The organism is Variovorax sp. 05L425 (assembly GCF_056397705.1).
This window is the reverse complement of sequence record NZ_JBFTNY010000014.1, coordinates 1-56,899: the sequence shown is the minus strand read 5'-3', so window position 1 is coordinate 56,899 and position 56,899 is coordinate 1. Positions and strand designations below refer to the sequence as shown.

Below are 56,899 nucleotides of genomic sequence, written 5' to 3'. Positions count from 1 at the left end.
TCGCATCGAACACCCAGTAGGCTTCGGCGTAGGCCGGGGTGCCGATGGCGCCGTCGGTACCGCGGCTCAGCTTGCCGTTGTAGCGCGCACCGCCGCCGAGTGTCAGCCCGAACGGGAATTGATAGCTGGTCCAGAGCGTGAATGCGTTCTTGGGCGTGTAGGTCAATACGTTCTCGCCGCTGGCCGTGATCGCGGGACCACTCAGCACTTCCGTATCCATGGTCGTGAAGCCGGCGCTGACACCCCAGTTGTCGGTGATTGCCCCCGCCGCGCCGAGTTCAATGCCCTGCACCCGCTTCTTGCCGGTCTGGTAGTACTGCAGCGAGGTCGGATCCTGCACCACCTCGTTCTTGATCTCCGTACGGTAGAGCGCAGCCGTCAAAGCGAGCTTGTTGTGCAGTACGTCCCACTTGGTGCCCACCTCGTAGGTTGTGCCTTCCTGGGGCTTGAAGTCGGTCCGCGAGGCGCTATTGCCTGTGCCGCTGGCCGCCAACGCGAAGTTGGCGCCGCCCGGGGGCTGGGCCGAGGTGCCCCAAGCAGCGTAGATGCTGCCGTTCTCCGCGGGCTTGTACACCACGCCGAGCTTGCCGGACCACAGGCCGTCGGAGGTCGACAGCGACGAAGGGATCAGCGTTCCGACTGGCAGCTTCGGATTGGCGGCGGCAGTCGACAGCGTCGAGGCACGGTAGTCAGTGCTGTAGTGGTCGTAGCGCACGCCGCCGGTCAATTGCCATTGCTCGTTCAGCTTTGCGGTGTCGAACGCATACAGGCCAACGGTGTCGGTGGAGCCGACGCTGTCCGCGCCGCTCGGTGTACGGCGGAAGCCGATGACGTTCGGGTTGGGGTTGTAGAGGTTGGCTGCCGGCCAGGCGCCGGTATTGAAAGGCGCGCCCGAGGCGGGAGTGACATTGGGGCCGAAGAAGCCCAAGCTGGTCTGCTCTTCGCGGATCAATTCCAGGCCGGCGTTCATCGTGTGTCCGACCGAGCCCGTGTTGAACTTGGCGGAGACGTTGGTCTGGTTGGTGAACAGCTCGTTGGTCTGGTCCTTGTTCGTGGGATTGCTCCGCGCGATGGTCCAGGTGTTCGGGTTCGCGACGACAGGGGTCAACAGGTTCGCCGCCGAACCCATGAACGAGGTCAGCATGTAGTCCTGCGACGTCTTGCCGTAGCGGGTCGTGTTGCGCAGGATGACGTCGGGCGTGACGTTGTGTTCGACGCGCGCCGTGAACATGTCGGCGGTCACATTGTTGAAGTCCGAAGTCGTGCCGTAGAAATTCGACGGGTCCACCGGCGACGCGAAGCTCAGGAATTGCCGCTTGGGATCCGGACTCGTATAGCCCGGCAGACCGACGGTCGGCACACCGCCATCCGGCACTCCACTCTGGTCCATGTGCAGATAGTTGAAGTAGAAGCGCGTCGGCGTGTTCAGACCGATCGCAATCGACGGTGCAACGCCCCAGCGCTTGGTGGTAATTTCATCGCGGCCGGCCACGCCGGAGTCATCCATGACCGCGTTCAGGCGGAACGCCGCGCCCGAGCCGTCGGTATTGGTGATGACCTTGTTCCAGTCGATGGTGCCGCGCTTGTAGTCGCCGCTGCCGAAGCCGATGGAGCCCAGGAAGGCGTCTTCCATGTTCGGCTGCTTGGAGATCATGTTGATGTAGCCGGTCGGCGAGGTGCGTCCGACGTCGGTGCCGGATGGCCCCTTCACGACCTCGACCTGATCGATGTTGAACACGTCGCGCGTGATCGAGCCCATGTCGCGGATGCCGTCCACGAAGATGCTGCTCGAGGCGTCGAAGCCGCGCATGTAGATCGAGTCGCCCGTGCTGGTGCTGCCGTTCTCGCCGAGGTAGAAGGCGCCGGCGCCGGGGGTATTGCGCAGGGCTTCGGACAGCGTCGTGGCGCCTTGCTCTCGCATCAGCACTTGAGGAATGATCTGGACGGTCTGCGGCGTGTCGACGAGCGGCGCTGTGAACTTGGGACTGGCCGAGTTGTCGACCTTCAACTCAGTGGCGGGGGTGTCCGCTTCGACGCGAACTTCCTTGAGGGTGTTGGTCGAGGTCTGCGCGGAAACGGGCAGTGTCAGTGCAAAGAGAGTGGCGGCTGCGGCGCTGCCGAACGGGGGCAAGGCGCGTGCAACAGCATGCTTGCGGCTCTTGATGTAGGCCATGAAGGTTCTCCGAAAAGGAAAGAAATGAGAACTTCACTGGCGGGTCCCGACGAACGCCGGCTAGGCGTCTGGGATTGGCTGGGTGAGCTGAGTCGCGATGAAATGCGAGTCCGATGCAAATGATAATGACTCGCAATACAAAACTTCACCTGCCGTTCATCTTTGTGTAGAAATTCAGGACGATTTGTTGCGCAATGTTGCTAGCAAGCAACGACGCGTGCGATTTCAGTAGACGTCGCGCCGATAACGGCCCTTGCCCGCGAGCTCACTCATTCGCTCTGCACCGACGATCTGGCGCAGAGCCGCGTCGACGCCGGATGCCATCCCCTGCATGCTCCCGCAGACATAGATCGCCGCACCTCGGTCGACCCAACCACGCACTTCGTCGTGGGCCTGGAGCAGGCGATGCTGCACGTAGATCCGCTGCTCCTGGTCGCGCGAGAACACCATGTCGATCCGCTTCAGGACGCCCTGATGGCGCCACGCCTCGATCTCATCGCGGCAGAGGAAGTCGTACTCCGCGTTGCGCTCACCAAAGATCAGCCAGTTGTCGTTCTCCTTCGCCACAACCCTTGCGCGAAGATGGCCGCGCAGGCCGGCCAGGCCCGTCCCGTTGCCGATGAGGATCAGCGGGCGTTCGGCATTGCCGTCGAGTCGGAAATTGCGGTGCGGCCGGATACGGAATTCCACTGTGTCGCCAATGGCCAGTGTCGAGGTCAAAAGCCCCGATGCGGCGCCGAGCGAACCGTCGGGATGCCGCTCCTGGCGAACGAGGAGTTGCAGTTTGCCATCGGCGCACACCGAGGCGATCGAGTAGTCCCGGGGACTGCCAGGATCCTTTGCGAGCGTGATCTGCGCAATGTCTCCCGATTCCCAAGTTGGCAGCGATTCGGCCAAAGGCGCAAAAGCCAATTCAAAGACGGGCGCGCCCGCGCTGCCCGCATTCAGCAAAGTGCGCGCAGCGAGACGCCAGCGTGTCGCCGTGCCCGAGGGAGACGCGGACGGGATGGAAACCGCTTCAACGCCGCTGCATTGGGCCTCCCAGGCCGCGAGCGTGGCCGGATCTCCGTTGTCGACTTCGATCCGGCCGAAATGCCGAATCGCACCTCGGGCATGCAACCACTCGTCGAGCAGGCGGCCGAACGCGCAGAAATTGGCGTACTGACGATCTCCCAAGGCAAGGACTGCATACCGGAGAGAAGAGAAGTCAGGTGCGCTGCCCATCACTTGCTCGGTGAAAACGCTCGCGCCGTCCGGTGGGTCGCCTTCGCCGTAGGTGCTGGCGATGAAGAATGCCCGGCGCGCGTTGCGCAGCGTGTTGGCGTCGACCTTGTTGAGCGGCATCAACTGCGCCGGCATACCGCCTTCATGGAGCCATCGCGCCGTCTGCCATGCCAGCGCTTCGGCCTGTCCAGTCTGGCTTGCGAAGAGTACGAGTGCAGCTTCGCTGGTGTCACTGCCGGCGAACGCCGAGGCTGCTTGCGCGTTGGCGATTCGCATCTGGCGCTGCCGGAAATACACAGCCAGGCACAGCATCGTGTACGCGAGCGCGGTCGCGCACGCGGCCAGCGCTCGCACCGTGGGCTCGCTCATGCGGCACGCGCCCCAGCCGGCCACCACTCGCTCGTTCGCTCGATGTAACCGGCGCCCTCGCGCAGTACGAACAATGCGGGGATCTTGTGCCGCCGCGCGAAGGCGAGCCCTTCGTCGAGGCCCAGCACGGTGAGCACCGTCGCGAGCGCATCTGCCTGCATGCATTGCGGGTGCAGCACGGACACGGATGCAATCGCATTGCACAAGGGTTCACCCGAGCGCGGATCGATGGTGTGCGACCAGCGCCGCCCACCGCGGTCATGCACATGCCAGCGATCCCCCGACGTGGCGATGGCCATGTCGGCCAGTGCAATCCGCCGAGTCAGCCCGGGCATCGTTTCGATCATCACCTGCCATGGCTCGCCGCCGGGCCGCCGACCTGCCGCGCGAAGTTCTCCCCCGATCTCGACCAGGAAATCGCGGAGACCTGTATCGTGCAGGGCGGCAGCGACATGGTCGACCGCGAATCCCTTGGCAATTCCAGAAAGGTCGAGGGTGCAGCCGCCGGGCTGCAGGATCGAGCGGTCCGCCTCGTCGACCTTCAAGCGTTGCCATCCCACGCGCGCACGCGCCGTGGCGATTTCAGCTTGATCGGGCACAGCCACTGACGCGGAAGCGTGTGGCCCGAATCCCCACAAAGCAACGAGCGGGCCAATGGTCGGATCGATGGCTCCGCCACTCGCCGAGGCCCAATGAATTGCACACGCGAGCACTTCGGCGAACTCCGCTTCGATGGCGTGCTGGCTGCCCGCGGTGGCCCGGTTGAAGCGGCTGATGTCCGATTCGGACTCCCAGGTGCTCATCTGCGCGATCACGCGCTGCAACGCAGCCTCCACGTTCGCCCGGACGGCGGGGAGCGGCATCATCGCGCGATTGTCCATGCGCACCGACCACGTCGTGCCCATGCTCCGACCCGCCAGGGTCTGCAAGGTGACGGGGTCGGCTCGTCGCGGCGCGGCGGCGTTCGCATAGCCGCCCGCACGCCACGTCGCGAATGAAATGCGCTGCGCGGGCGGGTTCTCCAATGGGCTCAGGGCATCACTTCCAGCGTTGCGGCGTAAGTCAGACGCCGCTCCTTGGCCTGCGGTACCGAGGTCTTGCCATCCTTGGTGGTGGCTTCGAGCCAGTACATGCCAGCCTGCGGCCACGTCACGGTGAACTGTCCCTTGGCATCGGTCTTGATCGCGACCTCGTCGACCTTGTCGCGGTAGCGCGTGTTGCCGGGCGTCACGTTGACTTCGATGTCCTTCGCGGGCTGTCCGTCGATCTGCAACGCAAAGGTGGCCTTCTCGCCCTTGACCAAGTCCGTCGGATTGGCCGCGACAAGCTCAAGGCCCTTTCCGATCGGCTTCAGCGTGCTCGGCTTGCCAACCGTCACGAAGGTCTCGATGCGTCCTGCCGATTGCGTCACCTCGACCTCCTGCGCGTCGGCCGGAATCTGACCGGCGATGCTGGCAGGCGTACCGCGGGCACGCTTCACCTGGCCGGTGGCCTTGTCCTTCCAGCGCGCGAAGACGCCATCGTTGAGCACCGCGATCCGATAGGTACCGGGCTGCGCGAGGTTCAGGTCGAACACGCTGCGCAGCTTGCCCTTGTGGATGTTCTCCGCCGCGACCGCACTGCCGTCGGGCGCCGTGATGCTGAGGTTGTCGAGTCCGAGCGGGTTGTGATTGAAGAAGAACAGATCGTTCGAGACGGCCGCATCGACCGTGATCCAGTCTCCCTTGGACAGGACGGTGCTCGACGGCAGCAGCCACACGTTGTGTGCCTGGACCGCGGCAGTGCCGGCGGAAAGAGCAAGCGCGATGGCCGCGGTACGGAAAGCAGACTTCATGGTGAATCCCCTTGGTGGCTAAGTAATGATCAGATCAGGGCCGGAGTTCGAGCTTGATGTCGCCCAGTTCGCTGTTGCCCGTGACAGCGGGCTGATCGCCCTGCGTCGGCGGCCACTGGAAGGGGATGCTGACGATTTCGCGTCCGCCCACCTCGCGCGCCGCTTCGACGTAGAGCTTGTAGGCGCCCGGTGCAAGCTTGGGCAACGCCACCGAACCCTCGGTGAAACTGAGCTCATGCTTGCCCACCGGCCGGGTCGCGCTGCTCACGCCATCGACGGGCATCTGCAATTCGCGGCCCGTCCGCCGCCACCACTGGCGCAAGTCCTTGAGCCACTTGGTGCCTTCGCCCTCGGCATTCCCCTTGTTCTTGATGTCGTACCAGACGGCAAGCGTCGTCGCGACCGATTGGTCGGGGCGCTCGATCCAGGCAGCGACATAGGGGCGGTGGTACTCCGCGACATTGAGGCGCGGGACTTCGATGTTGACCGAGAGACCCGCCGCAAAGGCCGGTGCGCCGAACAGCGCGGCGAGGGCGAGCGAATAGCGAACTTGCACGGAAACCTTTCTCCTGAGATCAATGGATGAACAGCAATGCGAGCAGCATCGGTATCACCAGGCCCATACCCACCATCGGCCATGTGAAAGGCCGGTTGCCGGCGTGCATCTTGAGGATGAACAAGCCTGTGATCGAGAACACCAGCGCGGCGGCCGCGAAGATGTCGATGAACCAACTCCAGGCCGCACCTGTGTTGCGGCCTTTGTGCAGATCGTTCAAGTAGGACAGCCAGCCGCGATCCGTGCGCTCGTATTCGGCCTCCCCATCGGCAAGGCCGACCCGCAGCCAGGCGTCGCCGCCGGGACGCGGCAGCGAAAGATAGATTTCGTCATCCGACCATTCGGCTTCGCGGCCCGAGGTCTCGATGGCCCATTGCCGGCGCACCCACGCCTGAAGTTCGTCGGGGAGCTCCGACTTGCCCTTCCGCGCCTTGACCGCGGAAGCCTGCTGCACAAGTCGCTCGCGCAATGCGGAATCAACCGTGCCCGTACGACTCGTGATGCGGGGTTTTGCCTCGATGCCTGCTGCGTGATTGAGCGTGAATCCCGTGACGGCGAACATCATCATTCCAATCAGGCAGACCGCCGAACTGACCCAATGCCATTCGTGCAGGGTCTTGAGCCAATAGGCGCGGCGGCGGTTGTCAGGAGACGTGGCGATCATTTGAGGCGCCGATTCTAGTCTCACAAATGAGAATGAATGTTATTCGCGGAAGTGACTTTGCCCTGAAAAATGGTCATACCCGCCCGTGAAGCCCTGAACCTGCCGATATATGACGCTATGACATTGATAGCAGATGAAGTTTGGTAAAGGCGAGGATGGCGGGGCGCATACTGCAACCGTCATGAAGCTGGATCCGTTCGTTCGCGTCGATGAAACGCCTTTCTCGGCCTCCAGAGAAGAGATCGTGAAGACCAGAGGCCAGCCGAGGACCACATGCCGGAACGACATCGGACTCCATGAGCTCGACTACGAATCCGTCGTCTACCGATTCCAGGACTGCGGCAGGTTGGAAGAGATCACCCTGAAAGCACCCGTGGTGAATATCGGCAATCTGTCAGTGCCGTTTGCCGCACTGGCGTCCTTCATTCGAATCACGGATTCGACGGTGTTCGAGAAAGCGGGCTTTCTCATTTCTCCGAAGTTCGGAATCGCCTTCGTTCCGGATGAGCCCTTCTGGGTCACCGCACTCGCCGCTCACTGCATTGACGCGTGGCGCGAGATTTAATTTGCCGCTTCCGTCGGCAGACGCACTGCACTAACGATCGCGATCACTGTTGCGCGCTACAACACGAACGGCACAAATCGACGCGTACGGCGCATGTAGTCCTGGTACGCTTCGCCGAAATGCGCGAGGCACTCTTGCTCTTCGCGAAACGCCGTAATGAAGAGCAGGGCCGTCGCCGTCATCGCCAGCACGAGCCCCAGCCATGTGAACCGCTGGAGGAAGATGCCCCACGTCAGGCAGATCAGCGCGGTGTACATCGGGTGGCGAATGAAGCGGAACGCGCCGACAGTCACCAGACTGGTCGTCTTCTCGAATCCGATCAGGGCGTCATCCTTGCGTGCTTCTTCACTCGGATGACCGAAACGCCTCAACAGAACAAACGCGTGCAGCGGAAGCCAGATCGAGGTGATGAAGAGCACCAGCGCCACCAGTTGCCGCGGCGTGAGCGGATCGTCACCCCACACAGGCAGGTTGATCCAGATCAGCCCGAGGATGCACTCCCACGCAAAGAACCGATAGAAGCCGTGAGACCGCGGACGCCTGATGGCTCCGCGCGACAAGTAAAGGAGCGCCGAACTCACGACGACGAAAGTGGGTCCGTAGGCCGCAAAGGGGAGAAGCATCCGCTTCGTTGGACGAAACTTGAGAAGACGGTCAGTCGGCAACGGCCGGATGGCGCAGCGGGGCCACCGGCAGATGCACGGTGCGATGCAGGAAGGTCGACTCCGGCTCCCCGGCGCGCAGTCGCGCGACCAGCTCGTCGGGATCGAATTCCACGCCGATCGGATTCTGCGCGAACCCCGGGCCTTCCATGAAGGCGCTGGCCTCCTCGTTGGTCGAATAGGCGTCGACCTGAAACTCCATCCGGTTTCCGTCGGGGTCCCCGTAGTACAGCGACACGGTGATGCCGTGATGCAGGCACCAGTACGGCAGGATGCCGAGCTCCTTCAGTTGGGCGTAGTTCTCTGCAAGGTCGCGCAATGACGCATAGGTGTAGGCCACATGATCGACGCCGACCAGGTCCTGCCTGCGCCTCGGTCCATCCGGCGCGAATACCGAGAGGTTCAGGAAAGCGACGCGATGGTGCTCGTCGTCATAGCTGACGAAGGCAAGCCCCGGGTTATGGTGCCGGATCTTGGCGTCCAGCACGGTCTGATACCACCGGATCATCTCGTCGAAACGATAGGTGCGATAGACCACGTGGACGAACTTGGCCGGACGGATGCGGGGCGCTTCTGTCATCTCGATTCCCATTCAAGTGCTGCGAGACAGCAGCGGACACTAGCATCTTCGGATGTATTTTGGAATGCGTACTCGCGATCCAAGATTGACTTCGCCTAACGCCGCCGACATCATCGGCGGCGCATGAACGCCTCCCTTCCCGCGATACGCATCTGGTCGACCAACCAGGTCGCCGCCGCCGCGCGGCTAGATTACTTTGCCGATGCGGTCTCGTCCTCGCTGACGCCCATGTCGGTGCACGGGGCGGCAAGCGGGCCGTTCCACGCTCACGTCAGGATGGCCGAGCTCGGCTCGATCACCATCCTGCAGACAGGCGGGAGTGGGCACAAGGCGGTCCGCGGGCATTCGGAAATCGCGCGAAGCAGCGAGCACAGCTATCACCTGATCGTGAACCGGAGCGCGCGCTGCGATCTCGAGCACCGCAGCAACATCCGGCTGTTGGCGGGCGACGCGGTGCTTGTCGATTCGCGCTACGGCCATCGCTTCGGGCTGGGCGACGACCATGCGCACCTCCACGTCAAGCTGAGCCCTGACTGGCTGCGCACGTGGGTGCCCAATCCCGATGCCCTGCTGGGTCGTGCCTTGCCGCGCGAATCGCCTTGGGGTCGGGCGATGGTCGCCTTTGCCAGGGAGCTTTCGCCCGAGCTTGCCGTGTCGTCGCCGTTGCCCGCCAAGGTGCTTGCCGATCAGATCGGATCGCTTCTGGCGCTGACGGCCCACGAGCTCACCGCCGCCCAGGTGCCGGCATCGCCGTCAACTGCGGGACTGCGCGAGCGCATCCACGATTGCATTGCGCAGCGATGCACGGAGATGGAACTCGATGCGACCCAGGTTGCGAGCTCGCTCAATGTCTCGCAGCGCACTCTGCATCGTGCGCTGGCAGCGCATGGAGAGGCCTTCGGCACAGTCCTCATCGTGGCGCGTTGCGAGACGGCCATGCGCATGCTCCAGTCGCCGGCAATGGACCGCCTCACCCTCGAACAGATCGGTCGCCGCGCGGGCTTTCGCAATCCTTCGCATTTTTCGCAGACGATGCGACGCCGCTTCGGCGTGAATCCAGGTCAGATCAGAAATCGTCGCGCCTGATTTCGGCCGGGGTGCGCCCATGCAGGCGCCGAACGGCCCGGGACATCGCGGCAGTCCCCGAAAAGCCTGCGCGCGCAGCGATCTCCTCAACGCCGATGGACCGGAATGTGCGCGATTCGAGCATACGTACGGCCGAGTCCACGCGCGCCGAAACCAATACGGCTTGGAAGCTCTCGCCGAATGCGAGCAGCGTGCGCTCAACGGTCATTGCAGGTTGCCGCAGCGCGGCGGCCACCGCGTCGACATCGAGCAGAGGATCGGTGCAACGCAGTGCGATGCAAGCTTTGATCTTTTCCCGGAGCGCGCTTTCGGCAGCGGATGGTTTGCAGGCAGAGTCGCCAACCTGCGCGCCGATCAGCGACAGCAGTGCGCCCAATTGATCGGCAACGAGCCGTGGTGCGATGGGCGCCGTCGACACCCATTGCGGTGACAGCGCCGAGGCGAAACTGGCCAGCGCGTGGCCCCACCCGGCGTCCCTGGGGATGACGCGGCCCACGAGCATGCGCGGGTCCGGCAGCCATCGATGCACCCAATCCTCTTCGAGCTTGAGGTGGATCACGTCGAAATCGTGGTGAATGTCGATCTCGTGCCCGAAGCGGGAGTCGGTCAGCACGGCGTCGCCGGGCCGCAGTTGCAGCCGCGTGCGATGTTCGATGGTCCATTCCGTCGCCAGATTCACGATCAGGTGGTAGGTGTGCACCAGATCGCGGCGCAAGTCCGTGGCGCGGCGGAACGAGCGGTGCGCCGTTCCGACCTGCCGGATGACGGTGAGTCCCTCCAGCGTGACCGATTCGATGTCCGTTTGAAGCAAGAGCGGCGTGTCGCACGCCGCATGCATCGGTATCAACGCGGACGACAGTGCCTCGGAGAAATACTCGAATCGTTGCGCCGCCGGCACCGCCTGGGTGGACCAGCGCACCACCTCCAGCGGGCGACCAGGACTCACTGCCGCGCGCCGAACGAGATGGGATACGCCGAGGTCCTCAGCGTCAGCATGGGATCGGCGGCTTCGATTCCTGCGTGCGGCTGCCCCGGGAGAAAGAGCGTCTGCTTGTCCGTTGCCGGGTCGGCGGCCAGCGACTTGATGGTGATGGTTCCCAGCTTGGCGAGCTTCCGGTTGTCCGGCCAGGCGATCGATGGGTCATCGATCTTGTCGCCGCTGTCGGCGACCTGGGCATACCAGTCGAAGACGACAGGACCTTTCGCGACGCGCTGGGCGAGTTCTTCGCGCAGGTAATCCGGCCCTTTCGCCTTGGCCTCGTCAGGTGACAGATAGTGCTCGCCCGCACGCGGAACGAAGCGATAGCGTACGTGGGTCGACTTGCCGTCAACGTTGGTGTACTTGACCGAGTTCACACCGAAGTAGGCGGCCGTTGCATAGGAAACAGGCGGCGGCTTTTGCGTCGTGAGGAAAGTCTTGGCGACCGGATGCGTGGCCAGGAAGCGCTCCACCGGTGTCGGGTGTTGGGCATCCGGCCCGCTGGCTCCGACACTGCGCAGCAAGGCCGCGAACTCGTCGCTGTTCGACGTCGGAAATCCGTTGAAACTGTGCGTGACCACGTCGAAGGCTTCACCGTCCTTGGCCTTGATCTTGACGGCGAAGCCACGCGGGTTCGCTTCGGGGATGTTGTCAGGGACGTCCGGAATACCGGTGAAGTCCGAGAAGCGCACCGTCACCGGGTATACGCCACCCGCGAAGATCGGTGCCTTGGAAAGCGCCTTGGCGCCCTGGGCCGGCGCGAAGCTGCCTTGAAGGATGATGCCTTTGGCGTGGACCGCGCGGGCATGGTGCTCGCCGAAGGCCGTGTGCAATGCGTCCACAAGGTCCTTTGGTGACTGGTTCGGAACTATCGTCTCCGGCGCGGCAGCAGCCGGAATGGGCAGCGTTGCGGCCATCAGGCCACTGATGGTCAAGGCAACAGCGATGCTGAGTTGCGCCGCTCGAAGAGGCATCTTGTTGAGGTCGTCGGCCGGATCGCACATGGTAGGAACTCCTTGCAGGTTGGGCCGCACCGTCGCGGCGAGAGTCATTCTTCGCCCAAAGCGCGCGCCGGTTTGTGCTGAAACTGCCAGCACACCGACGTGTCTGTCCTCTGCGTGCCAAACTCTCCAACAGGCATGTATGCGTCGATACGCTCGGCCCGACGCGACGCCGTCGCCCAGCATCGGAGGTCCCATGGAAACACTGAATCGCGTGACGCATGGAGATCCCGTGATTCATCTCGACCCTCCGCGTGGCGGCCTTGCGCCACGCGCACTGCGACGGGTCCGTGAACACGGGGAAGCGCGTCTCGCCGAAAAGATCGACCTCGCGACGATGGCCGGGCTCGCGGGCCTTTCGCCGCCGCATTTCGCACGTGCCTTCAAGCAGAGTGTCGGGACGCCGCCTTATCGCTACGTGCTGCGGAGGCGTATCGATCTCGCGACGCGCCTGCTCGAGAACACCGACCGCCCGCTCGCCGACATCGCGCTCGATGTCGCCTTCTACTGCCAGAGTCATTTCGCGCGGACCTTCGGCATCTGGTCGGTGAAACGCCGCGTGTCTATCGCCGCAAGCACCGCCGCTGACACGGTGGCTGCGGGTGCCTTCAGTTCAAGGCGTTGGGCTGTTCAAGAAGCGGGTCAGCGCATCCCTCGTCGCTTGCAGCGCCTCTTCCATCAGCCAGTGGCCCGCGCCCGGGACCACCACACCTTCCACATGACTGGCGACCAGCCGCCCCTGCGTGACAAGGAACTCGCGGGATGCCTTCTCGCCGCCGAGCACGAGCATCGGCATGGGCATCGGTAGCGGCGGTCGGCTTCGGGAATCGAATGCCCTGGAGTCGGCCGCGAAGCCGTTCCAGAAGTGCTCCAGATAGATGCGCTCGCGGCCTTTCACGAGTTTTTCCGGTGTCTCTCCGTAGAAGTTGAAATGCCACTTGTCGCGCAACAGCCAGACTTTCTGCCAGTCCCCGACGCCGGGCAAGAACGCGTCCATCAGCACGATGCTCTCGACCTCCGCCTGCGGCGCCCGCGGGTGCTATCAAGAAATGCGCGTCCTTTGTCTCGGTCCTACGGAGCGCTCAATTCCGCCGAAGCGAGAGAGCCGAGGTCGTATCCTCCTGCGATCAGCACATTGCCATTCGACAGCAGGGTCGCAGTGTGGAAGTAACGCGGCGAGTGCAAAGATCCGGTCATCGTCCACTGCCCGGCCGCAGGGTCGTAGCGCTCGGCCGTCTCCAGAGTGACGTCGTTGTCGTAGCCGCCCGCGACCAGCACCCTGCCATCGAACATGAGCGTCGCGGTATCGCCGGTGCGTGGAGTGCTCATGGAGGCGGTCGGCGTCCAGTGGCCGGCGCCTGGGTCGTAGAGTTCCGCCGAGGCAAGTGAGGTACCACCGCCGAATCCGCCTGCGACGAGCACCTTGCCACTTGGCAGCAGGGTCGCAGTGTGGGTCAGGCGAGCGGTCGCCATGGCGTCGGTCGCCAACCACTGGCCGGCGACGGGGTCGTAGCGTTCCGCGCTGGCAATGGCACCGGTGCCGGCGAATCCTCCCGCAACCAGCACCGTGCCATTTGGCAACAGCGTCGCGGTGAAGACGCTTCGCGCTGCGCTCATGGCGGCGGTTGCCGTCCAGTGGCCTGTGGCGGGGTCGTAAAGCTCTGCCGTGGTGAGATAGGAGGCGCCATCGAACCCGCCCGCCACCAGGACCTTGCCATTCGGAAGAAGGGTCGCGATATGGCCGCTGCGAGCAACGCTCATCGAATCGGTCGGCGTCCACACGCCGGTCGCGGGATCGAAGAGTTCGGCGGTCGCCCAATCGCCGCCGCTGTACTCCCCGCCCGCCACCAGCACCCGGCCATTCGGCAGCAGGGTGGCCGTGTGAAAGAAGCGCGCATCGCGCATGGAGCCAACTCCCACCCAAACGCCGGCACCAGGATCGAAGTACTCTGCCGTGGCCAGAGTGCCGGCGTCGTCGTAGCCCCCGGCGACCAGCACTCTGCCATTGGGCAGCAGGGTCGCGGTATGGCTGGTGCGAGCGTGGCTCATCGGGGCGATCGATGTCGATGTGCCCGCACCTACGACCGTGATGTTCACGATGGTCGTGACCGAGCCCACCTCATTGCCGCCCGTCACAAGGTAGTCGGCCGCAGCCTGATCGTTGAGTGGCGTACCGGAGATGACACCGGACACGGCGTCGATGCTCAGCCCCGCAGGCAGCGGAGTGTTTGCCGCAAACACGCTGATCGCACCGCCGGTGCTGTATGGGTAGTTGGGCGAGATGGGAGTGCCCACCGAGTACAAGGCCATCGAATACTGATAGCCCAGCGAGGTGGGCGGCAAGCGCAGGTCGACCACCTGAATCTGCAGCGTGGTCGTGGTCGAGCCGGCACTGTTGCTCGCAGTCACTGTGAAACTGGTTCTTGCGGCGACGCGGCTGGGCGTGCCGGAGATGACGCCGGTGATGGGGTCCATCACCAATCCGTCGGGCAACGCGGGCTGCACGGCAAAGCCGCTGACGTCACCGCCCGACAGTGACGGATGGTTCGGCGGAATGGGCTGACCGATCGTGTACTCGGCATCCTGATTTCCGTAGTTCAAGTTCGAGGGCGGCTCTGCCTTGGCAACGACCGAGATCTGCAGGCGCGTCGTGACCAAACCCTCGAAGTTGGCGCCCCTGACGGTGTAGGTCGCCGGAGCGGCCAGCACGCGCGGTGTGCCGCTGACGACGCCACTCGTCGGATCGATCTGGAGGCCGTCCGGCAGCGCCGGAAACACTGCGTAGCGCAGGATCCTTCCGCCACTGCTGCTCGGGACATTGGGTTCGATCGGCTGGCCCATCGGGTAGACGACCGTATCGCGCACGTAGTGCAGACCCGCGGGCGGCACCGTGACCGAACCGGCACCGCCAATCGGAAAACTGAAGCCGCCACCGCCTCCTCCGCATGAACTCACGCACAGGATTGCGAGAAAACTGAGCACCCATGCCAGAAGGCCGGGCGCGACTTGCCACGTCGCGTTCTTCATTTCAGTCTCCGTCCCTCGTCGGGGATGGGGACTATGCGCCTAATCTCTGTTCAAGAACAGTTGTACGAACTTGCCGCGCCCGGAACGGCCCCCACGACGGCCGCGAGGTTGACTTCGTATTGGCCGTGGTCACCTGCGAGGTGATCACACGGTCGGCTGTCCCGCCCCGACCGCATACACCTCGACCGGCGCCGCCTTTCCACGGAACATCGCCGGCCCGAGGTGCTCGGCCGGAATGCGCCCGCCGAGCGCCGCGCAGGTCGCGGGATCGATCAGGATCGACCGCTTCGCGAGCTTGGTGTGTTCTTCCAGCCGCGCGGCAAGGTTGACCGTGTCGCCGATGCAGGTGTAGGTCGCGCGCTGCTGCGTGCCGGTGTAGCCAGCGACCATCTCGCCGGTGGCGATGCCCACACCGATGCGGATCGCGGGCTTCGGCGTCGCGATGCGATCGACGTTCAGCAACTCGATCATCTCGATCATGTCCAGCGCTGCCCGCACGGCGGCCTCGCTGTGGCCGGGCAGCGGCAACGGGGCGCCAAAGATCGCCATCAAGCCGTCGCCGATCATCTGGTTCACCACGCCGCCATGGCCGTTGATGGCGTCGAACATCAGCGTGTAGTAGGTGTTGAGAAGCTCGATCGTCTCCTCGGGCGGTTGCGATTCCACCAGCGCCGTGAAGCCGCGGATATCGCAGAACATCACCGTGCCCTGCACGCGCCGCCCGCCGAGCGCAAAGCCCGATTGCTGCAGGTCCTGCGCGACTTCGGACGTCGCGAAACGGCGCACCATTTCCTTCTGCTGGTCGCGCAGGCGCTTCTTTTCAAGGCTGGCGCCGATGCGCGCTTTCAGCAACACCGGATTGATCGGCTTGTGCAGGTAGTCCTCGGCGCCCAGTTCGATGCAGCGCACGATGTTGGCCAGGCCTTCGAGTGACGAGGTCACGATCACCGGAACGTCACGCAGCTTCGGGTCGGCGGTCAGTTCCTCCAGCACCTGAAAGCCGTCCATCTCAGGCATCTCGATATCGAGCAGCAGGAGGTCGAAGGGCTCGCGCCGCAGCAGTTCCAAGGCGATGCGTCCGTTCTCCGCGCAGTAGACACCGTGGCCGTGCAGCTCGAGGCTGCGAGTCAGCAGCAGGCGATTAACCTTGTTGTCGTCTGCCACGAGAAGGCGGGCAGGTGCGTGACGCAGGTCAACCATGGGTCAGCTCCGTGAGGGTTGCGGCGACTCGCGCGTATTCCTGCGCCAGCGCGTCGAGCGCATTCAGCTGCGGTGCGGCTGGCAGCCCGCCCAGTTCCAGCTCGCGCGCCATCTCGCCGAGCGTGTGCGCGCCGAAGGTCATGCTGTTGGACTTGAGCGAATGAGCCGCGCGGCGGAAGGTATCAGCGTCTCCGGTAGCGAGCGACTCGCGGAGTTCGTCGAGCATGGTGGGCGCTTCTTCGAGAAAGGTCTGGACCAGTTCCTGGATGAAGTCGTCCCCTGCGGTTTCCTTCAGTTCGTTGAAGGTCGCAAGATCGATGGTCGCGTCGCTCATGTCATCGTTCCCTCCGCGTCGGTACGCTGTTCAATGCCTCGACCAGGCGATCGACACGGATCGGCTTGGTCAGATAGTCGTCCATGCCCGCCTCCATGCACATCTCGCGATCTCCCTGCATCGCGTTGGCGGTCATCGCCACGATGCGCGGTCGCTTCGGCGCCGCGAGCAGCGAGCAGATCTGTCGCGTCGCATCCAGGCCGTCGAGTTCGGGCATCTGCACGTCCATCAGCACCACATCGTAGGCCTGGCGTTGCACCGACTCCACCGCCTCGATGCCGTTGGAAGCAAGGTCGGCCCGATAGCCCATCTGCTGAAGCAGGCGCGTCGCGAGTTTCTGGTTCACCGCGTTGTCTTCGGCAAGCAGGATGCGCAGCGGATGCCGTTGGGCCATCGACGGATCGATTCGGGCCTTGGTGTCGCCAACGGCGCGCGGCCTCGCGGCGGGCGCAACCAGGCTGAGCAGCGTATCGAACAGGTGGGACTGGCGGATCGGCTTCGCCAGATAGGCGTTGAACAGCGAATCGGCTTCGCCCACCTCGCGCCGGCCCACCGAACTGAAGAGCACCAGTGGCAGCGAGACACGGCGTGCCCGGATTCGCCGGGCCAACTCGACGCCGTCCATCTCGGGCATGTGCATGTCGAGGATCGCGAGATCGAAGCGCTCGCCCTCTTCGAGCCAGCGCAGGGCTTCGAGCGGCGACGGCGTGGCGCGCGTCTCCATGCCCCAATGGCCGGCCTGTAGCGAAAGCACGCGCCGGTTCGTCGCGTTGTCGTCGACGACAAGCATGCGCTTGCCCTGAAGCTCGGCCTGAACGCCACCGAAGTCGCGGCGACGGCTCGGCGGCAGTTGTGCCGTCGGCGCTTCGATCGTGAAGAAGAAAGTCGAGCCAGTGCCCGGGCCGTCGCTCTCGACCCACATGCGGCCGCCCATGAGTTCGGCCAAGCGCTTGCTGATCGCAAGCCCGAGGCCGGTGCCGCCATATTTGCGCGTCGTGCTGGAGTCGGCCTGCGAGAAAGACTTGAACAGACGGCCCATGCCTTCCGCCGAGAGGCCAATGCCCGTGTCGCGCACGGCAAAGGTCAGTGTCACCTTGCCCGTTGGAGCCGGCCGTGTATTGACCGTCAGCACTACTTCGCCGGCATCAGTGAATTTCACCGCATTGCTCAACAGGTTCAGCAGGATCTGTCGCAGCCGCGCGAGATCACCGCTCACGGCGGCAGGCACGTCACCCTCGAAGACGTAGGCCGTGTCGAGGTCCTTCTCCGTTGCACGCGCGCTCACCAGGTCGAGGGCGGACTCCACGCAGTCGCGCAAGTCGAACGGATGTGATTCGATGTCCATGCGCCCGGCCTCGATCTTCGAGTAGTCGAGGATCTCGTTGATGATGGTCAGCAGCGCATCGCCCGAATCGCGGATGGTCGCGACGTAGTCCTGCTGGTCGGCGTCGAGCTTCGTTTCGAGCAGCAGGCCGCTCATGCCGATCACCGCATTCATCGGGGTGCGGATCTCGTGGCTCATCGTCGCGAGGAACGCGCTCTTGGCTTCGTTCGCGGCCTCGGCCGCCGCACGCGCTTCCTGGGTCTGCTTGAACAGCGCCGCGTTCTGGATCGCGATCACGGCCTGGTCCGCGAAGGTCTTCAGCAGCTTGATTTCCTTCTCGGCGAACGGTCTGGGCGGCTGACGGGTGACATGGATCGACCCGATGTTCCGACCCTCCCACATGAGGGGAGCGACGATGACCGCGTAGCTGCCCATTTGCTCGGCCACCTCCCGCATGAACTGCGGCGCGTTCGGCGCGGCGAGCACATCCGCAAGGTGAAAGACCTCGGGCCCCAACATGCTCATGGATTTGATGACGGGCCGCGGGTAGTAGCGCTCCAGCACTTCGCGGGCAGAGCCCCGGTGCGCGCCCAGGTGCACCAGGCCGTCATCGCCGACCAGCGAGATGCCCACCTGATGGCCGGAAAACAGGCGCTGGCAGCTCTCCAGGATCTTGTCGAACACGGGCTGCGCGTCCGCCATGGAGCTGCTGATGACCTGGAGCACCTCGGCCGTCGCGGTCTGTCGGTCGAGCGTCTCCTGAGTCTCATCGAACAGGCGCGCGTTTTCCAGCGCGATGCCCATGCTCGCGGCCACTGTTTCGAGCAACTGGATTTCGCTGCGCCCGAAGGCGTATTCGCGTTCGTGGTTCTGCAGACCTATGACACCGAGTGCACGATCGCTGCCGATGATCGGGACCGCGACGATCGAATGCGCCCAGTCGGTGCCCGGCAACGGACGGAGTCCGGCCTTTGTCTGCTCGTCGCGCGTGTTCGTGACGCCGACCATGCGTGTGTGGAGTATTCGCGCCACCGGCTCGTCCGGCTGCAGCGGCCGGGCCGGCGGCAAGGGCAATGGCCGGTTGTGCTCGTAGCGGTACAGCGCCTGGACGAAGTTCGTCCGGTCGTCCCACCACAGGATGGTGACGTCGCCGGAGTCGAACATCTCGCGCAGCTTGTCGCCCACCATGCGAATGACAGCCAGGAATTCCATCCGGGCCACCATGCCTTGCTGGATGCTGTTGACGAAAGTCAGCTCGCCGGCACGTTGCGCCAACTCGGCCGTCAGCTCGGCCAAACGGCGTTCCAGGCCCTCGCGGACGCAGGTGCCGTCGAGCGCCGCGGCGGCCTGCTGCGCCAACAGGGCGATCAGATCGCGATCGCAGTCATTGAAACGGCCGGCAGCGCCTTCGATGTCGGCATACAGGTAGCCGATGGGCGTTTGCTGCGAGATCAGCGGTGCGATCAGACACGAGCGCTGGGCCTTCGGTTCGGCGCCCTCCGGGCCGTGCCGCAGGCTCGCGGCGCGGGTACGGCGGGCTTCCGAGAGCCAGGGCCGGATCGCGGAGAGCAGGCTGGCGGCGTCTTCGCCTTTCGGAAGCATCGAGCCGGCGATGTGGAATTCCCCATCGACATCGAGCGCCAGCAGCACGCGCTGGGCGCCGGTGAGATCGGCCGCCTCGTCGACCAGGAACGAATGCAGCTCGGTCTCCGCGCGCAGCTCGTTCAGGCGCAGCCCGCTTCGGACCAGCCGCTCGAAAGGCTCGCGCGCCCGCGTGCCCGCGCGCGACGCGTGCACCGTCAAAGGCCGGGACCGGGACTCTGCCATGGGGGCGTTTGCCTCCTGCCGTCAAGGGGTTGATGCGCGGGGGCGCACACGGCGTGGAGTCTAGCGGCGAAGCGGATCGCGGGCACGCCCGGCCCGAGGCGCGCCAACCGGGTCAGTTGTACGCGACGATGAGGAGCACGTCGGACGGCTCGCTGGCCACGGCGCCGGGGCCCCTTGTGATCGACACCCTTCCGCCTGCCGCGCCGAAATGACAGCCACTGGCGGTGATGGGCTTCCCGTCCGTGCACTGAACGACGAGCGGCGTCTTGCCGCGTCCATCGACGAACACGTTCGCGCTCGGCCGACTCTTCTGGAAGTCGATGACGACGCCGTTCGGCGATGCGGCGGAAGAGGCGGATTGCGGTTTGGATGAGACCTGTATGTCGAAGGGCGGCTCGACGATGCGTCCCGCGAAACGGATGGTCCCGCCGGCGGCGCTGGACACCATGGGTACGCACGCGATCGAGGTGGCCGCGAGGACGGCCCGGAGAAAGGAACGCGCGATACATGCTGGTCTCATGTCGAACTCCTTTTGATCCCGCCTTCGAAGCGGCATGAACCATGATGGATTGCGTGTCGTGAACTCCCCAATAGGGGGATTCCCGACGAAGGGATACGTACTATCCAACGTTGTCACAAATCCACCGCAGCCAACGTCTTGAACCGATATGGACGACCCAACCCACACTTTCGACCAGCTTCGCGCCCGCCTGCAGGGCATCGCCTATCGCATGCTGGGCTCGGTGGCCGAGGCGGAAGAGGTGGTCCAGGACGCCTGGCTACGCTGGCACGAGGCCGACCACGCGGAGCTCGACAGCGCCGAGGCCTGGCTGGTCACGATCACCACGCGGCTCTCGATCGACAGGCTTCGCACCGCGAAGGCGCGGCGCGAGCACTACGTCGGAATCTGGCTGCCCGAGCCGGTGCTGACCGACTCACCCGCAACGCCCGACGAGTTGCTCGAACGCGCAGACGAGGTGTCGGTCGCGTTTCTCATGCTGCTCGAACGGCTGTCGCCGGAGGCGCGCGCCGCCTTCCTGCTTCGCGAGGTCTTCGACGCGGACTACTCGGAGCTCTCCCGCGTGATCGGCAAGAGCGAAGCCGCCTGTCGCCAGCTGGTGCATCGCGCGAAGACACAGATCCGGGACGAGCGCCCGCGCTATGAGGTCTCGCCCGATACCCATGAGCGCCTGCTGCGCGACTTCGCGGCGGCAGCGACGGGCGGCAACCTCGCGGCGCTGAAATCGATGTTGTCGGAAGACGCCGAACTCATCGGCGATGGCGGCGGCAAAGTGCCGAGCTTCGGCAAGCCGATCGTCGGGAGCCAGCGGATCGCCCAGCTTTACTTCGCCGCCAAGCGACGCCACGGCGATGGCCTGCGCGTCGAACTGGCGAAGGTCAACGGCCAGTTGGGCCTGTTGCGCTTCGTCGACGGCGTGCTGGAATCTGCGCAGTCCTATGAAACGGACGGGAAACGCATCGTGCGCATCCACGTGCAGCGCAATCCCGACAAACTGGCCCGGCTGGCCGCGGCTTTCGGGCACTGATGTCACAAACCGATCCGCTCCAACGTCTTGTGGGGGTGGACGCCAATTTTCATCACCGAGGCTCGCAAACATCGATGGCGTGCATGCGCGATGCCTCACCTATCGGAGTCAACATGAGTCAACGCATCAACCCCTTGCAGCATTCCCCCGAACTGCTCAAGAAATACCAGGAGTTCAACAACCTCTTGAAGGACAGCGCCATCGAACAGACGGTCCGCGACCTCGTCCAGATCCGCACCTCGCAGATCAACGGCTGCGGCTTCTGCCTGGACATGCATGTCAAGGAAGCCCGCTTGCACGGCGAGCGCGAACTGCGCATTCATCACCTGCCGATCTGGCGTGAGTCGTCGCTCTTCTCCCCGCGGGAGCGTGCCGCCCTGGCGTGGGCAGAGATCCTGACGCGGCTGCCCGAGCACGGCGTGCCGGACGACATCTATGACCGCGTGCGCACGCAGCTGTCCGAGAAGGAGCTCACCGATCTCAGCTTTGCGGTCATGGCGATCAACGGATGGAATCGCTTGAGCATCGGATTCAAGAGTGTTCCCGGCTCGGCCGACAAGGCTTTCGGGCTGGACAAGGCGCAGCTGAACTGATCTTCCGCACAGGGGACACAGGAAGGCCAGGTCGGGTGAGGCTTGTCGACTATTGTGGAAGGCGCGTCAATGCGCTACCGTCCTGCACGAATTCGCCACCGGGCGAGTTCACGCAAGCCGCACCCTTCCTGGAGATCCCCCGATGACACGTGTCTTCAACTTCAGCGCCGGCCCCGCGACGCTGCCCGAATCCGTGTTGCGCCAAGCGGCGAACGAGATGCTCGACTGGCACGGCAGCGGGATGTCGGTGATGGAGATGAGCCATCGCGGCAAGGAATTCATCGCCATCCATGCGGAGGCTGAGAAGCTGCTGCGGGAATTGCTGGAAGTGCCCGCGAACTACAAGGTGCTGTTCATGCAGGGCGGCGCGATCGGCGAGAACGCCATCGTGCCCATGAACATGCTGCGCGGCCGCGGCGGCGCGGACTACATCGATACCGGCGAGTGGTCGAAGAAGTCGATCAAGGAGGCGAAGAAGTACTGCAAGGTCAATGTCGCTGCGAGCAGCGAGGAGGGCGGCTACACGAGCGTGCCCCGACAGGAGACCTGGAAGCTCGATCACGACGCGGCCTACGTGCATGTCTGCTCGAACGAGACCATCGGCGGGGTCGAATACCACTGGACGCCGGACACGGGCGAGGTGCCGCTCGTGGCGGACATGTCGAGCAACTTCATGTCGCGCCCGGTCGACGTCAGCCGCTACGGGCTGATCTACGCGGGCGCGCAGAAGAATGTCGGCCCAGCCGGCGTGACCATCGTGATCGTGCGCGACGACTTGATCGGCCAGGCCCTGCCGATCACGCCCTCGGCCTTCAACTACAAGATCCAGGCCGACAACGACTCGATGTTCAACACGCCGCCCACCTACGCGATCTACATCGCAGGCCTGATGTTCAACTGGATCAAGGCGCAAGGCGGGTTGACTGCGATGGAGACGCACAACCGCAAGAAGGCTGCGGTGCTGTACGACTACCTCGAAACGACCTCGTTCTTCTACAACCCCGTGGCGCGCGAAGACCGGTCGCTGATGAACGTGCCCTTCAAGCTGCGCGACGAATCGCTCGACGAAGCCTTCCTGAAAGGGGCGGAGGCGCGCGGCATGGTGCAACTCAAGGGGCATCGCTCGGTGGGCGGCATGCGGGCGTCCATCTACAACGCGATGCCGATCGCCGGCGTATCGGCCCTGGTGGCCTACATGAAGGAGTTCGAGGCCAGCCATGGCTGAGCGCCTGAAGGTCCTGGTGCTCAACCAGATCTCGGCGAAAGGTCTCGCACGCCTGCCCGACGCGCGCTACGTGACGGGCAAGGATTTGGCGGCGCCCGACGCGATACTGGTGCGCTCTGCAGACATGCACGCGATGGACATCCCCTCCAGCGTGCGCGCCATCGCACGGGCAGGAGCCGGCACGAACAACATCCCCGTCAAGGAAATGAGTGCGCGCGGCGTGCCGGTGTTCAACGCGCCGGGCGCCAACGCCAACGCCGTGAAGGAACTGGTGCTGGCCGGCATGCTGATGGCTGCACGCCACCTGTCGGATGCCTTGCGCTTCGTCGATCAGCTCGACACGAATGGCGCCGATCTCGATCGCGCCGTCGAACACGGAAAGAGCGCCTTCGCCGGCTACGAATTGGCCGGCCACACGCTCGGCATCGTCGGCCTGGGCAAGGTGGGCTGCCTGGTCGCCGATGCGGCGATCAGGCTGGGGATGCACGTGCTCGGCTACGACCCGGAAATCACGGTCGATGCGGCCTGGAGCCTGCCGTCGCAGGTCAAGCGGGCCGGCAGCGTGTCCGAGGTGCTGCGCAATGCGCACTTCGTGACGTTGCACGTGCCGCTCATGGAAGCCACCCGCAATCTCGTGAACGCCGACAACCTCGGCTTGATGCGGCCGGGGACGGTGCTGCTGAATTTCTCGCGCGACGGCGTGGTCAACAACGAAGCGGTGCTGGCATCGCTCAAGGCCGGGCACCTCGCGACCTATGTGTGCGACTTTCCCAGTGCGCTGCTGCAGCACCATGAGCGCGTCGTGTGCCTGCCGCACCTGGGCGCCTGCACGCGCGAAGCCGAGGAGAACTGCGCCGTCATGGTTGCCGACCAGCTTTGCGACTTCCTCGAGAACGGCAACATCGCGAATGCGGTGAACTTCCCGAGCGTGAGCATGGCGCGTGAATCGGCCGATCGTGTGGCGATCGCGAACGCCAACGTCCCCAACATGCTTGGTCAGATCTCGACTGCAATGGCGCGCGCTGGCCTCAATATCCACAACATGGTGAACAAGTCACGTGGCGACATGGCCTATACGCTGGTTGACGTGGACAGCCCGGTGAGCGATTCGGTGCTGGCCGATATCGGTTCCATCGACGGCGTCTTGTCGGTGCGGTACCTGCCGCACGTGGCAGGTTGAGGTTCAATCAATGAGGTTGCACAGGCACAAGCTCGTCGATGGGCGAGTCGTCTCCGGGGCGAAGGAACTTCGGCTTGTCGGCGCACTCGCCCTGGGCGCGTTTGCCGGCGGCGCATTGGCGATCGGCGCCCTCGCTGTCGGGCAAATATTGATCGGCCGAGCGCGTATCGGACGGATGGAGATCGATGAATTGACCGTGCGGCACCTGCACGTCACCGATCAGCCCGGCGCTCCGCCTGAGGAGAACGGCGCCTGAGCCCCTCAGATCGAGTGGCGGAGGTGAAATGGTTGCTGGCTATCCCGCTTCTCGAGTTGCCTCATCCGACGTTCGAGGTCGTAGATGTCGACGGATCCGGCGAGATAGGTCTCTTCGGTTTCCCGTTGGGTCTGAAAGCGGCGTTGAAGCGCGGTGAGCGCGCGATGCAGGAATGTCATGGCAGTACCTTGGTAGAACGCCAATATAAGGGTTTTCCCTAGTTTCTGCAGTGACTGCGCCCAGACCCGAGCGGCCTGAAGGGGCATGCGCTGACTGATCTGGCGACGCGCCCTCAGCGTTTTCGCGCGAGCGTCAACCCGTCGCCGATCGACAGCAGCGCCATGTCGACGCGCTGATCACGATGCACCTTGGTATTGAACTGCTGCAACGCCGCCGTGTCGGCATCTGTCGCAAGCCGCGCCACACTTCCGCTCCAGAGCGTGTTGTCGACCGCAATCAGCCCACCGGGGCGCAGCAGTTGCAGGCAACGTTCGTAGTAGGCGTCGTAGCCGGTCTTGTCGGCATCGATGAAGGCGAAATCGTACTGGCCGGCGGCGCCGGCGGCCAGTTCCGCATCGAGTGTCTCTCGCGCCGGGGCCAGGCGCAGATCGATCTTGTGCGCGACGCCCGCTTGCTCCCAATACGAGCGGCCGATACGCGTGTATTCGTCGCTGATGTCGCAAGCGAGCAGTCGCCCGTCATCGGGCAGGGCGAGCGCAACGGTCAGCGCGCTGTAGCCGGTGAACACGCCGACTTCGATCGTGCGGCGCGCACCCATCAGCTTGACGAGCAGCGCCATGAACTGGCCCTGGTCGGGCCCGATCTGCATGCCGGCGTAGGGATGGGACGCAGTGGCAGCGCGCAGCGCCACCTGAGCCGGATGCTCGCGGATCGATTGATCCATCAGGTACTGGAACAGTACGTCGTCGACGCGGAGGCTGCGGAGCGGCATGGGCTGTTTCCTTCGCGCGGGCGCTTCACCACTTGTCCCGCAACTGGCGCAGCTTGACGAACACCGTCTTCGGATCCGGCTGCTCGGGCAGATCGGGAAATTGCTCTCGCAATGCGGCGATCACGCTCGGGCTGGCGAGTCGCAGGAAGGTATTGAACTGCTTTTCCTCGCTCAGTGTCGTGACGCGCGCCTTCGCCGGATCGTGCCCTGCCACTTCGGGCAGCAGTGCTTGTGCCGCCGCGTTGTCGGGCTCGCGCGCGAGCGTGAACCGGATGTTGTTCTCGATGTAGTCGTGGCCCGGATAGACGCGCGTATTGGCAGGCAGCTTTGCGAGTTGTTCGACGAAGGTGGAATACAGCGCTTCCGGATTGCCGCCGTTGTGGCAGTTGCCGGCGCCTGCATTGAACAGCGTGTCGCCGGAGAACAGCGCCGGCTGCTCCGTGTGGGAGCGCAGGCAGATGTGGCACATCGTGTGGCCGGGCGTGTCCATGCACTCGAGCTCGACGGTCTTGCCGACCTTGATCACGTCGCCGGCCTTCACACCGCGGTCCACACCTTCGATGCGCGTGCCGACACGATGGTGCGCGATCACCTTGGCCCCCGTCGCGGCGACCACGGCTGCATTGCCGCCGGTATGGTCGTGATGCTCGTGCGTGTTGAGGATCTGCGTGATCTCCCAGCCCTTCGCCTTGGCGGCAGCCAGGCATTTCTGGTGATCCAGGGGGTCGATCGCCAGCGCCTCGCCGCTCTCGGGGCATGCGATCAGGTAGTTGTAGTTGCGGTAGGCGTTACCGGTCCAGATGCGCTCGACGATCATCGCTGGCTCCGAGGGGTGGGGTTTCCATTGTAGGAAGCCCGACCGCCCGCGCCCGCTGCTTCGCGCTACTTCGCGCCCAACGCGGGCAGGATCTCCTTGACCACCTGCTTGCCGTTGCGGGCCTCGGTCATGAAGCTCTCGCGGTCCAGGTCGCCGTTGGCGTCGATCGTCACGTCCATCAGCACGCCCGGCTGCTGCACGACAGTGATCGACAGGCCGTGCAGCGCCTGTGCGACGCGCTTACGGTCGAGGCTGCCGACCTTCTCCACGGCAGCTTTCAGGATGAACACGCCGGTGTAGCCCTTGACGCCGTTGTGGTCCGGGATGTACTTGTATTCCTTCTCGAAGCGCTCGCGGAACGCGCGCACGGGCGGCAACGGCGCATCGGCCGTCAGTCCTACGTGCGCGATGGCGCCATTGGCCGAATCACCGGCGAGTTCGATCACCTTTTGGCTGGTCAGCACGGTTTCGCCGACGATGGGCTGGGTCACGCCCTGCTTGCGCAACTCGCGCAGCGCACGGGCGGACTCTTCCTCGTTGGTGTAGACGAACACCACGTCGGCGTTGCTCTGCTTGGCCTTGAGGACCGCCGCCGAGAAATCAAGCTGATTCTGGTCAGTCGAGATATCGGCGATGACCTTCACGCCCAGCGGCTCGAGCGCCTTGGTCAGCGACTCCCGGCCGCCCCTTCCAAAGTCGTTGTTCACGTAGATCAGGGCGAGCGTCTTGGCCTTGAGGTTGTTCGCGATGTAGCGGGCCACCTTCGGCATCGCGGCATCCTGCGTGAAGCTGGTGCGGAAGATGAAAGGGTTGCCCTGCTTCGTGATCGAGGCCGCCTCTCCGCCGGTGAAGTTGGGTATCTCGGCGCGCTTGGTCTCGGCCATGCTGACCAGGATCGAGCCTGAGAAGACCGGGCCGAAGACCGCGAACACGTCGTCGTCCACCGCCTTCGTGGCCAGGCCTTTCGCGACGCCCGGGTTGCTTTGCGTGTCGGCCACGGTCATCTCGATCTTGTGACCGAGGATTCCTCCGGACGCATTGATTTCCTTCACGGCCAGTTCCGCACCGTTCTTGAAATTCGTGCCCGACGTGGCGCCGGCCCCTGAGAGCTCGACGATGGTCGCGATCTTGATCGGTTGGGCTTGGACGCCGGCCGCCATCGCCAATGCGATGCCGGCGGCGACGAACAGTTGCCTCAGAGGTTTGCGCATGAAGTCTCCTGGTCTGGTTATTGAAAGGACAGACGCAGCCGCGGCTACCGCCGGCAAGAAACTAGGGTTTACCCTATAATCGAGCCAACACGCTCTTTGAGGAGTCCCGAATGCTCACCGTCTTGATCTCTCTTGTTGCCGTCGCTGCTGTCGTTGTCTCTGGTTACGTGACTTCGAAGAAGCTGGACGAGCTTCACTGACAAATCGATTTCCAGTTGTCTCCTCCATCGTTCCTTCGATGGATTTAGCCCCCGCGCAGCAATGCGAGGGGGCTTTTTTCCGCGCGCCGATCTCATCGCATCTCATCGCCTGGCGACATACACGGCGATGACCGCCAGCACCAACACAAAAAAAGCAATGGCCAGCCAGCTCTTGGGAAGGCGCGCAGTCCCTCGGTGCGAGCGATAGTTTTCCAGTCTGGCGGGCAAGGTGCGCACATCGTCCATGCTGTAGGGCTCGAACCGTTCGTCCTGCTCGATCGCCCCGAGGATGCGCTGCAGGGCGGCCGCGTCTTCCTGATGACGCTCGACATTCGGCTTCTGGCCTTGGACCCGCTGGACGTGCGCCAGGAATTGCGAGCCGTCCGGTGTGAAGCCGATGTCTTCGCCGTGAACCGCCAGCACGCCGACCTCGATCAATCCTTCGATGCCGCGGCGCACGGCCGGACGCTCATTGACCGGTACGGTGGCCTGAAGACCCGTGCGCGAGGTCCGGTTCGCACCGGAAGCGCAGCGGTTTCGTACAAGCTGGGCGAGCACACCCGCGAATGTCGCGCGGTCGGTCAAAGCATTGGCCATGCGGTCCCCTCCAGCTTGTTATCGCGCGATGGGTTCGTCCCAACCGACGCGCAATGCGCAGCATGAGGCCGCGCCGCGCCGTTTGGGATCGGGAATGCCCGAAGGCTGAGGCTCAGCGGTAGCCGCTCTCGTTGGGGTTGTGGATGATCCAGATCAGGTTGCCGCTGGAGAAGTCCCCCATGCCGCCGCCAGCGAAGATCAGGCGGCCCTGGCCCTTGTAGGTCATCTCGAAGCGGTGCCGGTCGCTGCCGAAGTAGAACGGAATCCAGGCCTTGCCCGTCATGTAGGCGCCTTGGTCGGTCGGCGGCCCGGCGATGTCCGTCGCCTGACGCACGGACATCCCGATCTGCAATGGCGTGAACTTCGAATTCTTCGCCGGAATGCCGGTGATCTCCCCTTCGAAATCGTTAATGCCCTTCACGGTGCGGCCGCTGCCTGACTCGATCTTGGAGGAGTCGATCACATTGCCCTGGGCGTCCATGCCGGGCCGCACGCCCTTTGCCGCGGTGGCCCCCGGAGCGGCCGCGGGAACGGGTGCGGCAGCCACCTGCGCGGGTGCAGGTGCTGCGGCGACGGCGGGCGCGCCGGCCTCGGGCACACAGCGGTCGAGCTCGACCGCGATGATGTCGGGACCCGACCGGTAGGCGTACTTCATGATCTTGGCGGTCACCTCACCGCCCTGGAAGCCGGCCGGCATGTTCCTGCAGAAAAAGTACCAGTCGTCCGAGCCCTGCACCGTGAAAGCCGTCCCTCGTACGCGGTCCGTGTCGGTGCTCCTGGCCAACTGCAGCGTGACCGTCTTTCCTGCAAGACGCCGCGCAGCCGCGCTGTCGCTGCCGGCACTGCGCGCGGCTTTCCTGATTTCCTCGTACGTCATTGGCGCCGGGCCTTTGCGAGCGCTCTTCGACGCATCCGACTTGGATGGCGCCGCCGCAACAGGCAAGGGCGCCGGAGCGGGCGCAGGTGCAGGCGCCGCGACGGCAGGCGCGGAAGACTCGGCAGCTTTTTGGGGCTGCATCGCACAGCCTGCGGCCAATACAGAGATTGCTGCCGCGAGGGCGCAGGCCGACGAAGGGGACGTCAATTTCACGGATGAACTCCTTGTTACAGAATTCAGATTATTGACGCACTTGCACGGCGGCTTGGCGAGGTCAACCTCAATGAGGATGAGACGTCAGGTGCAGGTCCTTGTTACGCGATGTGTAACATAAGAACAAATTACACATTCAGTAATAACTCCGACGTTGTAGGTCAGCGGCCAGTCAACTCGATCTCCCCCAAAAAAATAAAACGCTCCCACATGATCCGTCGCAGGTTCTGGCCCATCCTCATTCCCCTATTTCTGGCATGCGCCTACTTCGTCCGCCCCGTCATCGACTTCGGCTGGGTCGCGGCCGGCCGTGGACTCGACATCGTTCGCGCCAAATGGCAAGCGCCCCTCTTCAGGGAGGATCGGCGGCACGCCGTCAATCGCGCCATCGAGCAGGGCGATCAAGTCGACGCCCATCTGCAGACGCTCCGACGCGCCTCCGACACCCACAAACTTCTCGGGTCACTCGATTTTTCGAGCAAGGACGCGTATGCGCGCTCCACCGAAGTCTTGCGCGCGCGACTGCGAGCGAGCCTGCACTATCCCCCGCCGGGGTTCGACCCCGCCTCGGCACCGAAGGCAGAGGAGACGCCGCTTGGAGAGGATGACGTCGGCACCTATGCCGAGCTGCGCATTCCGGTGCTCCCTGGCGTGCAGAGCACGGGACTTCTTGTGCGGCCCAAGACGGCGCACAAAGGCGATCGCCTGCCGCTCGTGATTGCCGCGGCCGGCCGTGGCGGCATGCCATCTGCCTCTGCCGATGGAAAGCTGATCGTCGTACGCCACAGCCCCCGCGATATTGCATGGGAGGCTTTGCAGCACGGATATGCCGTCTGGATGCCGACCTTCATTCACTACGGCAGGGCGGGCGACGATCTGCGGGACCGACTGACGGTACGCGCGTGGGCGGCCGACACTTCATTGCCGGCCATCGAAATGGCGAAGATCGTCAAGGCCATCGACATGTTCGCGAAACGCCCCGACATCGATGCGGAGCGCATCGCGATGGTGGGGCTTTCGTACGGCGGTTTCTATACGCTTTACACGGCCGCCCTCGAGCCCAGGATTCGCGTGGCAGTCGTGGCCGCCTATTTCAATGACCGGGAAGAAGTTCTCAACGCCTCCGAGCCGTACGGCTTCCTCGATTGGCGGTTTCCCGGCAGCCTGTCGATCTGGCGCGACCCGGCAGTGGTGGCGATGGTGGCGCCTCGCCCACTGCTGGTCCAATCAGGCAACCAGGACCAGCTTTTCCCGATCACCGGCGCTCGGCGCGCAGCCCCCGAGGCCGCAAGCTTCTATGCCCGGCAAGGCGCGGCGGATCGCTTCCGATTCATGGAGTTCGTGGGTCGACATGACCTCGATGGCGACGAAGCGGTGCGGTTCATCGACCAACATCTTCCTCCCACTGCGAAACGTGTACGACCGGCGCCCGAGCAGCCCGAAGACCTGTCGAATTCATAGGGCGAACTCATAGGCCGGTACCCGGATTCAGATGGATCCGGTGGATCCGGCCCGTGGAGTCAACAACGATGCAGGTGCCCGCCGTGCAGCGCAACGTAGTGAACGTAATTGCGCCACGCCTCCTGTGCTGCTCTGGCGCTGGCCTTCGCAGCATCGGCGGCTTGATCGGGTGAAGGCGCGCCATCTTCTCTCAGGAACACATGGAACGCCTCGTGTGCCGCACGCTGCGCTCGTCTGGCCAATGCATCGGCTCTCGTCGCTGCGGCCCTGAGCCGGTCGGCATCGTCAGTGAACTGCTCCATAGCACCTCCATATACGAATTAGGTTCTCGTTTCTTGGAGGTCAGTGTAGGACGGTGGACGAAATTGCGAAGACGTCTGAAGCGATATGCGAGAAGGAATATCAAAGGCAGAAGGAAGAGTGGTCCAACTCAATCATCACCCTTGGATCGCCGTCGCCCAACCAGACGCCGAATCGCACCAGCAAGTCCTCCCTTGTCGCCTGCTATCGGGTCCGCGGCAAAGATGGCACGCTGCTCGTCAAGCGCGAGGTGCAGCGCCGCCAGGTTCTTCTCGCTGTATGCCCAGGTGCCCGACACGACGTGCGCCCCCGATGAGACCGGCGTGATGCGAACATCCTCGACCCCGATCCGCTCCATCGCGGCGGCGCGCGAACCGGCCTGTTGTGCGGGCCCGCCGAGGCTCGTGATCGGACGCGCGAACGCGAAGCTGATCAGCTGTATCTGCGGGAAGTGCTCCGAGACGAACGCGCAGATCTCGAAGAAGATGAGGCGTCCGATGTGCCTTTGTTCATCCAGCACGACCTGGGTCGGGGTGAACGGCTCGATGTGGATCTGTGTGCCGGCGTTCAGCACGCGTACCGGGTCCAGTGTCCCCAGAAGCAACGCGCCCGCGTAGACGTACATGGGATCGCCGAGTTGATAGTGGGCGCCGTCGGGTCCTGTGATTCGAATGTGTGAGAAGTTCATGTAGGAGGCAGCGACCCGACGCGAGGTCGATCACTCCATGCCCCTTGGCGGCAGCGACGACCTCCATCTGTCGCCCCACCAATGTAAGAGACGCGAAAGTCTTTTTCCCGCAACTGCGACGGTTGTTTTCCGTCGCAAGCCACAGGAAGTCACACAAGCGTGTTCCCGACGACGCCGGCTCTCACTTGCTCATCGCGCTTGACACGGCCATGCCACGGCTTGAAGTCCGCCGTTTCAACACAACTCGATGGTCTGGCGCAGCAACCCTGTTTGCTCTGCACTCGGTCCGACGAGAATCTCGACCTCGCCCGCCTCGAACAAGGGCTGCAAGTCCGGCCCGAGGTAGCGCAACTCGACTGCCGGCAGCGCCAGTTCCACCGAGCCGGCTTCGCCGGGCATCAATCGCAGCTTGGCGTAGCCCTTGAGTTCCAGAAGCGGCCGGGTGACGGGGCTCAGCTTGTCGCGAACGAATAGAAAGACGGTCTCTTCGGCCTCGCGCGCGCCGACGTTGCGCAGCCTGACGCTGATCTTCAGCGCGTCCTGCTTCCGCACGCGCCGCGGCTCGACCTGAAGCTCGTCGTAACTGAACCGGCCGTAGGTCAAGCCGTGGCCGAAGGCATACAGCGGCGTGTTGTCGACATCCTGGTACTTGCTCGTGAAGTAGTCGGCGGGATTCATCGGGCGGCCGGAGGGACGCTGGCCGAAATAGATCGGCACCTGCCCGACGGCGCGCGGCCAGCTCATCGGCGTGCGGCCGCCAGGCGATACCCGGCCCGTGACCACGTCGGCGATCGCGTGGCCGGCTTCGACGCCGAGGAACCACGCAGCCAGCAGCGCGTCGGCATGTTCGGACAGCCAGGGGACAACGAGCGGGCGGCCCGAAAACAATATCGCGACGACGGGGATGCCGAGCGCATGTGCACGGGCTGTCACCGCTTCGGCCAGGGCCTGCTGTCGACCGGGAAGCGCGGGCGTGGCGCGGCTCGCCGCCTCGCCGCTCATCGTGGCACGCTCGCCCAGGCACAGCAGGACGGCGTCGACGCCGTCGCACAGCGCGACAGCGGCTTCGATGCCGCTGTCGTCGCCACCCTCGATGGCGACGCCGGGTGCATGGCGTATGTCGGCCTGCGGCAGCGCGGCGCGCAGGCCGCCAAGCACGCTGATGGCCGGCTCGTGTTCGCCGGCACCCCACCACGGACCTTTCATCTCGGTGCTTGCATCGGCCAGCGGGCCGATGACACACAGCGCCTTCGCCGCCGCAGGCAAGGGGAGGGTGTCGCGCTCGTTCTTCAGCATGACGATGGCCCTGCGCCCGACGTCGCGCGCCAGCGCGTGGCGCTCGGCAACGACCGCCGCGGGCTCCGGCGTCGCGCCGCGGCGGTAGGGGTCGTCGAACAGACCGAGCTGCTCCTTGAGCCGCAACACCCGCCGCACGGATGCGTCGATCTCTTCGATCGTCACCCGGCCCTGCTCGAGCGCGATCGGCAGGCCCTTGCGATACGCGTCGGCCATCATGTCGATGTCGACGCCGGCCTTCAGCGCCAGCACCGCGGCATCGGCGAGATCGGCGGCGACCCCGTGCTTGATCAATTCCGCGATCGCGTTGTAGTCGCTGACGATGACGCCGTCGAAGCCCATCTCGCCGCGCAGCCAGTCGCGCAGCAAGGGGATGTGCGCCGTCATCGGCACGCCGTTGAGATCGGTGAATGCCGGCATCAGCGTCGCGACGCCGGCGCGGACCGCGGCTGCGAAGCCCGGCAGATGCACTTCGCGCAAGGTGCGCTCGGAGATGTCCGCGGCGGCGTACTCCCGCCCCGCGGTGACCGCGCCGTACGCGGCGAAATGCTTCGCACAGGCGGCCAGCGATTCGGCCGACGACAAATCGGTCCCCTGGAATCCGCGCACCTTGGCCTGCGCGATGCGGACGTTCAGCCAGGGGTCTTCGCCGGGTCCTTCCGCGGTGCGGCCCCAGCGGGGATCGCGCGATACGTCGAGCATCGGCGCGAAAGTCATCGCCAGACCTTCGGCCGCGCCTTCGCGCGCGGCCTCGCGCGCCGTGCGCTCCCAGAGGGTTTCGTCGAAGACGCCCGCCTCCGCCAGCGGGATCGGAAAGAGCGTGCGATGGCCGTGGATGATGTCCAGGCCGATCAGCAGCGGAATGCCGAGCCGTGACTTCTCGACGGCCAGTCGCTGCATCTCGTGCACCGGCCCGGCACCGACCATGTTCAGCAGATTGCCGATCGTGCCGTCGATGATCGACTGCGTGGAATCCCCCGCGATCACCGGCCCGGTGACCGTGTAGCTGGAGGCTGTCATCGTCAGCTGGCCCAGCTTTTCGGACAGCGTCATCCGGGCCATGAGGGTGTCGATGCGACTCATTGGAGACTTCGAAGTAGAACCCAAGGGGGCCTGATGATGGCATGCTCCGGGGGGCCATCGGCCGCGTGGCGCCGACGACTCGATGAAACCAAACGTGACCATGACGACAGGAGCCGCTCGTGTTGAAAGATGACAGGAACCCGAGGGCACTGGCGGCCCTGCCCGACGAAGCCTTGATCGAGGCCGTGCAGCGCCAGACCTTCCGCTATTTCTGGGACGGTGCGGATGCCGCCAGCGGCCTGGCGCTCGACCGCCGCACGCTCGTCGGCGCCGAAGACAGGGCCGACGACAGGGTCGCGATCGGTGGCTCGGGCTTTGGCGTCATGGCCATGATTGTTGCGGTCGAGCGCGGCTGGATCACGCGAGACGCGGCCCTGGATCGCCTGCGGCGCATGCTCGACGCCTTGTTCCGTGCCACGCGCTACCACGGTGCCTTTCCGCACTTCATGGACGGCGCCAGCGGCGCGACGATCCCGATGAGCCCCAAGGACGATGCGGGCGATCTTGTCGAGACCTCGTTCCTCTTCATGGGCCTGCTGTGCGTGCGCCAGTACTTCAGCGAGGACACGGCCGCGGCGCGCCGACTGCGCGGCGACATCGACACGCTATGGCACGACGTCGAATGGGACTGGTTCACCCAAGGGGGACGGGACGTCCTGTACTGGCACTGGAGCCCCAAACACGGCTGGGCGATGAACCATGAAGTGCGTGGCTGGAACGAGTGCCTCATCACCTACCTGATGGCTGCGGCCTCGCCGCGCCATGCGATCGATCCGCGGGTCTACCACCGCGGCTTCGCGGCGGGGTCCGGCTTTGTCAACGGCCAGTCGTACTACGGCATCGAGTTGCCGCTGGGCATGCCCTACGGCGGCCCGCTGTTCTTCACGCATTACTCGTTCTGCGGCCTCGATCCGCACGGCCTGAAGGATCGCTACGCCGACTACTGGGATCTCAACTCCCGCCACTTGCGGATCAACCGCGCGCACTGCGTCGCCAATCCGCAGGGCCACAAAGGCTATGGCGAATCGTGCTGGGGCCTGACCGCCAGCGACGACCCCGACGGCTACCTCGCGCACGCCCCCGACGTCGACAACGGCACCATCTCGCCGACGGCCGCGCTGGCCAGCCTGGCGTATGCGCCCGCCGAGGTGATGCGGGTGCTGCGGCATTTACTCACCGTGCATGGCACCCGACTGTGGAGGGACTACGGCTTCGTCGACGCGTTCTGCGAGGAGCGCGGCTGGTTCGCGGAGACCTTTCTTGCCATCGACCAGGGCCCGATCGTCGTGATGATGGAGAACCATCGGACGGGCCTTCTGTGGAAGCTGTTCATGAGCGTGCCCGAAGTGCAGGCCGGGCTGCGCGCCCTGGACTTCAGCAGCCCGCATCTCGGGTCGCCTGCACCGTGACCTTGAGCGTGACGAGCCCGCAAGACCCGGCGTTCGAGTCCTGGCTCGAAAGACAGCTCCGCCATTCGGCGCGCGCGATGCTGACCAGCATCTCACCGGTGTCGATCGTCAAGCATCGCCCGGGCTTCGGTCAGACCATACGGCCGATCGCAGGCGCCATCGTCGCCTCGCCCGTACTGGGCGGGTACGACCCGGACCCGGACTACTTCTTTCATTGGTTCCGCGACTCCGCCGTCGTCATCGATGCACTGCGCCTGCTCTACGTCGACCGGCGCATCGGCGACGAAGCCCTGCAGCATCTGCGCGACTTCACTCGCTTCAGCCTTGCCGTGGGCCGACTCGACGGCCGCGTGGATGCCGCGGCGCCCGACCGCAGAGCACGCGTGGCCCCCGACTTCCTGCAGTGGCTGCGCGAGGACCGTGACCTCGCGAGCGCCTACGGCGATGCCGTCTTCGCCGAGACACGAGTGAACCCCGACGGTACGCTCGATGTCGCCCGATGGGCACGCCCCCAGCACGACGGGCCGCCGCTGCGCGCGCTGGCGCTGTTGCGCTGGGCGGCCGGCGGGCACCTCGACGCGCCCCTGTTGGCGGAGGCTGCCGCCATGATCCGCTTCGACCTCGACTTCACACTGCGTCACTGGCGCGAGCCCTCGTACGACATCTGGGAGGAGGAAAGCGGCCATCACTACTACACGCTGCGCGTCTCGGCGGCCGCGCTGGCCGAAGGCGCGACATGGCTGCATGGCCTGGGCGACACGGCGCGGGCGCAGCGCTGTCGGGAGGAATCGCAGGCCGTGCTGAGCCTGCTCGACGACTTCTGGGTCAGCGATGGCGACGCGACGCAGGGCTACTACCGTTCACGCATGCTGCCGGACGACCGGCCCAGTCCGAAGGCGCTGGACATCGCGGTGATCCTGTCGGCAATCCATAGCCTCGGCACAGAGGCCACGCATGGCCCGGCCGATCCGCGCATGCAGGCCACGCTGGCGCGACTCGACGCGCTGTTCGATGCGGCCTATCCGATCAACCACGGCCGTGCCGCAGGCCGTGGGCCGGCGATGGGCCGGTACGCCGGCGACGTGTACTACTCGGGCGGCGCGTACTACTTCTCGACGCTCGGCGCCGCCGAGTTCTGCTTCCGCGCCGCGGCGCTGGGCGGCGATGCACGCCATTGGGTCGAGCGGGGCGACGCCTACCTCGCCACCGTACGCGCGTACACGCCGGCCGGTGGTGATCTGTCGGAGCAGTTCGATCAGCGCAGCGGCGCGCAAACCTCGGCGAAGCAACTGGCCTGGAGCCACGCCGCGTTTATTTCGTGTGTCTCGGCGCGCCGCATGGCGGCTGCCGCCTGCGAGGCGCCGCTGCGGCGATGAGCGCAACGTCGCCGAACCGTGCCGACCCGGCTGTGAGGACGAGTGTCTTCCGTCAGGTCCGCCAGTTGCTCGGCGCCTTGCGAGCGTCCCCGGTCGCGAAAACGCTGGCCGCGCTGGTGGGCGGGATCGTCGTGGTCGTCGCGTTCACGGCGTATGGGCAGATCGAACTCAATAGCTGGAACAAGCCGTTCTACGACGCGATCTCTCGTCGCGACTTGCGCGACTTCATCGTGCAGGTCGGCGTCTTCGCGGTGATTGCGGGCGTGCTGCTGGTCTTGAACGTCGCGCAGAGGTGGCTGGCCGAAACCTTGCAACTGAAGCTGCGCGAGGCCTTGGCCAATGACCTCGTGGGGCTGTGGCTGCAGCCGCGCCGGGCGTTCTGGCTCCAGGGCAGCGGCCCCATCGGCGCCCATCCGGATCAGCGCATGCACGAAGACACGCTGAAGCTGTGCGATCTGTCGGTCGGCCTCGGCGTGGGTCTGCTGCAGGCAGCCGTGCTCTTCGGCTGCTTCTCGAGCGTGCTGTGGGTCCTCTCCAGGGACTTCAGCATCTTCTTCGACGGCCAGGACCATGCCCTGCCGGGCTTCATGCTGTGGGCCGCGATTCTCTATGCGATCGCTGGCTCGCTGATGACCTACTGGGTCGGCAACGGCCTGATCTCGCGCAACGCCGAGCGCTACGCGCGCGAAGGCGAATTTCGCTTCTCGCTGACCCGCATCAACGAGCATCTCGACGGCATCTCCCTGGCCGGTGGCGAGGCCGACGAGAAGCGCCGCGTCGCCGTGCATATCGGCGACGTCTTGCACGCCACATCGCGCGTGGTGCTCGGGCTGACCAACCTGACCTGGGTCACCGCGGGCTTCGGTTGGGTCACCATCATCGCGCCGACGCTGGTGGCCGCACCGCTTTTCTTCTCGGGGAAGGTTTCGTTCGGCGGTTTGATGATGGCCGCAGCTGCCTTCACCCAGGCGCAGTCGTCGCTGCGCTGGTTCGTCGACAACTTCAGCACCATTGCCGACTGGCGCGCCACGCTGCTGCGCGTCGCAGACCTGCGTCAGGTGCTGGCGTCCGATCTGGAGGCACAAGCGGGCGGCAGCCGCATCGCGTATGTGGAGAGCGACGCCGGGACCTTCGCGATCGAAGCGCTCGAGGTCCGCGCCTGGACCGGCCACGATCGGCTGGACGCCGCAGATCTCGTCGTGCACCCCGGTCAGCGCCTGTTGATCCTCGGCACGCCGGGCACCGAGAAGACCTTGCTGTTCCGGGCGCTCGCGGGCCTCTGGCCCTGGGGCTCCGGCACCGTGCACCGGCCCCGCGGCGAGACGATTCACTACATGCCGCGCGGCACGCCCTACCTTCCCCGCGGCACACTGGCCGAAGTGCTGTCGTATGCGATGGAGCCGGCGAGCTATCCGAGAGAAGCCATGGTGGCCGCGCTGGCGAGCGTGGGCCTCCAGCGGCTGGAACAATTGCTGAACGAGACGGGTCGATGGGAGCGCGAGCTCAGCATGGACGAGCAGTTGCGGCTGGGCTTCGCCCGCGTGGTGCTGCAGGCGCCGCCCTGGCTGGTGATGGACGAAGCCTTCGGCGCGTTCGACGACGACACGCTCGAACTCGTCATCGACGTGCTGGGCAAGCTCGCGCACACGGGCATCATCCACATCGGCTCGGCCGGAGAGGCGCGCGACCGGCTGTTCACGCAGGTGGTGCACCTGGTCAAAGCGCCGGACACCGTGCCCGAGGACCTGCGACCATGAAATACCCCATGAGCCTTCGTGCGCGTCGCGCCCTCGTGCGGCTGATACTTGCGCTGCCGGCCTGGGCCTGGGCGCTGGATTTCGGCTTCCGACCACCGCGCGACCCTGACGATCCCGCTGCGGTGGACCTGATGCGAGATCTGGCGCAGCGCATCCTGCCGGTCTACCAGGAGACCGACACCGATGTCTTCCTGGCCAACGTGACCGCTCTGCAGATCGTCAGCGGCGGCTACCGCGCGGCCTCCGACAGCAGCAGGTCCCTGCGCAGCCGCCGCCAGGACAAGCCGTTCGACGGGCTGCTCGAGCGCGCGATCATCGACGGCATCTATGCGCGTGCGCGCGCGATCGAAGCGGACGAGCGCCTCGACTTCGCCAAGGCCTACGCGCGCGCGTTCCAGGAGCTGGTGCCGCTCGACGACGCGCAAGCCGCGGCCATCATGGCGCGACTCCAAACCCCGCTGGCGGTGTACAGGGAGCCGCTCCAGCAAGCCTTCGATCTCTGGCGCGCGAAGGGAACCCTCCCGCAGGCCGACGCCGTGGCGCTCGTGCGCACCTGGCTTGAGTACGAGTCGCGTCGCAGCTTCAGTGTGCTGCTGCCCGACCTGATCGCGGCGGAAAACCGCACCCGCTACGTGGCGGAGGCCGACGTCCGGATTCCCGTGCGTGCGGGTGTCATCCACGCCAGCCTGGTCCGGCCCGGCGGCGAGACTGGCGCGTTACCGACGCTGCTGCGCTTCACGCTCGATCCCGCCGAGGACGACGCGCAGCGCAGCGCCGTCAAAGGCTACGTCGGCGTCACGGCCTACGCGCGCGGACGCACGCCCGACGGCAAGGGCGCCGTGTGGCCGTTCGTTCGCGACGGCGAAGACGCCGCGGCCGTCATTGACTGGATTGCCCAGCAGCCGTGGAGCGACGGCCGCGTCGGTATGCTCGGCGACGGCTACTCCGGCTATGCCGCCTGGGCCGCCGCGCGCAGGAAACCGGCCGCACTCAAGGCCATCGCCACGACTGCGCCGATGGCGCCGGGCATCGACTTCCCAATGGCCGGACAGATCTACCGCAACGCCATGGTCCGCTGGGCGCAGGAGCACGCGACTGCCGAGCCTCTGCAAGTCGACGCCGACGCCGACGCCGATCCGGACGCGATATGGCAGGCACTCGACGCGCGCTGGTATCGCGGCAATCGCCCTTACTGGGACATTGACCGCATCCTCCTGGGCAAGCGCAGCAGGCTGATCCGAACCTGGCTGACGCACCCCAGCCACGATCGCTACTGGCAGAAGTTCTTGCCGAGTGCGGAGCAGTTCGCGCAGATCGACATCCCTGTGCTCTGCATCGCCGGCTATTACGGCGCCGAGGCCGGCGCGCTGTACTTCTACCGCGAGCAGCTTCGCAACCGACCGAAGGCCGACACGACGCTGCTGCTCGGCCCCTACGACGCAACCTCGATCCGGCTCGGCACCGCGGCGACGCTGCGCGGCTACACGCTTGACCCCGCCGCACGCGTCGACTTGCCCGAGCTGCGCTATCAATGGCTCGACCACATCTTGAAGGGCGCGAGCAAGCCTTCTCTGCTGCAGGATCGCGTCAACTACGAGGTGATGGGCGCGGATCAATGGCGCCATGCGCCGACGCTCGACGCGTCGGATCGCGCCCGGCTGCGCCTGTACCTCGACACCGGCGAGCGCGACGACCCGCACCGTTTGTCGCCGTCGCCGTCCGAACGCGGTGGCAGCGCGCGACTCTCGGTCGATCTCGCCGATCGCCGCGACGTCCGCATCCCGTGGTCGGACGCGCTGCGCCTGAAGGAACTGCCGATGCGCAACAGCATCAGCTTCGTCAGCGATCCGCTGTCGAAGGACACCGAGATCGACGGCAGTCTGCGCGGCGTGTTCGACATCACGCCCTCGCGGCAGGACGTGGACTTCTCCGTCTCGCTGTACGAGCAGACGACGAGCGGTGAATACCAGCTGCTGTTCGAACCCTACGACTTCCGGGCCAGCTACGCCGGCCATCGCGTGCATCGCCGGCTTCTTCGGGCGGGCGAACGCCAGTTGCTTGCATTCACCGCCGAACGCGTGACCGCTTGCAAGCTTGCGGCGGGCAGCCGCATCGTGCTGCTGATCGGCCTCAACAGGCGCCCCGACCGGCAGATCAACTACGGCAGCGGCAAGGACGTGAACTCGGAGACCATTGCCGACGCGCGATGGCCTGTGCGAGTGCGCTGGCATGAGCACAGCTACGTCGAGATCCAGACCCGCGAGCCGATCACGACGCCTTCATGAGGCGCCAGCACCAGGGGCTCCGCGATGATTTCGGCGCGCGTGGGAACCGTCGATGCCAGCACGATCGGCCGGCGCGGCATCAACACCGATGACACCGGCGCCGCGGTGGCACCGAAGTTCAACAGCACCACCAGACGCTGTCCTTCGCTGTTGCGCGCATAGGCGAGCACCTCGCCCCCGCTTTCAAGCGCTTCATGGTTGCCCTGGTTCAGCGCCGGCTGCGCGCGCCGCAGCGCGATGAGACGTCGGTAGAGCGCCAGCATCGAGCCGGGGTCTCGCGACTGCGCTTCGACGTTGTGCGTGGCCCAGTCGTCGGCAAGGCGCAGCCACGGGGTGCCCGTCGTGAAGCCGGCGTGTGCTGCGGCGCTCCACTGCATGGGTGTGCGCTGCGGGTCGCGCCCCAGGCCCATGCCGGGTTTGTTCTTCTCGAACGGGTCTTGGACTTCTTCGACGGGGATGGGGATGTCCGTCATGCCGATCTCATCGCCGTAGTAGAGCGTCGGCGTGCCGCGCAGCGTGAGCAGCAGCATGGCCGCGAGCCGCGCCATCCGCGGCCCGACACGGCTCGCGATGCGGGGCTTGTCGTGGTTGCCCAGCACCCAGTTCGGCTGGGCGCCGGCGGGCAAGGCGGCTTCGTAGTCGCGCACCATGCGGTCAATGATTGCGGCCTGCCACTCGGCCGCGATCAGCTGGAAGTTGAAGGGCAACTGAAGGCCCTCGAGCACGCCTTCGGCGTTGAGGCCGTAGTAGGCGACCAGGCGCGAGAGCGGCAGGTAGAGCTCGCCGATCAGCACGCGCGACGACCGCGCATCGCTGAACGCATCGACCACGCGACGCATCTCGGCCACGATCTGCTGCATCTCCGGCAGGTCCGTGTTGTAGAGCATCAACCAGCGGTGAAACGGGTCCTGGCCCTCGACGAAATCCGGGTTCGGCGGGTTGTCGCGGAACTGCGCGTCCTTGATGAGTTGAGAGAGCACGTCGACGCGAAAGCCGTCGACGCCGCGCCGAAGCCAGAAGCGCAGCACCTCGTACATCGCGGCGCGCACCTCTGGGTTGCGCCAGTTGAGGTCGGGCTGCTGCTTCAGGAATGAATGGCCGTAGTACTGGCCGGTGGCCGGATCGAAGGTCCAGGCCGGGCCGCCGAAGTTGCTCAGCCAGTTATTGGGCGGACCACCGTCAGGCGCCGGGTCGCGCCACAGGTACCAGTCGCGTCGCGGGTCGCTGCGTGCACTGCGGCTCTGCACGAACCATGGATGCTGGTCGGACGTGTGGTTCGGCACGAAGTCCAGGATGACCCTGAGCCCCCGGGAATGGGCGTCCGATACCAAGGCATCGAAACCGTTCAGCGTGCCAAAGCGCGGATCGATGTCGCAAAAATCGGAGATGTCGTAGCCGAAGTCCGCCATTGGTGACGGATAAATCGGCGAGATCCATACGGCATCGATGCCCAGCGAGACGAGATAGTCGAGCCGGGCACGGACGCCATCGAGGTCGCCGATGCCGTCGCCGTCGCTGTCCTGGAACGAACGCGGGTAGATCTGATAGACGATTCCGTTCTTCCACCAAGCGTCGGCCGACATTCCGTTCCTTTCGCGTGTCTCGGCGGCCTTTATTCTTGCATGACACTCGTACAACTGCGGCACCTGATCTCGCTGGCCTCGGGGCCGGGCGCGCTGCTGACCAAGCCGCTGATGACGAGCATGGCGCAGCACGGTGCACCGATCCGCGTCGACATCCTTCGCGGCGACGGAGATCGACTCATGTCGACGTGGCGCGGCGCCAATACTCCTTTTGGACGATGCCCTTCTTCCTCGGCCGAGCGCAGACTTTGCGTCCCTCGCCACAGAGGCCCGACGGTCCAACCATAACTAGCGGCGGGAGGAGTTCAAAACTAAAACGGAAGTCCCCATTCAGGCGAACCGCCTCCAAGTTTTCGACTCAGCGTCATCGGTTCCCATGCATTGCCCGTCGTTGTCGATCGCACGCATTTCGCCCGATGGCCGCGCGGGCGCAGGGGGCAGTCCGGGAGATGCCCGGTTCGGCGCGTGAGAAAACGCTCCTGCGTGGAGGAAGACGGCGATGGCCTTGTCGGCGTGGGTTGCCTTCGCAGATTCGGTCGAGCACGGCCTGCGCGCGAAGGTTGTCTCGCTGCTCGAAGGGGCCGACCTTTGCACGTGCGCCTCGAATGAATCGCCGGTCGGTGTGGTGGTGTTCGACACGATCGACGAGCGCGTGCTCTCGCTGCTGCGCGGGGCCAGCCAGGGCAACGCGGTTCTTGCGTTGTCTGTCGGTTGCGAGCCCGTGCCGAGTCCCACGCTGTGGTCGCTGATCCGCGCGGGTGCGTTCGACGTGCTGCAGTGGCCTTGCCTGCCTCCTGTCGCGGATGACGTGGCCTGTCGCTTGCGCCGCTGGTCGACAGTGAGCGCGCTGCTCGAATCGCCCCGCGTTTGCGATTCGCTCGTCGGCGCAAGCCTCTCCTGGCGCCGCGTCGTGCGCAGCATCGTCGAGGTGGCCTCGTTCACGACATCGTCGGTGCTGATCACCGGCGAAAGCGGCACCGGCAAGGAGCTGATCGCGCAGTTGATCCATGACCTCGACCCGCGCCGCGACAAGGGGGACTTCGTCGTCGTCGATTGCACGACCGTGACGCCCGAACTGTCGGGCAGCGAATTCTTCGGCCACGATCGCGGCGCGTTCACCGGCGCCATGAGCGCGCGCGACGGTGCGTTTGCGCTGGCCGACAACGGCACGCTGTTCCTCGACGAGGTCGGTGAATTGAGCACGGCCCTGCAGGCGCAACTGCTGCGGGTCGTTCAGGAGCACAAGTTCAAGCGCGTCGGCAGCAACACGTGGCAGACCACGCACCTGCGCCTGGTCTCGGCAACCAATCGCGATCTCGAACGTTGCGTGACGGAGGGCAGCTTCCGATCCGACTTCTTCTATCGCATCGCGGGATGGCAGTGCCGCACCGTGCCGCTGCGCGAGCGCAAGGACGACATCCTTCCCCTCGTGCGGCATTTCATGGCGAAGGAACTGCCCCATGGGGCTGACATCGTCATCGACAGCACCGTTCAGGAGTTCCTGGTCACGCGCGACTACCCGGGCAATGTGCGCGATCTGCGCCAGTTGGTGACGCGCATCTGCCATCGCCATGCAGGCAGCGGCCCGATCACGATCGGCGACATCCCCGATGAAGACCGCATCGGGTGCGACGGCAGCGCGGCGCCCTGGCCGGAGAGCAGTTTCCGATCGGCCGTACGCGTGGCGGTGGATCTGGGCATCGGCATGAAGGACATCGGCCAGGCGGCGACCGAACTGGCCATCGAGCTGGCGCTGGAACGCGAAGGCGGCAACCTGCAGCGCGCAGCCGCGCGGCTGGGCGTCACGGATCGCGCATTGCAGATCCGGCGGGCCAGCCAACGGGGTGCGAACGCGTCAGTCCCCGTGAATTGACGTCGCTGCGGTTGCAGCATTGGAGCGCTGCCGGGCGCGTGCGCGTGCGGTCAGCCGCAGGAAATTGCCACCGAGAACCAGGGCTTCGTCCTGCGAAGGCATTCGCAGCGCCCGGATCTTCGCGAGTTCCACGCCGGGATGCAGCCAGGGGCCATCCGATCCGAACAGCAGCTTGTGCGCGCCCGCGCGGCGCACGGCTTGCGCGAGCAGGTCGAAGCGCCGCACGCCTGCGCTGTCGGTGTAGATATTGGGGTGGCGCATCAGGTGGTCCGTCAGCGCCATTTGCGCGCGCCAGTCGTCGGCAAAGCTCCCCAGGTGTGGAAGGATGAAGTTCACAGCTGGAAACTCAGCGGCCAGCAACTCGGCCTGCCAGACCTCACCCACCACGTCGTAGAGCACCGGCAAGGCATGGGCCTTGGCGGCTTCGCACACTTCACGCGTGATGTTGGCGTCGTTCCGATGCAGCTTGATGCCGATGAATCCGAGGCGGTCAACGCCTTCGCGCACGAGCGCCGCAATGCGCCCGCGGTCGCGCGATGCGTGAACGAAGACGAAGCCGCAGTAGCGCGCGGGGGTCCCCGCCACGATGCGCGCGACTGCGCGGTTGGCGACGGCGTAGTCGGAGTGAAAAGCCGCAAAGAGCACCGTGCGATCGATGCCGGCTTGCGCAGCCCGACGCGCATAGTGGTCGAGCGGCGCGCCGCTGTCCCACGGGCCGGTGAAGCCGTCGCCCGGGCCTGCGTGGCAATGGCAGTCGATGATCATCAACGGCTCGCAGGGTCGCAGTCAGCCGAACGCACGTTGCTCGGCTTCCCAGTTGAACTTGGCGGGCAACTGGAGTTGTTTGGCCGTGTATGTCCCGGCGTAGGGGTCAGGGGGAATCTTGCTCTTGGGCAGCACGAGATCTTCAAGGCCGGGTGGCAAGGGGTTTGTGATCTTGACCTTGCCCCTGGTCGTCACCGGCAGCTTGGGCAGATAGTCTCCCTTCAACATCCCGGCTCGCCTCAACAGCCTGGCAAGTGCGAGTTCGACCATCTGCACGACCCCGCCGATGCCCCGATTGCTGCGGTTCCCCCGCACTTCGGCAAGGTAGAAGCGGAGGTCCGGCCAATCCTTGGCGTATCTGACGTACAGCGGATCCGCCATGCGCCGGGCGAAGGTGCCCGTCATTCCGACCTTGATGATCTCGATTCCGCCCTGAGGCGGCGCGGAGCGAAAGGCAATGTAGACGCCACCGAAGCCGTGCGCCTTGGCAACCACCTCGTCGCGGGTGTAGATCTTCGACATCCACTTGAGCGTGGCGGTGAGTGGCCCGAGATAGGGCTGTTTCTCGAATTCACCAAGCTCACCGAATTCACCGAACTCGGCTTCCTTGGCCGGCGTGGCGGGCACCGTGCGTCCCCACGTGCGCCATGCGTCAGGAATCGGGTTGCCGTCGCCGACCTTGAAGCCGGGCCCTCCGTCCTTGAGGCCGAGGGTGTCGACCGCCCATTGCCCGACGCCGGACCAGATGTCCGGACCGGGATCGTTCTCGCGCGACGCGCTGGACTGGCGATGCGCGAGCACGATGCGCAGGCCCATCGTGCGCATGAGGTGGCGGATCAGCCGGCGTCCGGCCTCGATCTGCGCCGGCGTCACGCGGTTGCGTCCGAACTTGTCGCCCTCCCACCACGTGCCCTTGGTGTTCGGGAAATTGCCGGCGAACTCGACCGCGACGCTGTTGGCGTTGAATCCGTTCGACGCCCAGATCAACTGCTCCTCCGGATGGATCTTCAGGATCCTGCCGTCGGGCAGAATCGCGAAGTGGGCCTTCAGGTGCAGGTAGCCGCGCAACGGATCCTTGCGCTGGAAGCAGCAGGCCATCTGGTGCAGCACCAGCGCATTGACCTTCTTGATATCGCGTGCGCCCTTGCGGATGCTTTTGTCGGACTGGGCAGTGAGATCGATGATCCCGTCGCTGCCGATGACGTTGGCCACACGGCTGGCCACGGCGCCGATGCCGCTGCCGATGCGGCTGACCAGGTCGCCGATGCCCCATTCGCCCTGCACCGGCGGCAGTATCTCGAAGCGGGCACCCAGTGGATTGAACTGTTCCATGACGATTCTCCCGTTGGGGGTGAACAGATGCGGTCCGCGATCACGCGCCGATGACGATCAGCTTGCCGTTGCGTCGCATCCAGGTTCCGCTCATGGCCGCAGTGCCTGTCGCGGCTTGCGGCTGGAAGTTCGGCAGGTGTTTCCGAGCGGCATTCGCGACCGCCGATTCAACGGCGGCCTGCACGCTGCCACCGTTTGCAGGCGGCCTGAAGTCCTTCGCGGCCGTGCCTGCGATCCGCACGAAGGTGCGGGCCATCTCGAACTCGCGGTCTTCCTGCTCCAGCTCGCCGTACTCCATTTCGAGGGCACTGCTGACTGCACTGCCGAGCGCGGTGCCGAGCGCGGTGCCCACACCTGGAATCGGGATCATCGAACCGAGCGCACCGCCCACGAAGGGCAGGGCAGTCTTGGCCACCGACTTCAGCACGCCCGCGAATGGCTTTGCGGCCTTCGCGACGGTCGAACCGACCTTCTTGATGCCTTTCCACAGGCCGCCGAGGAACTGCTCGAGTTCGGCTTCGTTCGTGACCGACAGCAGCTCTGCGGCGAGTGCGATTTCCTCGCTCTCGCTGAACGGGCTTTCGCCTTCTCCTTCGCCGGACCAGGGAAACTCGCCTTCATATTCGCCTTCCCTTTCGCCTTCCCCCTCGTACTCAGCCTCGTACTCGCCTCCCATCGGTCCTTCGTATTGGCTCTCGTATTCGCCCTCGTACTCACCTTCGCCTTCTCCCTCGAATTCACCTTCCCCTTCGAAGGTTTCGGCCTGTCGCGGCTTGAAATCCATGAAGTCGAACGCCCTGGCGCCCGGATTGCACTTTGGACATTGGCAGCTCAGCTTGTGCATGTTGATCTCCTGGTCGGATGAACTTGAATCGGCGCTCGCGGCCGGCGCATCACCGGCGGGTGCAGCGCTGGCGGGTTCCGGCGCGGGGGCGTCCGGACTGGCAGGCGGTGGTGGGGGCATGCCCGCCGCAAGGCATTGCCGCATGCAGCGGCGGTACTGCGCTCCGGCGCCGAAGGGCAGGGGATCCACGCCCCACGGTGCCCAGGGCGCATAGCCGTAGGGCCGCGACGGCCGACGATACGAGCCCGACGATGGCGAGGACGAGCGGCGTCCTTGTCGCTGCGGCGAACGACGCTGCGATGCGCGCTGCCGCGAAGGGGGACGACGCGATCCGCTCGATCGACGAGATCCGCCGCGCTCGAATTCTTCGGATGCAGTCTCGAACTCATTGCCCATGGACATCAGTTCGAAAGAGTTGGGTGCGTTCATGATGTCTCCAGAGATGTTGGGATGGCCGGGGCGCGAGACTTGTCCCGAAGGGTCTGTGCGAGTGCATCCACGGCCCGATCGATGCACTCGGCGGTGTGCGACGCGGTAAGCACGAAGCTCAGCCGTGATGCGCCGCTGTCGCCGCCCCGCTGCAGCACGGCGCGCACGCGACGCTGCATCAGCCCCGCGTGCAGCGCGACGGCGTCGATGCCCTTCGGGGCCACGAGCGACTGAACCGGGAACTCGTTGCCCGTCGCAGACAACGACAGCCGCGCGATGCGCTCGCGAAACTGCCGGACACGTTGCGACAGCCGCAGCCTCAGCGAGTCGCCGCAACGCCTGTTCAGTGCCAAGGCGTGGCGGGCGGCATGGATCACCGCGACCGATGGCGGGCTCGCGTGGACGCGGGTCTGGCTGCGCGCCTCGAAGAGCCGCACCAGAGAGCGGCTGCCGGACAGCGCCGCCATCGGCACGCCGAAGCCCTTGGCCAGCGAGGCGCCCACGATGATCTGCGCACCGCCGAGGCCATGGTGACGCAAAGACCCACCGCCGCCGCAGCCCAGCACACGCCCGGGGCGCGCGCCGTGTCCGAGCACGCCCAGGCCCTGCGTGTCGTCGAGTACCAGGAAACCCCCGTGCCGCGCGGCCAGCGCGGCGTATCGGATCAGTGGAGGTTGCCGGTCGCTTCCAGGCCGCAGCGCGTCGCAGACGATCAGCGGCCGGCGACGCAACGTGCCCGCTCGCGCGATCAACCTTTCAAGCGCGACCGCATCGCCGAACGGAAAGGTCAGCACCGGCGTGCCCAGCGCCGCGCCGCGTTGCACGCCCCAGCTTGCAATCGCGTAGGTCGACGCTTCGATGTAGATCGTCGTGTCGTGTCGGCTGAGCACACCGAACAGGTCGAAGAAAAGGTGCAGGGTCGAAGGCAGGAGCGTCGAGGCCTCGCAGCCCTGCAACGCCGCGAGCTCGGCCCCGACTTCGGCCGCGCCCGGGGGCGCCTGCAAGGCGGCGGGACGTCCGAGCGTCAGCGCCTCCCATGGCGGTACGCTGCCGCTCGGGTGCTGGAACCCGAGGTACAGCGACGACGTGAAGTCGAGCATGGCGCACCCGATTCATGCGCTGCGCTGTTGAACGGCCAGCCGCCTCTGCAGCAGCAGGGAGGGCGGCGTCGCGTCCGCGGTCTTGTCGGCCTTCTCGCCGCTGAGTTCGACGCCCGTGGCGGCCCAGAAGGCATGGTTGTAGCCCTGGATCTGCGGACGCCAGAACCGCGCCCAGTTGAAGGCCTGCGTCGGCTCGAAGACTTCGCTCCATGCGCCGTAGCGGATGCTCAGCAGCAACTGCTCGCCGAAGATCGCCAGGTTGCGGAAGTGCACGACGCTCGTGTCCGTCCAGCCCTGCAGCTTCTTCATCGCGTCGACGCGGTCCATCCATGGCTCGGGGTAGGCCACCATGATCCGCGTGGGAAGGAACTCGCGGAACTCGGGCCGCGCCAGCAGCCATTGCTGCATCAGCATTTCGATGCGCGCGGTCGATGGCAGGTCGCCGAACTGGTTGTGCGCGCCCTGCGACATCACGAGGTGCACCTCCTTCAGTGCGTTGAGCACCGGGAAGGCATCGGCCTTGACCGTCGTGTCGTCGTCCTGCTTGAAGAACACGGTGCACAGGCGAAGCAGGTGATGGAACGACTCCAGGAACTGCGACCGCGTATCGGCCGGTCGCATGGACCGGATGGCACGGCCCTGCAGCCGCATGCCGTAGTGGTGGTCGTATTCGTAGTTGCGCCGGTTCACCGTCAGCCGGTGCTGCTCATCCTGCGTGTAACCCCAGATCAGGTTGTTCAGCGGACGCAGCGGGTCGATCTCCAGGTTGGAGAGCGGATCGGGCGTGCCCGGCGAACGGATGTTCTGGAAGCGCCGCGTGATCGCGTTCATCGTCTGCACCAGCATCGCTTCCTCGAGCCAGTAGGACCAGATCAGTTCGACCAGGCAGGGGTTGGTGAGCTTGTCCTGCACGAAACCGACGCACAGGCTGTCTTCTTCATGGTCGGGATCGGTGATCGGGATGTCGGGCAGCTTGCGTCGTATGAGTGCCAGGTAGGGCAGCACGCGTTCCCTGCCCATCGGGTCCAGCGGTTCGAGATAGCGCTTGAAGGCGGCGCCGAAGCCGTTGACGGGCGGCAGGTCGCGGCGGTCGAGATAGGCGTTGTCATCGCGCCGATCGAAGTCGGGCGAGTGCAGCACGGCGCAGTTGACCATCACGAATGCTTCGGTGGCCGCCTTGAGCACGCGATAGGCATCGGTGTCGGTGAAGGGCAGGTAGCGCTTGTGCTTCAGGTGCTGGAAGAGCCTCTTCTCCGCGGGGAACGCGTTGGATGCGGCCTGCCTGTCTTCGGTGCAGAACAGCAGGTCCATGTAGCGCAGGTAGTTGTTGAACGACAGGGCTTCGGTGCCGCTGCGGATCGCCAGCCAGAGCGGCAGGTCTTCCGTGCGTTCCGTCTCGGTGCGGGTGAGCGAAACGCCGACGTTGCCCGTCACGGGTGTAGGCGGCTTCGCGCGGACTTCGACGTTCTCGGCGACGTTCAGCTCGGCGGGCGGGAGCGCTGACGACAAGACGCCCATGGCCTCCTGGGAGATCGGCAGCTGCATCGTGTAGTAGCGGTCATGGCGACCGGGGTGAGACGGCGTCCATGCAAACTCCGCGGCGGTGTCCGATGTGTTGCTCAGCTGCACCGTGCCGTGCGGTGGAACGAAGGTCGCATGCAGGTCCTTCTTGTGCGAGAGCGTCGACACCACGTTGTCGCCGGTTTGCACCGGACGGCATTCCAGCGGCTTGCAGTCGTCGGATTGAACGACGCTCGCAATCGAGGCTTCGATGCGCGGCTCCAGGTGCACATGCGTCGCGCAGGCCGGCTCAGGCGTGATCCAGTCGGACGCGACGCCAATCGGGTAGTTGAGATAGATCACCGCGTAGGTGTCGGGCTCCAACTCGTCGAAGACGGCAATGCCGTGATGGCTGGTCTGCTGCACAGTGGGCTTGACGTTGCCATGGAGCAATTCCTGCGCGGACGCCTGCTTACTCTTGGGCTTCCTGTAGAGCGCGATCGAGGCGCCGGACAGCACTGCCTGGCATCCCCCCGCGTCGGTGACCTTGACGACGATCGACGCCTTGCGTTCCTCGTTCAAAGCGTTTGGCTGCGTGCTCATGTCATTCTCCTTGGGTGATGGTCAATCGGCGGTCGGACTGGAAGAAGGCCAGGCCGGAGTTCGTGCGAAGCGCATGGCCGGCCGCGGCGCAGGTCGACGACATGCCGAGCGTGCTGGCGAGGGCCCAGTGCGTGAGCAGCTTGCCGAGCAGCACGGACTCGTCCTCGGGACTCAGGCGGCTGTCCGAGCGCGCCTGCCCGATCACGGCGAAGGCCAGCGAGGGCGGCGCGCGGTACATCTGGTCCGGCCTGCGGCACCAGAGGTGGAAGAGCGTCGCGAGACGCGCGGGCTGGCGTTCGGAAACCAGCAGCGCCTGCGCCAGCGTCTTGCCGCGCAGCGCCGCCGGCCGGTGTTCGGTCAGCACCGTCACAAAGGCCGGCAGGACGGCTTGCAGCCGCTCCAGCAGGCGAAGCGATTCGGCCTCGAGGCCCCGCGTCGGGTAGTAGGCTTCCCACAGTGCGGCGAGCCGCTGCCACTGGGGGTGCGGATAGAGCGCCTGGCCCATGGCGCATGAGAGCTTCACGCGGATCCACGGCACCGGATGCGGATCGTCGACGTTGAGCCGGAAGACGAATGCACGCGGCAGGCTCACGACGGCCATCAGACCCATCGGGGCCGCCACGCCGATGCGCGCCACCGACCAGAAGTCGGCGACGATCTCGGACAACCAGCGCTCGAACAACTGCCACGCCAGCGCGTTCGGACCCGCGCCATGCTGAAGACCACGAAGCACCGGACGCAACGAGACAACGAGGTCGAGCAGCGCAGCCGCCTGGTGCCCCACCTCGTGCACGAGCGACGACGCGATACCGCTGCCGATCATCCGCTCGCGCGGAACGCGGATCACCGCCACGGGGTTCTCGCCGCCGCCAGGCAGGCGCGTGCGGGCGCGACGAATGGCCGCGCCGGGGCCGCGATCGAGGTAGCAAATGATGGGCGGCGTCTCGTAGTAGGCGCCCGGCAGCGACAGCGCATCCGCGGACACCACGTCGAGGCCAGACAGCCACACGCCGCTCTCGTTTTCGCTGCGCTGCGTGATGACGTCGTTGAACAGATCAAACTGCGTGAGCACCGCGTTGAACTTGAGTCGCAGGTAGGAGAACCTGCGCTGCGCCTCGGCCGCGGTCGCCCGCTGGGCCCCTGGGCTCTGCAGCCACCCGATGAACGACCGCACCATGCGACGCAACTCCCGCCTGCCGCCGATGAGGTGCTGCTCGATCGCCGATTGCGCCGCGGGAAGGAGGTTGGCCGCCGGCACCATCGGTTCGACCAGCGCAAAAGGCCGGACGCGGGCGAGCCTCGTCAGGAGCGCGCGCGCTTCCTGCAACAGCATCGAGGTGGGGTACGCGCCGACGGCCATGACGATTCACACGCCGTAGAGGACGATCTTGTTGCCGCGGCGCAGCCAGCGGCCGTGGCGCGCCCCGCCCGCCATGCCAGCTTGTTGAACGGCGGGCGCACCGCCGGCAAGCAACCCTGGCGCGTGCTGCATGGCAGCGGCCATGGCGGCCTGCTGGGCCACGGCGCGGGGGTCCGCGCCCGGGGGCGCATTCGCCGCCTTCGCGGCGGTCTGCGCGGCGATGCGAACGAACTGCTTCGCGCCTTCGAACTCGCGGTCCTCGTTGGACATCTCGGCCTCGAGGCCGAGCGCATTGCTCGCGGCATTGGCCAGGCCCGAGCCGATCTTCGCGCCCAGCGGCCCGCCGAAGTAGGTGCCGATGGCTGTGCCGGCCATCGGCAAGGCCTTCTTGGCGACGCCTTTGAGCACGCCGCCCACCGCCTGTCCGATCGGAGAGCGGACGAACGAGCCGACCGCCTTGGTGGCCTTGCTCACCAGGTCACCGAGGAAGCGGTCGAGCTCTGCTTCACTGTTGACCGACAACAGTTCGCTCGCAAGCTCCAATTCCTCGCTCTCGTTGAAGGTGCCCTCGGGCGACCATTCGTTCTCCCCGAACTCGAACTGCTCGTTCGAATACTCCAGCTGTGTGCGATCGATGTCGTGCATGGTTGGCTCCTTGCGGTGGGTGATTGCGTTGAAATCGCGAACGCCAAGGCGCTCGCCGGCGTGACCGGGAATGGGACCGCGCTGACCGACATCCGTGCGAAGAAGGCCAGGCGCCCAATGGCGAGCGGCTTCGGTGGCAGCACGGGATGCCATGGCCTGCGGTGAGGCCGAAAGCGGCAGGGCGGCGGCATGGCGCACCGCATCAGCCGCCAGCCGTACGAAACTCCTGGTCAGTTCGAACTCCTTGTCCTCGGGACTGAGTCCTTCGAGTTCGAGGCCGAAGAGCTGCGCGGCAGCGGCCATGGTCTTGGGGTTGTGCAGGACCCCGAGCGAGCGGCCCGCAAATGGCAGTGCCTTCCGCGAAAGAACCTGCAGACGCTGCTCCAGCGCCTTCGCGACATCAGGATTCAGCGAACCCGAAGTCGCCTGCGTTGCGCGATCGACGAGTCGCCGCAGCGTTGCGTCGAAGGATGCGTCGCTCTGTGTTTCCAATAGCTCGGCGGCGAACTCCATGATCAAGCCTTCATTGAAGCTCTCGGCGTTCGGCTCGAACTGACGCGTCACTGCGTTCCTCGGACCGTCCGCAAACGCGTCGACAGCCTCCAGCTCGGGGCTGTATTGCACGAGTCGTTGGGTCATGGCCGCCGTGTTCATGACTCACTCTTCGCAATCGGTGTGCCAGATGCGAAGACCCCGAATGTCGGGGGCGCGGACGGTCATTCAGCGAAACATGTTTCGCTTCAGGGCAGCGAAGCGCGCGATCTGGCGAAGCGCGTTTCGGCGGTCAAGCCGGGCCGCCTGTGATATCCGGGCTTCCAGACCTGCTCTGCATCACTAAGGCCGCGCTTCAAAGACTAGATTGAAGGGCGTTTCCGCAGCGCGCCGAAAGCGGGTGAACCCGCCTTCGCGCGCGACCTTGCCCAGCCGCTGCTCGCCGGCCTGGGCACCAAGCCCGAGCCCCACTTCCTGCGACAGCGAGCAGGGCGTGCAGATCATCGTCGAGGCGCTGTAGTAGATGCGCCCGACCGGATTGAGGTTGTCCTCCAGCCGATCGTTGGCGAAGGGTTCGACGATCATCCAGGTGCCGTCCGGCGACAGCGTCTCGCGCACATGCCTGGCCGCTCCCACCGGGTCGCCCATGTCATGCAGGCAATCGAAGAAGGCAACGAGGTCGAAATCGCGGCCCGGATAGGTCTTTGCACCAGCCACCTCGAAGCTCACGCGCTTGGCAACACCCGCCGCGGCGGCGCGCTCGCGGGCAGCGTTGATCGAAGGTTCGTGGTAGTCGTAGCCGACGAACGTGGAAGCAGGGTAGGCCTGGGCCAGGACAATCGTCGAAGCACCGAAGCCGCAGCCGACATCGGCAACGCGGGCGCCCGCATGCAGCCGCTCGCTCATGCCGTCGAGCGCCGGAATCCAGCTCGGCGCCAGGTTCGCGTTGTATCCGGCCCTGAAGAAGCGTTCCGTGCCGGAGAACAGGCTCGGGTGGTGTTCGTGCCAGGCGAGGCCGGTGCCGTCGCGGAAGGCCTTCTGCACCTTGTCGATGTCGTGGAACATTGACATCAGGCATTCGAATCCGCCGCCCATGAAGGCGGGGCTGCTGTCGTCCGCCAACACCAGTGCGGCCTCGGGCGAGAGCGAGTAGGTCTGCGCGCTCGGGTCGTAGTCGACGAAGCCGCTTGCGGCCTGCGCGCTAAGCCACTCCTGCGCGTATCGCAGGCGCAGGTGCGTGCGTTCGCTGAACTGATCCACCGTCATGGGTCCTTCACCCGTCATCGCCTTGTACAACCCGAGGCGGTCACCGAGGATCACCAGCGGCGCACTGGCCAACGCGCCGAACTCGTTGACCATCCTGCCGAGCAGGGCGTTGAGCTTGTCGTCGTCTATCTGCTGCATGGCTTCGCTCCTTGAACTTGCGTTGGCCTCCCGCTTGTTATTCGGGCCTTGAAGTTCAGCGGTTACGTGCGGAGCGAAAAATGCCGCAGTTCAGTAGGAACTCCCCCCAGGCGGGGCCTGCCTCGCGCGCATGGTCGCCAGCACCTGCTGCGCACCTGCAGCCATCAAGCGCGCGTCCGAACTGACGGTGGTGAACTGGAATCCCTTGGCAATCCGCGCCAGTGCGCCATTGGCATTGCCGTTGTGGATGCCGGCGACCACGCCATGTGCCTTGGCGCGATCGAGGACATGGTCGATGGCCTGCTGCGCCTTCGGATCGACGTCGTCGAACACGGGCCGGCAACCCAGCGCCAGCGACAGGTCGGAGGGGCCGATATAGATCGCATCCAGCCCTTCCACAGACAGGATGTCGTCCAGGTTGTCGAGCGCCTTCGCCGTCTCGATCATCGCGAAGGTGACGATGGTCTCGTTGGCGTGCTGCGGGTAGTCGGCACCGCCGTAGAGCAGCGCGCGGATCGGTCCGAAGCTGCGCGTGCCTTGCGGCGCGTAGTGCGTCCATGCGACGAGCTTCTGCGCATCCTCGCGCGTGTTGATCATCGGGCAGATCACACCATAGGCACCGGCGTCGAGTGCCTTCATCAGCGCGCCGGCCTCAAGCCAGGGCACGCGCACGACGGGCACGGTGTCGGTGGTCGAGATGGCCTGCAGCATGCCGACCATCGCCTGGTAGTCGACCACGCCGTGCTGCAAGTCGATGGTCAGCGAGTCCCAGCCTTGATGGGCCATGGTCTCGGCGGCAAAGCCGTTCGGGATGGCGAGCCACCCGTTGACGGCAGCGCCGCCCGATTTCCAGATCTCACGCAAGCGGTTGGGACGCATGGGCTGCCTTCTGGTGGATGGGCGATCAGCCCTTGACGACTTCGTGGTCGGCCATGAGCTCCAGCACTCTCACGAGCGCCGAGTGGTCGAGCTGGTCCCAGCCCTGGGCGGCACAGGCCTGCATCAGTTGCGCGGCGGATGCGGTTTGCGGCAGCGCCACTTCCAGCGACTTGGCGCCCGCGAGCGCGAGGTTCAGGTCCTTGCGGTGCAACGCGATCCGGAAGCCCGGGTTGAAGGTGCGCTTGATCATGCGTTCTCCATGCACTTCGAGGATACGGCTCGACGCGAAGCCGCCCAGCAACGCCTGGCGCACCTTGGACGGATCGGCGCCGGCCTTGCTCGCGAACAGCAGCGCCTCGCCGACGGCGGCGATGTTGAGCGCGACGATGATTTGGTTGGCCACCTTGGTGGTCTGCCCGTCGCCGTTGCCGCCTACGTGCGTGATGTTCTTGCCCATCAGTTCGAACAGCGGCTTGGCCTTGGCGAAGCCGGCCTCCGTGCCGCCGACCATGATGGTGAGGCTCGCCGCCTTGGCGCCGACTTCACCACCGGATACCGGCGCATCGAGGTACTCGCAGCCGAGCTCGTTGATCGACCTCGCGAAGGCCTTGGTCTCGATGGGCGAGATGCTGCTCATGTCAATCACGGTCTTGCCGGCGCTGAGGCCCGCGGCCACGCCATCGGCACCGAAGAGCACCGATTCGACGTCCGGCGTGTCGGGCACCATCAGGATGATGGTCTCGGCCTGTTGCGCGACTTCCTTGGCAGTGCCGCAGGCAATGGCATTGCTGGCCGCGATCTCCGCGTTGACCTTGCTGCGCTTGACGTAGCAGAGCTGATGCCCCGCGTTGACGAGGTGAAGGGCCATGGGCGCGCCCATGATGCCGAGGCCGATGAATCCGATCTTCATTGAGGTTCCTTGCATGGATTGAACAGGGGGGAGCGCCAGTCGCCGGCTCAGGTCACGGGCGCCGGATTGAACAGCACCAGTGCGTTGTGCAGCTTCCAGTGCTCGGCCCATGTCTTCTTGCGCCCGCTGGCGACATCGAGCATGAGCTTGAACATTTCCCAGCCGACGTCGGCGATGGTCTTTTCGCCTGTGGCGATCGTCCCGGCATTGATGTCCATGAGGTCGTGCCAACGGCGTGCCAGGTCCGCGCGCGTCGCGACCTTGATGACGGGGACCTGAGCCAGGCCGTACGGGGTGCCGCGACCGGTCGTGAACACATGCAGGTTGATGCCCGCTGCCAATTGCAGCGTGCCGCAGATGAAATCGCTGGCCGGCGTCGCCGCGTAGATCAGGCCCTTCTGGCGCACCTTCTCGCCCGGCGAGATCACGCCCGAGATCGGCGCGCTGCCCGA

General features: G+C 65.4%; 49 protein-coding genes and 2 pseudogenes (1 of these 51 cut by a window edge). 14 read left to right on the top strand and 37 right to left on the bottom strand.

Going from position 1 to position 56,899, the window contains the following annotated elements; translation table 11 throughout:
• The 6 genes from AC1DN9_RS16880 to AC1DN9_RS16855 form a co-directional block, all read right to left on the bottom strand.
• Positions 1 to 2,173, bottom strand: the 5' portion of a protein-coding gene (locus tag AC1DN9_RS16880; RefSeq protein WP_478102148.1) for a catecholate siderophore receptor Fiu. It extends 155 nt beyond the left edge of the window; 2,173 of the gene's 2,328 nt are visible here — the first part of the coding sequence; it begins with the start codon at positions 2,171 to 2,173; its stop codon lies off the left edge, out of view.
• 225 nt (positions 2,174 to 2,398) lie between these two features.
• Entirely contained in the window at positions 2,399 to 3,766 is a 1,368-nt protein-coding gene (locus tag AC1DN9_RS16875; RefSeq protein WP_478102146.1) for a sulfite reductase subunit alpha, read from the bottom strand.
• On the bottom strand, positions 3,763 to 4,791 hold the full coding sequence (locus AC1DN9_RS16870; protein ID WP_478102144.1) for an FAD:protein FMN transferase: 1,029 nt from the start codon (positions 4,789 to 4,791) through the stop codon (positions 3,763 to 3,765). The genes AC1DN9_RS16875 and AC1DN9_RS16870 overlap by 4 nt, the downstream gene beginning before the upstream one ends.
• A gap of 5 nt (positions 4,792 to 4,796) precedes the next feature.
• Entirely contained in the window at positions 4,797 to 5,600 is an 804-nt protein-coding gene (locus tag AC1DN9_RS16865) for a DUF4198 domain-containing protein (RefSeq protein WP_478102143.1), read from the bottom strand.
• A gap of 34 nt (positions 5,601 to 5,634) precedes the next feature.
• Positions 5,635 to 6,156, bottom strand: a complete 522-nt coding sequence (locus AC1DN9_RS16860; protein ID WP_478102142.1) for a DUF2271 domain-containing protein — start codon at positions 6,154 to 6,156, stop codon at positions 5,635 to 5,637.
• 19 nt (positions 6,157 to 6,175) lie between these two features.
• The gene (locus AC1DN9_RS16855; protein WP_478102141.1) at positions 6,176 to 6,820 is read right to left on the bottom strand and encodes a PepSY-associated TM helix domain-containing protein; all 645 of its coding nucleotides are present in this window, start codon (positions 6,818 to 6,820) and stop codon (positions 6,176 to 6,178) included.
• 181 nt (positions 6,821 to 7,001) lie between these two features.
• Between AC1DN9_RS16855 and AC1DN9_RS16850 the strand changes: the two genes are divergently transcribed.
• Positions 7,002 to 7,385 carry a hypothetical protein gene (locus AC1DN9_RS16850; RefSeq protein ID WP_478102140.1) on the top strand — a complete coding sequence of 128 codons (384 nt, stop codon included), beginning with the start codon at positions 7,002 to 7,004 and terminating at the stop codon, positions 7,383 to 7,385.
• A gap of 56 nt (positions 7,386 to 7,441) precedes the next feature.
• Here the strand turns inward: AC1DN9_RS16850 and AC1DN9_RS16845 are convergent, their stop codons facing one another.
• Both AC1DN9_RS16845 and AC1DN9_RS16840 read right to left on the bottom strand, forming a co-directional pair.
• Complete coding sequence (locus AC1DN9_RS16845; RefSeq protein ID WP_478102138.1) at positions 7,442 to 8,008, bottom strand: methyltransferase family protein; 567 nt, start codon at positions 8,006 to 8,008, stop codon at positions 7,442 to 7,444.
• A gap of 31 nt (positions 8,009 to 8,039) precedes the next feature.
• Positions 8,040 to 8,627, bottom strand: coding sequence for a VOC family protein (locus tag AC1DN9_RS16840; protein ID WP_478102136.1), 588 nt, complete (start codon positions 8,625 to 8,627; stop codon positions 8,040 to 8,042).
• 123 nt (positions 8,628 to 8,750) lie between these two features.
• Between AC1DN9_RS16840 and AC1DN9_RS16835 the strand changes: the two genes are divergently transcribed.
• Positions 8,751 to 9,713 (top strand): helix-turn-helix domain-containing protein, encoded by a 963-nt coding sequence (locus AC1DN9_RS16835; protein WP_478102134.1) that lies wholly within the window; start codon positions 8,751 to 8,753, stop codon positions 9,711 to 9,713.
• Here AC1DN9_RS16835 and AC1DN9_RS16830 read toward each other — a convergent pair.
• Together AC1DN9_RS16830 and AC1DN9_RS16825 are read right to left on the bottom strand one after the other, a co-directional pair.
• Positions 9,694 to 10,659 carry an AraC family transcriptional regulator gene (locus AC1DN9_RS16830; protein WP_478102132.1) on the bottom strand — a complete coding sequence of 322 codons (966 nt, stop codon included), beginning with the start codon at positions 10,657 to 10,659 and terminating at the stop codon, positions 9,694 to 9,696. The two genes, AC1DN9_RS16835 and AC1DN9_RS16830, sit on opposite strands and share 20 nt — an antisense overlap.
• Positions 10,656 to 11,696, bottom strand: a complete 1,041-nt coding sequence (locus AC1DN9_RS16825; protein WP_478102129.1) for a catalase family peroxidase — start codon at positions 11,694 to 11,696, stop codon at positions 10,656 to 10,658. Before AC1DN9_RS16825 ends, AC1DN9_RS16830 begins: the two co-directional genes overlap by 4 nt.
• Here AC1DN9_RS16825 and AC1DN9_RS16820 point away from each other — a divergent pair.
• Positions 11,590 to 12,216, top strand: a pseudogene (locus AC1DN9_RS16820) (helix-turn-helix domain-containing protein); the annotation flags it as partial. The gene AC1DN9_RS16825 and the pseudogene AC1DN9_RS16820 overlap by 107 nt on opposite strands.
• A 90-nt stretch (positions 12,217 to 12,306) precedes the next feature.
• Here the strand turns inward: AC1DN9_RS16820 and AC1DN9_RS16815 are convergent.
• The 6 genes from AC1DN9_RS16815 to AC1DN9_RS16790 all read right to left on the bottom strand — a co-directional run bounded on the left by AC1DN9_RS16815 (position 12,307) and on the right by AC1DN9_RS16790 (position 19,925).
• Positions 12,307 to 12,696: an alpha/beta fold hydrolase gene (locus AC1DN9_RS16815; protein WP_478102381.1), complete on the bottom strand. Its 390-nt coding sequence runs from the start codon at positions 12,694 to 12,696 to the stop codon at positions 12,307 to 12,309.
• 68 nt (positions 12,697 to 12,764) lie between these two features.
• On the bottom strand, positions 12,765 to 14,720 hold the full coding sequence (locus AC1DN9_RS16810; RefSeq protein WP_478102127.1) for a putative Ig domain-containing protein: 1,956 nt from the start codon (positions 14,718 to 14,720) through the stop codon (positions 12,765 to 12,767).
• 144 nt (positions 14,721 to 14,864) lie between these two features.
• Positions 14,865 to 15,920 (bottom strand): adenylate/guanylate cyclase domain-containing protein, encoded by a 1,056-nt coding sequence (locus AC1DN9_RS16805; protein ID WP_478102125.1) that lies wholly within the window; start codon positions 15,918 to 15,920, stop codon positions 14,865 to 14,867.
• Positions 15,913 to 16,254 (bottom strand): Hpt domain-containing protein, encoded by a 342-nt coding sequence (locus AC1DN9_RS16800; RefSeq protein WP_478102123.1) that lies wholly within the window; start codon positions 16,252 to 16,254, stop codon positions 15,913 to 15,915. The genes AC1DN9_RS16805 and AC1DN9_RS16800 overlap by 8 nt, the downstream gene beginning before the upstream one ends.
• 1 nt (position 16,255) lies before the next feature.
• Complete coding sequence (locus AC1DN9_RS16795) at positions 16,256 to 19,405, bottom strand: GAF domain-containing hybrid sensor histidine kinase/response regulator (protein WP_478102121.1); 3,150 nt, start codon at positions 19,403 to 19,405, stop codon at positions 16,256 to 16,258.
• Between the two features lie 112 nt (positions 19,406 to 19,517).
• On the bottom strand, positions 19,518 to 19,925 hold the full coding sequence (locus tag AC1DN9_RS16790; RefSeq protein WP_478102119.1) for a hypothetical protein: 408 nt from the start codon (positions 19,923 to 19,925) through the stop codon (positions 19,518 to 19,520).
• 148 nt (positions 19,926 to 20,073) lie between these two features.
• Between AC1DN9_RS16790 and AC1DN9_RS16785 the strand changes: the two genes are divergently transcribed.
• The 5 genes from AC1DN9_RS16785 (at position 20,074) to AC1DN9_RS16765 (ending at position 24,206) form a co-directional block, all read left to right on the top strand.
• Positions 20,074 to 20,952, top strand: coding sequence for an RNA polymerase sigma-70 factor (locus tag AC1DN9_RS16785; RefSeq protein ID WP_478102117.1), 879 nt, complete (start codon positions 20,074 to 20,076; stop codon positions 20,950 to 20,952).
• A gap of 113 nt (positions 20,953 to 21,065) precedes the next feature.
• Positions 21,066 to 21,545 (top strand): carboxymuconolactone decarboxylase family protein, encoded by a 480-nt coding sequence (locus AC1DN9_RS16780; protein ID WP_478102115.1) that lies wholly within the window; start codon positions 21,066 to 21,068, stop codon positions 21,543 to 21,545.
• A gap of 142 nt (positions 21,546 to 21,687) precedes the next feature.
• Entirely contained in the window at positions 21,688 to 22,770 is a 1,083-nt protein-coding gene (gene serC / locus AC1DN9_RS16775) for a 3-phosphoserine/phosphohydroxythreonine transaminase (protein ID WP_478102113.1), read from the top strand.
• The gene (locus AC1DN9_RS16770; protein ID WP_478102111.1) at positions 22,763 to 23,950 is read left to right on the top strand and encodes a phosphoglycerate dehydrogenase; all 1,188 of its coding nucleotides are present in this window, start codon (positions 22,763 to 22,765) and stop codon (positions 23,948 to 23,950) included. Before serC ends, AC1DN9_RS16770 begins: the two co-directional genes overlap by 8 nt.
• A 10-nt stretch (positions 23,951 to 23,960) precedes the next feature.
• Positions 23,961 to 24,206 carry a hypothetical protein gene (locus AC1DN9_RS16765; protein WP_478102109.1) on the top strand — a complete coding sequence of 82 codons (246 nt, stop codon included), beginning with the start codon at positions 23,961 to 23,963 and terminating at the stop codon, positions 24,204 to 24,206.
• 5 nt (positions 24,207 to 24,211) lie between these two features.
• Here AC1DN9_RS16765 and AC1DN9_RS16760 read toward each other — a convergent pair whose 3' ends face one another.
• The 6 genes from AC1DN9_RS16760 to AC1DN9_RS16735 form a co-directional block, all read right to left on the bottom strand.
• Positions 24,212 to 24,385 (bottom strand): DUF3563 family protein, encoded by a 174-nt coding sequence (locus AC1DN9_RS16760; protein WP_478102107.1) that lies wholly within the window; start codon positions 24,383 to 24,385, stop codon positions 24,212 to 24,214.
• Positions 24,386 to 24,498: 113 nt separating this feature from the next.
• A complete protein-coding gene (locus AC1DN9_RS16755) occupies positions 24,499 to 25,158 on the bottom strand; it encodes a class I SAM-dependent methyltransferase (RefSeq protein WP_478102105.1) in 660 nt (219 codons plus the stop codon).
• A gap of 25 nt (positions 25,159 to 25,183) precedes the next feature.
• Positions 25,184 to 25,975, bottom strand: coding sequence for a hydroxyacylglutathione hydrolase (locus AC1DN9_RS16750; RefSeq protein ID WP_478102103.1), 792 nt, complete (start codon positions 25,973 to 25,975; stop codon positions 25,184 to 25,186).
• Between the two features lie 65 nt (positions 25,976 to 26,040).
• Entirely contained in the window at positions 26,041 to 27,186 is a 1,146-nt protein-coding gene (locus AC1DN9_RS16745) for an ABC transporter substrate-binding protein (protein WP_478102101.1), read from the bottom strand.
• Between the two features lie 302 nt (positions 27,187 to 27,488).
• Complete coding sequence (locus AC1DN9_RS16740) at positions 27,489 to 27,971, bottom strand: hypothetical protein (RefSeq protein ID WP_478102099.1); 483 nt, start codon at positions 27,969 to 27,971, stop codon at positions 27,489 to 27,491.
• Positions 27,972 to 28,095: 124 nt separating this feature from the next.
• Positions 28,096 to 29,073 carry a hypothetical protein gene (locus AC1DN9_RS16735; protein WP_478102097.1) on the bottom strand — a complete coding sequence of 326 codons (978 nt, stop codon included), beginning with the start codon at positions 29,071 to 29,073 and terminating at the stop codon, positions 28,096 to 28,098.
• 210 nt (positions 29,074 to 29,283) lie between these two features.
• On the opposite strand from AC1DN9_RS16735, the gene AC1DN9_RS16730 reads away from it, so the two are divergent.
• Positions 29,284 to 30,534: an alpha/beta hydrolase family protein gene (locus AC1DN9_RS16730; RefSeq protein WP_478102095.1), complete on the top strand. Its 1,251-nt coding sequence runs from the start codon at positions 29,284 to 29,286 to the stop codon at positions 30,532 to 30,534.
• Positions 30,535 to 30,593: 59 nt separating this feature from the next.
• Here the strand turns inward: AC1DN9_RS16730 and AC1DN9_RS16725 are convergent, their stop codons facing one another.
• From AC1DN9_RS16725 to AC1DN9_RS16715, 3 genes are all read right to left on the bottom strand, one after another.
• Complete coding sequence (locus AC1DN9_RS16725; protein ID WP_478102093.1) at positions 30,594 to 30,836, bottom strand: hypothetical protein; 243 nt, start codon at positions 30,834 to 30,836, stop codon at positions 30,594 to 30,596.
• Between the two features lie 128 nt (positions 30,837 to 30,964).
• Entirely contained in the window at positions 30,965 to 31,522 is a 558-nt protein-coding gene (locus AC1DN9_RS16720) for a hypothetical protein (protein WP_478102091.1), read from the bottom strand.
• A gap of 234 nt (positions 31,523 to 31,756) precedes the next feature.
• Positions 31,757 to 33,901, bottom strand: coding sequence for a glycoside hydrolase family 3 N-terminal domain-containing protein (locus tag AC1DN9_RS16715; protein WP_478102089.1), 2,145 nt, complete (start codon positions 33,899 to 33,901; stop codon positions 31,757 to 31,759).
• Positions 33,902 to 34,020: 119 nt separating this feature from the next.
• On the opposite strand from AC1DN9_RS16715, the gene AC1DN9_RS16710 reads away from it, so the two are divergent.
• The 4 genes from AC1DN9_RS16710 to AC1DN9_RS16695 all read left to right on the top strand — a co-directional run bounded on the left by AC1DN9_RS16710 (position 34,021) and on the right by AC1DN9_RS16695 (position 40,728).
• Positions 34,021 to 35,310: a glucoamylase family protein gene (locus AC1DN9_RS16710; RefSeq protein WP_478102088.1), complete on the top strand. Its 1,290-nt coding sequence runs from the start codon at positions 34,021 to 34,023 to the stop codon at positions 35,308 to 35,310.
• A 77-nt stretch (positions 35,311 to 35,387) separates the two neighbouring features.
• Entirely contained in the window at positions 35,388 to 36,686 is a 1,299-nt protein-coding gene (locus AC1DN9_RS16705) for a glycoside hydrolase family 15 protein (RefSeq protein WP_478102086.1), read from the top strand.
• Positions 36,683 to 38,443, top strand: a complete 1,761-nt coding sequence (locus AC1DN9_RS16700) for an ABC transporter ATP-binding protein/permease (RefSeq protein WP_478102085.1) — start codon at positions 36,683 to 36,685, stop codon at positions 38,441 to 38,443. Before AC1DN9_RS16705 ends, AC1DN9_RS16700 begins: the two co-directional genes overlap by 4 nt.
• A complete protein-coding gene (locus AC1DN9_RS16695; RefSeq protein WP_478102084.1) occupies positions 38,440 to 40,728 on the top strand; it encodes a CocE/NonD family hydrolase in 2,289 nt (762 codons plus the stop codon). The genes AC1DN9_RS16700 and AC1DN9_RS16695 overlap by 4 nt, the downstream gene beginning before the upstream one ends.
• Here the strand turns inward: AC1DN9_RS16695 and AC1DN9_RS16690 are convergent.
• Complete coding sequence (locus AC1DN9_RS16690) at positions 40,683 to 42,311, bottom strand: alpha-amylase family glycosyl hydrolase (RefSeq protein ID WP_478102082.1); 1,629 nt, start codon at positions 42,309 to 42,311, stop codon at positions 40,683 to 40,685. The genes AC1DN9_RS16695 and AC1DN9_RS16690 overlap by 46 nt on opposite strands.
• A 499-nt stretch (positions 42,312 to 42,810) precedes the next feature.
• On the opposite strand from AC1DN9_RS16690, the gene AC1DN9_RS16685 reads away from it, so the two are divergent.
• The gene (locus AC1DN9_RS16685; protein ID WP_478102081.1) at positions 42,811 to 44,184 is read left to right on the top strand and encodes a sigma-54-dependent transcriptional regulator; all 1,374 of its coding nucleotides are present in this window, start codon (positions 42,811 to 42,813) and stop codon (positions 44,182 to 44,184) included.
• On the opposite strand, the gene AC1DN9_RS16680 is transcribed toward AC1DN9_RS16685, so the two are convergent.
• From AC1DN9_RS16680 to garD, 11 genes and pseudogenes are all read right to left on the bottom strand, one after another.
• Entirely contained in the window at positions 44,167 to 44,949 is a 783-nt protein-coding gene (locus AC1DN9_RS16680) for an amidohydrolase family protein (protein WP_478102080.1), read from the bottom strand. The genes AC1DN9_RS16685 and AC1DN9_RS16680 overlap by 18 nt on opposite strands.
• 21 nt (positions 44,950 to 44,970) lie before the next feature.
• Positions 44,971 to 46,281: a peptidoglycan recognition protein family protein gene (locus AC1DN9_RS16675; RefSeq protein ID WP_478102078.1), complete on the bottom strand. Its 1,311-nt coding sequence runs from the start codon at positions 46,279 to 46,281 to the stop codon at positions 44,971 to 44,973.
• Between the two features lie 40 nt (positions 46,282 to 46,321).
• The gene (locus AC1DN9_RS16670; RefSeq protein ID WP_478102076.1) at positions 46,322 to 47,554 is read right to left on the bottom strand and encodes a hypothetical protein; all 1,233 of its coding nucleotides are present in this window, start codon (positions 47,552 to 47,554) and stop codon (positions 46,322 to 46,324) included.
• Positions 47,551 to 48,654 carry an aminotransferase class I/II-fold pyridoxal phosphate-dependent enzyme gene (locus tag AC1DN9_RS16665; RefSeq protein WP_478102074.1) on the bottom strand — a complete coding sequence of 368 codons (1,104 nt, stop codon included), beginning with the start codon at positions 48,652 to 48,654 and terminating at the stop codon, positions 47,551 to 47,553. Before AC1DN9_RS16665 ends, AC1DN9_RS16670 begins: the two co-directional genes overlap by 4 nt.
• A gap of 12 nt (positions 48,655 to 48,666) precedes the next feature.
• On the bottom strand, positions 48,667 to 50,757 hold the full coding sequence (locus AC1DN9_RS16660; RefSeq protein ID WP_478102072.1) for a hypothetical protein: 2,091 nt from the start codon (positions 50,755 to 50,757) through the stop codon (positions 48,667 to 48,669).
• Between the two features lies 1 nt (position 50,758).
• Positions 50,759 to 52,117, bottom strand: coding sequence for a hypothetical protein (locus AC1DN9_RS16655; RefSeq protein ID WP_478102070.1), 1,359 nt, complete (start codon positions 52,115 to 52,117; stop codon positions 50,759 to 50,761).
• Positions 52,118 to 52,123: 6 nt separating this feature from the next.
• Positions 52,124 to 53,401: a hypothetical protein gene (locus tag AC1DN9_RS16650; protein ID WP_478102068.1), complete on the bottom strand. Its 1,278-nt coding sequence runs from the start codon at positions 53,399 to 53,401 to the stop codon at positions 52,124 to 52,126.
• 195 nt (positions 53,402 to 53,596) lie between these two features.
• A complete protein-coding gene (locus AC1DN9_RS16645; RefSeq protein WP_478102066.1) occupies positions 53,597 to 54,658 on the bottom strand; it encodes a class I SAM-dependent methyltransferase in 1,062 nt (353 codons plus the stop codon).
• Positions 54,659 to 54,748: 90 nt separating this feature from the next.
• On the bottom strand, positions 54,749 to 55,537 hold the full coding sequence (locus AC1DN9_RS16640) for an HpcH/HpaI aldolase family protein (protein ID WP_478102064.1): 789 nt from the start codon (positions 55,535 to 55,537) through the stop codon (positions 54,749 to 54,751).
• Positions 55,538 to 55,562: 25 nt separating this feature from the next.
• Positions 55,563 to 56,447, bottom strand: a complete 885-nt coding sequence (locus AC1DN9_RS16635) for a 2-hydroxy-3-oxopropionate reductase (RefSeq protein ID WP_478102062.1) — start codon at positions 56,445 to 56,447, stop codon at positions 55,563 to 55,565.
• 47 nt (positions 56,448 to 56,494) lie between these two features.
• Positions 56,495 to 56,899, bottom strand: a pseudogene (gene garD / locus AC1DN9_RS16630) (galactarate dehydratase); the annotation flags it as partial.

Bases quoted from the DNA above. Each gene is read 5' to 3' on its own strand.
- AC1DN9_RS16875 (WP_478102146.1), bottom strand. From the start codon at position 3,766: ATGAGCGAGCCCACGGTGCGAGCGCTGGCCGCGTGCGCGACCGCGCTC.
- AC1DN9_RS16865 (WP_478102143.1), bottom strand. From the start codon at position 5,600: ATGAAGTCTGCTTTCCGTACCGCGGCCATCGCGCTTGCTCTTTCCGCC.
- AC1DN9_RS16855 (WP_478102141.1), bottom strand. From the start codon at position 6,820: ATGATCGCCACGTCTCCTGACAACCGCCGCCGCGCCTATTGGCTCAAG.
- AC1DN9_RS16850 (WP_478102140.1), top strand. From the start codon at position 7,002: ATGAAGCTGGATCCGTTCGTTCGCGTCGATGAAACGCCTTTCTCGGCC.
- AC1DN9_RS16845 (WP_478102138.1), bottom strand. From the start codon at position 8,008: ATGCTTCTCCCCTTTGCGGCCTACGGACCCACTTTCGTCGTCGTGAGT.
- AC1DN9_RS16840 (WP_478102136.1), bottom strand. From the start codon at position 8,627: ATGACAGAAGCGCCCCGCATCCGTCCGGCCAAGTTCGTCCACGTGGTC.
- AC1DN9_RS16835 (WP_478102134.1), top strand. From the start codon at position 8,751: ATGAACGCCTCCCTTCCCGCGATACGCATCTGGTCGACCAACCAGGTC.
- AC1DN9_RS16825 (WP_478102129.1), bottom strand. From the start codon at position 11,696: ATGTGCGATCCGGCCGACGACCTCAACAAGATGCCTCTTCGAGCGGCG.
- AC1DN9_RS16810 (WP_478102127.1), bottom strand. From the start codon at position 14,720: ATGAAGAACGCGACGTGGCAAGTCGCGCCCGGCCTTCTGGCATGGGTG.
- AC1DN9_RS16805 (WP_478102125.1), bottom strand. From the start codon at position 15,920: ATGGTTGACCTGCGTCACGCACCTGCCCGCCTTCTCGTGGCAGACGAC.
- AC1DN9_RS16800 (WP_478102123.1), bottom strand. From the start codon at position 16,254: ATGAGCGACGCGACCATCGATCTTGCGACCTTCAACGAACTGAAGGAA.
- AC1DN9_RS16795 (WP_478102121.1), bottom strand. From the start codon at position 19,405: ATGGCAGAGTCCCGGTCCCGGCCTTTGACGGTGCACGCGTCGCGCGCG.
- AC1DN9_RS16790 (WP_478102119.1), bottom strand. From the start codon at position 19,925: ATGAGACCAGCATGTATCGCGCGTTCCTTTCTCCGGGCCGTCCTCGCG.
- AC1DN9_RS16785 (WP_478102117.1), top strand. From the start codon at position 20,074: ATGGACGACCCAACCCACACTTTCGACCAGCTTCGCGCCCGCCTGCAG.
- AC1DN9_RS16780 (WP_478102115.1), top strand. From the start codon at position 21,066: ATGAGTCAACGCATCAACCCCTTGCAGCATTCCCCCGAACTGCTCAAG.
- serC (WP_478102113.1), top strand. From the start codon at position 21,688: ATGACACGTGTCTTCAACTTCAGCGCCGGCCCCGCGACGCTGCCCGAA.
- AC1DN9_RS16770 (WP_478102111.1), top strand. From the start codon at position 22,763: ATGGCTGAGCGCCTGAAGGTCCTGGTGCTCAACCAGATCTCGGCGAAA.
- AC1DN9_RS16765 (WP_478102109.1), top strand. From the start codon at position 23,961: ATGAGGTTGCACAGGCACAAGCTCGTCGATGGGCGAGTCGTCTCCGGG.
- AC1DN9_RS16760 (WP_478102107.1), bottom strand. From the start codon at position 24,385: ATGACATTCCTGCATCGCGCGCTCACCGCGCTTCAACGCCGCTTTCAG.
- AC1DN9_RS16755 (WP_478102105.1), bottom strand. From the start codon at position 25,158: ATGCCGCTCCGCAGCCTCCGCGTCGACGACGTACTGTTCCAGTACCTG.
- AC1DN9_RS16750 (WP_478102103.1), bottom strand. From the start codon at position 25,975: ATGATCGTCGAGCGCATCTGGACCGGTAACGCCTACCGCAACTACAAC.
- AC1DN9_RS16745 (WP_478102101.1), bottom strand. From the start codon at position 27,186: ATGCGCAAACCTCTGAGGCAACTGTTCGTCGCCGCCGGCATCGCATTG.
- AC1DN9_RS16730 (WP_478102095.1), top strand. From the start codon at position 29,284: ATGATCCGTCGCAGGTTCTGGCCCATCCTCATTCCCCTATTTCTGGCA.
- AC1DN9_RS16725 (WP_478102093.1), bottom strand. From the start codon at position 30,836: ATGGAGCAGTTCACTGACGATGCCGACCGGCTCAGGGCCGCAGCGACG.
- AC1DN9_RS16720 (WP_478102091.1), bottom strand. From the start codon at position 31,522: ATGAACTTCTCACACATTCGAATCACAGGACCCGACGGCGCCCACTAT.
- AC1DN9_RS16715 (WP_478102089.1), bottom strand. From the start codon at position 33,901: ATGAGTCGCATCGACACCCTCATGGCCCGGATGACGCTGTCCGAAAAG.
- AC1DN9_RS16705 (WP_478102086.1), top strand. From the start codon at position 35,388: ATGCTGACCAGCATCTCACCGGTGTCGATCGTCAAGCATCGCCCGGGC.
- AC1DN9_RS16700 (WP_478102085.1), top strand. From the start codon at position 36,683: ATGAGCGCAACGTCGCCGAACCGTGCCGACCCGGCTGTGAGGACGAGT.
- AC1DN9_RS16695 (WP_478102084.1), top strand. From the start codon at position 38,440: ATGAAATACCCCATGAGCCTTCGTGCGCGTCGCGCCCTCGTGCGGCTG.
- AC1DN9_RS16690 (WP_478102082.1), bottom strand. From the start codon at position 42,311: ATGTCGGCCGACGCTTGGTGGAAGAACGGAATCGTCTATCAGATCTAC.
- AC1DN9_RS16685 (WP_478102081.1), top strand. From the start codon at position 42,811: ATGGCCTTGTCGGCGTGGGTTGCCTTCGCAGATTCGGTCGAGCACGGC.
- AC1DN9_RS16680 (WP_478102080.1), bottom strand. From the start codon at position 44,949: ATGATCATCGACTGCCATTGCCACGCAGGCCCGGGCGACGGCTTCACC.
- AC1DN9_RS16675 (WP_478102078.1), bottom strand. From the start codon at position 46,281: ATGGAACAGTTCAATCCACTGGGTGCCCGCTTCGAGATACTGCCGCCG.
- AC1DN9_RS16670 (WP_478102076.1), bottom strand. From the start codon at position 47,554: ATGAACGCACCCAACTCTTTCGAACTGATGTCCATGGGCAATGAGTTC.
- AC1DN9_RS16665 (WP_478102074.1), bottom strand. From the start codon at position 48,654: ATGCTCGACTTCACGTCGTCGCTGTACCTCGGGTTCCAGCACCCGAGC.
- AC1DN9_RS16660 (WP_478102072.1), bottom strand. From the start codon at position 50,757: ATGAGCACGCAGCCAAACGCTTTGAACGAGGAACGCAAGGCGTCGATC.
- AC1DN9_RS16655 (WP_478102070.1), bottom strand. From the start codon at position 52,117: ATGGCCGTCGGCGCGTACCCCACCTCGATGCTGTTGCAGGAAGCGCGC.
- AC1DN9_RS16650 (WP_478102068.1), bottom strand. From the start codon at position 53,401: ATGACCCAACGACTCGTGCAATACAGCCCCGAGCTGGAGGCTGTCGAC.
- AC1DN9_RS16645 (WP_478102066.1), bottom strand. From the start codon at position 54,658: ATGCAGCAGATAGACGACGACAAGCTCAACGCCCTGCTCGGCAGGATG.
- AC1DN9_RS16640 (WP_478102064.1), bottom strand. From the start codon at position 55,537: ATGCGTCCCAACCGCTTGCGTGAGATCTGGAAATCGGGCGGCGCTGCC.
- AC1DN9_RS16635 (WP_478102062.1), bottom strand. From the start codon at position 56,447: ATGAAGATCGGATTCATCGGCCTCGGCATCATGGGCGCGCCCATGGCC.